This is a genomic window from Cobetia sp. 5-11-6-3 (assembly GCF_013374055.1).
GTDB lineage: Bacteria > Pseudomonadota > Gammaproteobacteria > Pseudomonadales > Halomonadaceae > Cobetia > Cobetia marina.
This window is the reverse complement of sequence record NZ_BLWJ01000003.1, coordinates 1-57,671: the sequence shown is the minus strand read 5'-3', so window position 1 is coordinate 57,671 and position 57,671 is coordinate 1. Positions and strand designations below refer to the sequence as shown.

The following is a 57,671-nucleotide window of genomic DNA, read 5'->3' as shown; positions in this document are numbered from 1 at the left end:
CTGTCAGCAAAGTAGCCAAGGGCGATGACTGAATGATTCCACTCGAAGATGCCGCGAGCACACTGTCCATCTACAGTACCCTGAGCCGGACCAAGGCACCTTTCGTGCCACTGGAAGGCAACAAGGTGCGCATGTACGTCTGTGGCGTGACGGTCTATGACCTCTGTCACATCGGGCATGCGCGTGTGATGGTGGCCTTCGATGTCATCACGCGCTACCTGCGTGCGCGCGGGTATGACGTCACCTACGTGCGCAACATCACCGACATCGACGACAAGATCCTCAAGCGCGCCGACGAGAATGGCGAGGCCTTCGATGCGCTCACCGAGCGCATGATCCAGGCGATGCATGAAGATGAAGGGCGCCTGGGGATTCTGCGTCCTGACCTCGAGCCGCGTGCCACCGCGCACATCGCTGACATCATCGCGATGACCGAGACGCTGATCGACAAGGGCTATGCCTATGCGGCCAGCAACGGTGATGTCTACTACCGTGTGCGTCGTTTCGAGGGCTACGGCAAGCTCAACAACCGTCAGCTCGATGACATGCAGTCCGGTGCGCGGGTGGAGGTCGAGGAAGCCAAGGAAGATCCGCTCGACTTCGTGCTGTGGAAGGCTGCCAAGCCGGGCGAGGCCAGCTGGCCGTCGCCCTGGGGGGAGGGGCGTCCTGGCTGGCATATCGAGTGCTCCGCGATGTCGACCTGCTGCCTGGGCAACACCTTCGATATCCACGGCGGCGGGCCGGACCTGACCTTCCCCCATCACGAGAACGAGATCGCCCAGTCCGAGGCCGCCACGGGCCAGCAGTACGCCAACGTGTGGATGCATGCCGGCGCGGTGCGTGTCGGTCAGGACAAGATGTCCAAGTCGCTGGGCAACTTCTTCACCATTCGTGACGTGCTGGAGCAGCACAACCCGGAAGTGGTGCGTTACCTGCTGGTGGCCAGCCACTATCGCAGCGCGATCAGCTATGAAGCCAACTCGCTGGATGAGGCGCGTCGCTCGCTGGAGCGCTTCTACAATGCGCTCGAGACTGTCACGCCCGAGCAAGGCGAGGTGTCAGGCGATTGGCGGGCACGCTTCGTGGCCGCCATGGATGACGACTTCAATACGGCGGGTGCGCTGTCGGTGCTGTTCGAGCTGGCACGCGAGCTGAACCGTGCCAAGAAGGAAGCACCGCAGCAGGCGCCGGCGCTGGCCTTCGAGCTGATCTCGCTGGGCGGTCTGCTGGGTCTGTTCGGGCAGGACCCGGCAGTCTTCCTCAAGGGCGATACTGCGGCACTGGCGTTGTCTGAAGACGAGATCCAGGCGCAGATCGAGGCGCGTGCCGCCGCCAAGAAGGCCAAGGATTTCGCGGGGGCGGATCGCATCCGTGACGAGCTGGCCGCACAGGGCATCATCCTCAAGGACTCCCGTGAGGGGACGACCTGGGTGCTGGAAGGCTGATGTCACTGGCGTGATGCGATGTCAGCATGAAAAAACCGCCGTCCCATGAGGGGCGGCGGTTTTTTGTGCGCTGTCGACCAGCACCGCTTTCGAGCCGTCTGCGATCAGCTGGCGAGTCGCTTGACCATGGCATCGACCATGCGCGAGGACTGGCGTGCGGCCACGTGCAGGAATTCCTCGAAGGACTGGCTGTTGTTGTCCTTGCCGGCGATGTCGGACAGCGCACGGATGACCACGAACGGCATGTCGTAGAGGTAGCAGGTCTGGGCGATGGCGGCGGCTTCCATCTCGGCGGCCAGCATGCTCGGGAAGCGTGAGCGGGTCAGCGCGACCAGTTCCGGGTCGGACATGAAGATGTCGCCGGTGCAGATCAGGCCTTCACGCGCCTTGATCTCTCCCTGGGCCTCGACGCACTCGCGCGCGACCTTGACCAGCTCAGGGGCTGACGGGTAGGCCGCCGGCATCTGCGGCACCTGTCCGTGCTCATAGCCGAAGACCACGGCATCGACATCGTGATGGCGCACTTCGCTGGAGATGACCACATCGCCGATCTCGAGATCAGACGCGAAACCACCGGCCGAGCCGGTATTGATGATGGCATCCGGCTGGTAGCGCTCGATCATCTGGCAGGCACCGACGGCGGCATTGACCTTGCCGATACCGGATTGCAGCAGCACGATCTTCATTCCGTGCAGCTGGCCGACATGGAAGGTGGAGCCGGCGTGGGTGCTGGTGGTGCTGTCTTCCAGGCGCTCGGCGAGAATGGCCACTTCCTCGGCCATGGCGCCGATGATGCCAAGAGTCTTGAGGGTCATGATGCGATCCTGAGTCAGACGCGATGAAGGCCCGTTCATGTCGGGCCTCCATCACGAGCTAGAGAGAAGGGCGAGGGGGTTACTCGGCGGTGAGGCGCGCGTCGTGCAGCTCGGCGGCGAACAGGGTGTTCTCCAGCAGCGAGGCCACGGTCATCGGGCCAACCCCGCCGGGGACCGGCGTGATCCAGCCGGCGCGCTCCGCGGCTGGCGCGAATTCCACATCGCCGACCAGCGAACCGTCCTCGAGGCGATTGATGCCCACATCGATGACGATGGCGCCGTCCTTGATCCACTCCCCCTTGACCAGGCCCGGCTTGCCCACGCCGACCACGACCAGATCCGCCTGGCGGACCTTGCTCTCAAGGTCCTTGGTGAAGCGGTGGCAGACGGTGGTGGTGCAGCCAGCCAGCATCAGCTCCAGCGCCATCGGACGGCCGACGATGTTGGACGCGCCGACGATGGTGGCGTCCATGCCGCGCACCTGCAGGCCGCTCTCGGACAGCAGCGTCATGATGCCCTTGGGCGTGCAGGGACGCATCACCGGCAGGCGCTGTGCCAGACGACCGAGGTTGTAGGGATGGAAGCCGTCCACATCCTTGTCGGTGCGGATCCGTTCGAGGATCGGGCGTGAGTCGAGGTGCTCCGGCAGCGGCAGCTGGACCAGGATGCCATCAATGCTGGCATCGTCATTCAGCGAGTCGACCAGTGCCTCAAGTTCCTGTTGGGTCGTGTCAGCAGGCAGACGGTGCTGGGTGGAGAGGATGCCTGCCTTCTCGCAAGCGCGGTGCTTGTTGCGGACATAGACCTCGGATGCCGCGTCTTCGCCGACCAGCACGACGGCAAGCCCCGGGATTCGTTCACCGGCATCGCGGCGCGCTTCGACCTGGCGGCCGACCTGTTGGCGTACGCGTTCGGCAATGGCCTTGCCATCAATCAGTTGTGCTGCCATCAGCGATCATTCCTTCTCATAGGCAAAAATGCAGGAGGGGAGAAACCGGGGACAATTTTCGCATGCCCTGTCTGGCAGTCAACGCCGAATGACGACCTTGGTCGAAAGCAGATGCAAGTATCGCCTCTTTTGGAGGCGTCTCGTGGGCAGGCAGCGGTGCTGATTGCCCACGAGTCTGGAACTCGATGTCATGAGACCACAGCTGTCGGTTCTCTCAGCCGGTTCTCTCAGCCGGTTCTCTCAGCCAGTTCTCTCTGTCAGACCTTTCTGTCAGTTTTCCAGGGATCCGTCAGACGAGGCGTTCGTGAGATGCCTGATCGGGGAAGAGAGATAGAAAGAGATAGAAAGAGGTAGAAGTAGAGGTAGAGGTAGAGGTAGAGGTAGAAAGGACGATCGACGTGATCAGCTTCGAGAAGAAGGAGAAGGAGAAGCTCAGACCCGATGGTCGGGCCACGGATGCCGCTCAGTGGAAGTGAGTCGTCACTGATTCGCCCGGTGCCAGGGTAGGGGCGAGAGTGAGGTGCCCGTATGGCGGTGGGAGCGCACCCCGCGTGTATCACTGGATGCTGACATGACAGTGGCGTGACAGCAGGAAGGGAAACGATTCTTTTGGAAAGAATTCACGTAAGGGCTTGACCGCAGACGAAAGTTCGGTAGAATACGCCTCGCATCGACGGGGTTCGACGGTCGGTTGAAGACGGTTTCGGGATATAGCGCAGTCTGGTAGCGCGCCTGCTTTGGGAGCAGGATGTCGGGGGTTCGAATCCCTCTATCCCGACCATTTGAATGCAGCACCTCGCAAGACTTCGGTCTTTCGAGACACGCATTCAAGGCTTTGTCCGGAGGTTGACTCGCAGCATCAGTTTCTGCGCCTATAGCTCAACCGGATAGAGCAACGGCCTTCTAAGCCGTAGGTTGCAGGTTCGAGTCCTGCTGGGCGTGCCATCACGATAGCGATTGTTGTCATGATGGGAATCGGATTGCTCTTCATTGAGCCTGATGATGGCGACCAGACGATGTGAAGGTGTTCATGCAGTGGTGGGTGTAGCTCAGTGGTAGAGCCCCGGATTGTGACTCCGGTGGTCGTGGGTTCGAACCCCATCATCCACCCCATTGCATGTCAGCTTGAGCAGTATCAACGAGATGGAGACGGCAGGCTTTCTGTCCAACCTCCAGAAGTGGTGGGTGTAGCTCAGTGGTAGAGCCCCGGATTGTGACTCCGGTGGTCGTGGGTTCGAACCCCATCATCCACCCCACGTCTCGATGAATATCAGGATGCTGCCTGTCCCGCTTGGGCGGGCGGCATGCCGCAAAAGGGGGAGAAGGCCAATGGCTTTCTCCCCCTTTTTTCGTGTTTTTTCGCACTGCTTCGTCTGCGATCTGACCGGGTTGACGGGCGCTCCATGCGCCTGTCAGGCGGGAGGACGGAGCAGAAAAAGGCCTGGCTCCTTGAATATCTTGGACCAAGGCACCATATGGCAGGTCATATCCGCGCTTGCCAGCGCGTGGCGGGGTTTCTACAATCTTCGCCTTTATGATTCGAACGCCACCAGTGGGTAGAGGAACTTTCATGCAAGCTTCTGTCGCAACGACTTCTCCGATCGAGCGCAAGGTCACCATCACGGTGCCGGCTTCTGAAGTCGACCAGGCCGTCAACGCCCGTCTTCTGGAAACCGCCAAGACCGTTCGTCTGAACGGCTTCCGCAAGGGCCACGTGCCGATGGCAGTGGTGCAACAGCGTTACGGCAAGGACGTGCGCAACGAGATCGTTGGCGAGATCATGCGCCAGCATTACGTGACCGCCGTCACCGAAAACGAACTGAACCCGGCTGGCTGGCCGAAGATCGATGCCACCGTCGATGAAGCCGGCAAGGATCTGGAGTTCGTCGCGACTCTGGAAATCTACCCGGAAATCGAACTGAAGCCGATCGAAGGCGCTGAAATCGAGCGTCCGCAGGCCGAAGTGACCGACGCCGACGTCGAAGAGATGATCGAGACCCTGCGCAAGCAGAATGCCTCCTGGACCGACGTCGAGCGCGCTGCCGCTGACGGCGACCAGGTCAAGATCGATTTCGAAGGCTTCCTCGGTGAAGAAGCCTTCGAAGGCGGCAGCGCTGAAGGCCACGAGCTGGTGCTGGGTTCCAACAGCTTCATCCCGGGCTTCGAAGAGCAGCTGGTCGGTGCTTCTGCTGGCGACGACAAGGAAATCAAGGTTTCCTTCCCGGCTGACTACCAGGCCGAGCACCTCGCCGGTCAGGAAGCGACCTTCAAGGTCAAGGTCCACGCCGTCAAGGCTCAGGAACTGCCGGAAGTGAACGAAGAGTTCATCGCCCAGTTCGGCCTGGAAGCTGCCGATGTCGAAAGCTTCAAGGTGGAAGTGAAGAAGAACATGCAGCGCGAGCTGAAGAACGCGATCGAGAATCGCGTCAAGCAGCAGGTGCTGGCTGAGCTGACCAAGGCCAATGACATCCTCGTTCCGCAGGCACTGGCGGATCAGGAAATCGACGGCCTGAAGCGTCAGGCAGCACAGCAGTTCGGTCTGGGCGAAGACTTCGACGTCTCCCAGCTGCCGGGTGAGCTGTTCCAGGACCAGGCCGTACAGCGCGTCAAGACTGGCCTGCTGCTCAGCGAAGTCGTCAGCAGCAACGAGATGGACGTCAGCGACGAAGAGCTCAACGCTCGCGTTGAAGAAATGGCCCAGCAGTATCAGGATCCGGCTCAGGTCACCGAGTACTATGGTTCCAACGAACAGGCTCGCAACCAGCTCAAGTCCGTCCTGCTCGAAGAGAAGGCCGTTGACAAGCTGCTGACACAGGCTCAGGTTAAGGACGTTACCATGTCCTACCAGGAAGCCCTGCAGGCAGCACAGCAGCAGGAAGAAGCCGAAGAAGAAGCGGCAGAAGCAGAAGAGCAGGCCTGATACCTGTCTGCTGACCTAGCGTGCTGACTTTCTGCATGTGATTCCAGGACCCGGCTACGGCCGGGTCTCTGGTCAGTGGGCAGGGTAAAGTGGCATGCTCAATGGATATCAATGTCATCGGATGAAGGAAGCCCCCATGAACGACTTCGACATCAAGAATGCAGGCGGTCTGGTTCCGATGGTTGTCGAGCAGAATGCTCGCGGCGAACGGGCCTATGACATCTATTCCCGCCTGCTGAAGGAACGGGTGATCTTCCTTGTGGGCCCGGTTGAGGATTACATGGCCAATCTGGTCGTGGCTCAGCTGTTGTTCCTCGAGTCTGAAAACCCGGACAAGGACATCCATCTGTACATCAACTCGCCGGGTGGCTCCGTGACTGCAGGGATGGCGATCTACGACACCATGCAGTTCATCAAGCCCGACGTGTCCACCGTATGCATCGGCCAGGCGGCCAGCATGGGGGCACTGTTGCTGGCAGGCGGTGCCGCTGACAAGCGTTACGCGCTGCCCAATTCTCGTGTGATGATTCACCAGCCGCTGGGTGGCTACCAGGGCCAGGCAACGGACATCGAGATCCACACCAAGGAAATCCTGACCATTCGCGAGAAGCTGAACCGCATTCTCGCGCATCATACGGGTCAGGACTTCGACACCATCGCCAACGATACGGACCGTGACAACTTCATGGCCGCCAATCAGGCGATGGAGTACGGCCTGATCGACGCCGTGCTGGAACGCCGTCCGGACGTGGAATGATCCACGCACACGGCTGACCTGACGTCGGTAAACATGCATTTCCGGTGACTCCCCGGGGAGTCACCGCCATTGAGAGGTACGCGAATGGCTGACGGCAAAGGCAAGGACGAGAACGGCAAACTGCTGTACTGCTCCTTCTGTGGCAAGAATCAGAATGAAGTGCGCAAGCTGATCGCGGGACCTTCCGTCTACATCTGCGACGAATGTGTCGATCTGTGCAATGACATCATTCGCGAAGAGGTCCTCGAAGCCGACGCCGAAGGTGATGATGATCGCCTGCCGGCGCCGCGTGAGATTCGCTCGACTCTCGACGACTACGTGATCGGTCAGGACCGCGCCAAGCGCGTGTTGTCCGTCGCGGTGTACAACCACTACAAGCGTCTGCGTGCCGGTCAGAAGGCAGCGGACGAAGTGGAGCTGGGCAAGTCCAACATTCTGCTCATCGGCCCGACCGGTAGCGGCAAGACGCTGCTGGCCGAGACGCTGGCACGCCTGTTGAACGTTCCCTTCACCATCGCGGATGCGACCACCCTGACCGAAGCGGGTTACGTCGGTGAGGATGTCGAGAACATCATCCAGAAGCTGTTGCAGAAGTGCGATTACGATGTCGAGAAGGCCGAACGCGGCATTGTCTACATCGATGAGATCGACAAGATCTCCCGCAAGTCTGACAACCCTTCCATTACCCGTGATGTCTCGGGTGAAGGTGTGCAGCAGGCACTGCTGAAGCTGATCGAGGGCACCACTGCCTCGGTGCCGCCGCAGGGCGGGCGCAAGCATCCTCAGCAGGAGTTCCTGCAGGTCAACACGGCCAACATCCTGTTCATCGTCGGCGGTGCATTCGCCGGTCTGGACAAGGTGATCCGTGAGCGCGCCGAGAAGGGTGGCATCGGCTTCAATGCCGAGGTCAAGAGCAAGCAGGACGAGAAGACGGTTGGTCGCGTACTGGCGGATGTCGAGCCGAGCGATCTGGTCAAGTTCGGTCTCATCCCCGAGTTCGTCGGGCGTCTGCCGGTCATCGCGACATTGACCGAGCTGGACGAGGACGCGCTGGTACAGATCCTGACCGAGCCGAAGAACTCGCTGGTCAAGCAGTACTCGCGCCTGTTCGAGATGGAAGATGTCGAGCTGGACCTGCGTGAAGACGCACTGCGTGCCGTGGCTCGCAAGGCCATCGAGCGTCGTACCGGCGCACGTGGTCTGCGCTCGATTCTCGAGGGCGTGCTGCTCGATACCATGTATGACATTCCCTCGGAAGAGAATGTCAGCAAGGTGGTAGTGGATGAGTCAGTGATTGCCGGCGACAGCAAGCCGCTGCTGATCTACTCCCAGAGCGAAGAGAAGAGTCAGGGCAAGGTGGCCGGCAAGGACGGCTGAAGCGTCCAGGCCTGAGTCGCACCAACGGGGGGCCGCAAGGCCCCCCGTTGCGTTTGCCTTCGTCACTCGCCTCTCTGGCAATGTTCCTCATGACTCGCGTGCGGCTTCATTCAGCGTTGAGTTACCGCCCATGCGTCTCAGGATCATTGCAAAATCATGACCTTGCCCCCATGGTCTCTGTATCAGAGAGCCGTGTGAGGCGGCCCACCCACAGAATACCGAGGAACGTCTGCCATGGAGCAGAACGATGATCAGACCCTGACACTTCCGCTGCTGCCGCTGCGGGATGTGGTGGTCTATCCCCAGATGGTGATTCCGCTGTTCGTCGGCCGGGAAAAGTCGATCCAGGCCCTCGAAGTGGCCATGGAAGGCGACAAGAAGATCCTGCTTGCGGCACAGCGTGAAGCCAGCCAGGACGACCCGACTGCCGAGGATCTCTTCGCGATCGGGACCGTCGCCGACATCATGCAGTTGCTCAAGCTTCCCGATGGCACCGTCAAGGTGCTCATCGAGGGCAGCTCACGCGCCGATATCCAGGCGATTCGTCTGCATGTCGACGGTCACAGCATCGCCGATGTCGTGCTGCGTGACAGCCAGCCGCTGTCCGAGCGCGAGCAGGAGACCCTGGTACGCGTTCTGCTCAACCAGTTCGAGCAGTACGTCAAGCTGTCCAAGAAGGTGCCCAATGAAGTGCTGGGCAGCCTGCAGGGCATCGAGGACCCGAGTCGCCTGGTGGATACCATCAGTGCCCACCTGTCACTGGGCATCGATGACAAGCAGGCGCTGCTCGAGATGGACAAGGTGCGCGACCGCATCGAGCACCTGATGACGCTGATCGAAGCCGAGATCGACCTGCTGCAGGTCGAGAAGCGCATTCGTACTCGCGTCAAGGAGCAGATGGAGAAGTCGCAGCGCGAGTACTATCTCAATGAGCAGATGAAGGCCATCCAGAAGGAGATGGGTGAGCTGGATGACGTGCCCAATGAGGTCGAGCAGTATGAGCGTCGCATCAAGGACGCCGGCATGCCCAAGGACGCCGAGGAAAAGGCCAATCAGGAGCTCAACAAGCTCAAGATGATGGGCCCGACGTCCGCCGAGGCGACCGTGGTGCGCACCTACCTGGACTGGCTGTGCGACGTGCCCTGGAAGAAGCGCACCCGCGTGCGTCACGACATTGATCACGCCGCCAGGGTGCTCGATGAGGACCATTACGGTCTCGACGAGGTCAAGGAACGCATCCTCGAGTATCTCGCCGTGCAGAAGCGCGTCAAGAAGCTCAAGGGGCCGGTGCTGTGTCTGGTAGGACCGCCGGGTGTCGGCAAGACGTCGCTGGGCAAGTCCATCGCTCGCGCCACCAATCGCCAGTACACTCGCATGGCGCTGGGTGGCGTGCGGGATGAATCCGAGATCCGTGGCCACCGTCGCACCTACATCGGCGCCTTGCCGGGCAAGATCATCCAGCGCATGACCAAGACCGGCGTCAAGAATCCGCTGGTGCTGCTCGACGAGATCGACAAGCTGGGCATGGATCACCGTGGTGATCCGGCCTCGGCGCTGCTTGAGGTGCTGGACCCGGAGCAGAACGACAAGTTCGCCGATCACTACCTCGAACTGGATTACGATCTGTCCGAGACCCTGTTCATCTGTACCTCGAACTCGATGAACATTCCGGGGCCGCTGCGTGATCGCATGGAGATCATCCGTCTGCCGGGGTACACCGAAGACGAGAAGCTGGCCATCGCGATGCGCTACCTGGCCCCCAAGCAGCTCAAGGCCAATGGCCTGAAGCCGGGCGAGCTGACCTTCAGTGAAGCCTCCGTGCTCGAGCTGATTCGTTACTATTCGCGTGAAGCCGGTGTGCGTGAGCTGGAACGCCAGATCGCCAAGGTCTGCCGCAAGATCGTGCGCGAGCGCGTGGTCGCCGAGGCCAAGGAAGGTGCGCTGTCTTCCATGCACCTCGAGGCCGAGCAGGTCGAGCATTACGCGGGTGTCCGCAAGTACAGCTTCGGTCTCGCGGATGCCGAGGACCAGATCGGGCGCGTGACGGGCCTGGCCTGGACGTCCGTCGGCGGTGAGCTGCTGACCATCGAGTCGGTGGTCACGCCCGGCAAGGGCCGTGTCAGCAAGACAGGCTCGCTGGGCGACGTGATGAAGGAGTCGGTCAGTGCAGCGCATACCGTCGTGCGCGCACGCGCCGAGTCCTTCGGTATCGAGGCTGAACGCTTCGAGAAGGAAGACCTGCACATTCACGTGCCGGAAGGTGCCACGCCGAAGGACGGCCCCAGTGCGGGGGCTGCCATGGTCACCGCGATGGTGTCCGCTTACTGTGGGCGCCCCGTGCGCTGTGATGTGGCGATGACCGGTGAGGTCAACCTGCGCGGCGAAGTCATGCCGATCGGCGGCCTCAAGGAGAAATTGCTGGCAGCGCGACGCGGTGGTATAAAGCTCGTATTGATTCCCGAAGAGAATCGCCGTGATCTCAAGGAGGTCCCGGACACCATCAAGGATGCATTGGACATTCGCCCAGTGCGTTGGATCGATGAAGTTCTTGAGGTGGCTCTGGCGGAAAAGTCTTCAAGTGAGCCGGATGAATCTCGACAGGACGATGCCAGTGGTCGTCAGTCAGTCATCAGTACACATTGATGGATATTTCTGGCCATGCCGTTGTCGAAACGGCGGCGTGGTGCGGTTTTGCGCGTGAGGTTGCTTGACAGTCGTTTGAGGGCGTTGCTATAAACTCCGCTTCGTCGCGATCGCGTTTAGCACCCGTAATTTTCGCGCTGATTTCTGGTAATTTTTTTGCAAATTCAAGGGGTGAAGAGTGAATAAATCCGAGCTGATCGAAGCCATTGCTGCATCTGCCGATATTCCGAAAGCAGCAGCTAGCCGTGCACTCGATGCGATGGTCGACACCGTCACTGATAGCCTGAAGAAAGGTGAGACCGTGGCACTGGTCGGGTTCGGCACCTTTACTGTCAAGGAGCGCGCTGCTCGTACTGGCCGTAACCCGCAGACTGGCGATCCGATCGAAATCAGTGCTGCCAAGGTGCCGAGCTTCAAGGCTGGCAAGGCACTGAAAGACGCCGTCAACTGAGGTCTGCCTGCTCTTGCAGGTACCCGGTGACGTGGTGCCGCCCTGTCAGGACGTCGTTGTCTGTCAGGTCGGCACCAGGAAATCGAAGCGCATCGCCTGGCGATGCGCTTTTTTTGTGACTGATATCATGGGCAATCTGCGGTGACCCTGCTTCTGACGCTACCAAAGGCACCTGCATCTGTCGGCGTCATGCGTATAATCAACAGTCACTGATTCGCGGCCCTAGAGGCCATTTCCTTCCCTGTAGCTCGAGGCCCGCATGCTGCAACGAATTCGAGACCGGTCGCATGGCTGGGTGGCCAAGACGATCGTTGGCTTTATCGTCGTCACCTTTGCCTTCTTCGGCGTTGAGTCGATCATTGGTGCCTTCACTGGCAGCAGTGATGAGATCGCCAGCGTCAATGGCGACAAGATCAGCCGTCAGTCAGTTGAGACCGAAGTGCAACGTGCCATCCGTTCCGGACAGGTCGCTCCCGAACAGGAGCGTGAGGCACGCAATCAGATCATCACCCAGATGATCGATTCCCGTCTGCTGGACCAGTACGCTGAAGAGGGTGGATTGCACCTCTCCGAGCAACAGCTCGATCAACTGATCGTCAGCTTCCCGGAATTCCAGGATGACCAAGGCCGCTTTGACGCCGACGTCTTCCGCAATCGTCTGGCCAGCGCCGGCTACTCGCCGACGTCCTTCCGCGAGCAGTTGCGCAGCGACACCCTGCGTCAGCAGCTGACCGATGGCTTCGCTGCCAGTGCCTTCGTGCTGCCGGGCGAAGAAGAGACGCTCAGCCAGCTTCAGCGTCAGACGCGCAGTTTCCGTTACGCCACCCTGAGTCAGGCCGACCTCGAGTCGCCGGTCACCTTGAGCGAGGATGAGCTGACCGCCTGGTATGACAGCCATCAGGACAACTATCGGCGTCCGGCCCAGGTCAAGTTGGCCTATGTGCTGCTGGATCAGAATGAGCTGGCCGACGGCGGCGAGATCAGTGAAGACACGCTCAAGGCCGAATATGCCGCCAAGCGTGCCGATGCACCGCGCGAGATCGCGCATATCATGGTCGAGAAGGGCGATGATGTGGCGGCTGCGCGTGCCAAGCTCGAAGGCGCACGTGACGCACTCGCCAACGGCGAAGACTTCGCCAAGGTGGCGGCCGAGGTCTCCGAAGACAGCTCCACGGCCGAGGATGGCGGTGAGCTGGGAGTGATCACCCGCGGTATCTTCGGCGAAGACTTCGATGACGCCGCCTTCGCGCTGGATGAAGGGCAGGTCTCGGACATCGTCGATACCGGCGACAGCCTGCACCTGATCAAGGTGACCGGGCTCGATATCGCGCCGTTCGACGAAATGCGTGATGAACTGCTCACCCAGGCGCGCAAGTCAGCCTCGCGTGACACCTTCAATGAGAAGGCGCAGCAGCTCAAGGATGAAAGCTTCTCGGCGGATGATCTGGCCAGCGTTGCCGAGGATCTGGATCTTCCGCTGGAGAAGACCGACTGGGTGGCACAGGAGAATGACGACGAACTGCTGTCCGAGCCGGGCGTGATGGCGGCTGCCTTCGATGACGAAGTGCTCAAGGAAGGCTACAACAGCGATGTGATCGAACTCGACGACAGTCGCCGTCTGGTGCTGCGCGTGCTCGAGCAGCGTCCGGCCACCACGCTGGCCCTCGACGAGGTCAAGCAGCAGGTGCAGCGTGAAGCCAAGGCGGACAAGACCGCCAAGGCGCTTGAGGCATTGGCACAGACGCGCATCGAGGCGCTGCGTGAAGGCAAGTCGCTGGAAGGGATCGACTGGCGCGACGCAGACGACGTCAGCCGTCAGGGAGATTCCCAGCTGCCTGAGAATCTGGTCAAGCAGGCCTTCGCGCTGCCGCATCCCGAGGCAGTCCAGCCGGTGTATGGCAAGGCAGCCCTCAAGGGCGGCATCGCCCTGATCGCGTTGACCGATGTAGGAGAGGCCGAGCCGGGTGACATGGATCAGTTCCTGTCGCGTCTGGCGATGCGCCTGCAGGCCCAGTCAGCCGTCGAGGGGCTGCAGGAATCCTTGCGCGAGAGTGCCGATATCGAGCGCAAGTGAGCACGGAGCAACGGACGTGAGTATCGTCACGTCTCACTCGAGGCATCGCCTCCCTTGAGAATCACGTCCTGACCTCTGCCACCAGAGACCGCCACCCCATGGGGTGGCGGTCTTTTTTTGGTTCAGTGTCGGGGCAATTTCTGGTGCAGTGTCGAGTCAATCCTGCGCACATCCCCGCTGTCACGACAGTGTCACGGCGTGAGGCGTTGACGCAGCCGATGGGAGAGTTCGCGGTGGCGGGCTTGAATGCCTGTCGAGAGAGATTGACGCAGCCAGCGATGCCCGGCGTCATGATGCAGGCGTTCGTGCCACACCAGCCAGTAGGAGAAGCGGTTGATGGCGATGGGCAGCGGGCGCAGCACCAGTGGTAGCTGATCCAGCATGCTGATGGCCAGGCAGCCCGGAACGCATAGCAGCAGATCGCTATGGCAGGTGACACTGAAGGCGGCCAGGAAGTGGGGCTGGCGCATGACGACCTGCCGACTCAAGCCCAGCTCCGCCAGCTTGAGATCCACCGCACCACGCTCATCACCGCCCATGCTGATCAATTGATGGCTGGCGGCGACGAAGTCCTCCAGACTCAATGTCTCCTTCGCTGCCAGCGGGTGGTCCTTGCGCATCACGCAGACGAACTGGTCATCCCCGATCTCGCGCCCATGCACGCCGGCCGGCACCTTGGCGGTGGGCACGCACATCGCAAGCTCCGGCCCCCCTTCCTCCAGCTGTTGTTCGACATTGCCACCATAGGCCTGGATGTCCAGACGGATGCCGGGTGCCTGGTCATGCAGCGGCGCTATCTGCGGTGCCACGAAGGCGTGCATGCCATAGTCGGTGGTGGCCAGCTGGAAGCGGCGTTGGCTGTCGGCTGGCGAGAATTCGGGGGGTGCCAGCAGTGCGCCCAGCTCCTGGAGCAGGCGCGCGAGAGGCTGTCTGAGCGCCTCGGCACGTGCCGTGGGGCGCAGGCCGCGTTGCGCACGTACGAACAGGGGATCGTCAAAGGCCTCGCGCAGCCGAGCCAGGGTACGTGAAACGGCAGGTTGACTCAGGTTGAGGCGCTCCGCGGCCCGAGACACGCTGCGCGTTTCCAGCAGCGCATGCAGCGCGACCAGCGTGTTGAGGTCATGGCGAGCGAGTTCAGCCAGATGCATGGCGGGAAGTTTCCGGTGGTGAAGAGGCCCCGGACGGGGATGAAGGTGCGTATTTTCAACCACGCATGATATCAGTCTCATGCATACCGGAATTCAGTTTCTGTCATTGGTGTGATATCGGGAGCGCGAGTAATCTGGTGGGACTTCGTCGCCGGGGAACGATTGCGGCGACCTGTCGTCACACGGTCAAGGCCTCGGGCCACCTGCCTGATGACGATTCTGATCACGTGACGTTTGACCAGATCATTCGCAAGGAGCATTTCATGCAGACACGCTATTACACGATCACCGACTATCCGAAAGGCACTCCGGAACGCGACCTGTTCACCTTGCGTGAAGAGGCGCTGAGCGAGCTTGGCGAAGGAGAAGTGCGCATTCGCAATCGCTGGTTGTCCGTCGATCCCTACATGCGTGGCCGCATGAGTGGCGCCAAGACCTATATTGACCCCTTCGAGCTCAATGAGCCGCTGCAGGGTGCGGCAGTCGGTGAGGTGATCGAGTCACGCGACTCTCGCTTCAAGACCGGGGACAAGGTGCGTCACATGGGCGGCTGGCGTGATATCGCGCAGCTGTCTGGCGACCAGGTCGAGCCGCTGCCGAGCATCGACGTGCCGGAGCAGGCCTACCTGGGCGTGCTGGGCATGCCGGGCATGACAGCCTGGACCGGTCTGAACATCATCGCCGAGATGAAAGAGGGCGACAACGTGCTGGTCAGCGCGGCCTCCGGTGCGGTCGGCTCGCTCGCCGTGCAGCTGGCCAAAGCCAAGGGCGGGACTGTCGTCGGCATCGCCGGCAGCCAGGAGAAACTGGATTGGCTGAAGGCGCGCGGCGTCAAGGCGGTCAGCTACAAGGGCAAGGACGCAGAGCAGCTGACGAAAGCGCTCAAGGAGGCCTGCCCGGACGGTTTCGATGTCTACTACGAGAACGTCGGTGGTGACTGCCTGGTGGCGGCGCTCAACAACCTGAACGTCGGTGCACGCATCGCCGTCTGCGGCATGATCTCCAGCTACAACGATACCGAGGTGGCGGCGGGCCCCTCCAATATCTCGATGATCCTGATTCGCCGGGCGCGCATGCAGGGCTTCATCGTCTTTGACCACTGGGACAACTACAGCCGCTTCCTCGAAGAGGTAGGGCCGCAGGTCGCCAAGGGCGATATCGACTACGAAGAGACGGTGGAAGAGGGACTGGAACAGACGCCGGACGCCTTCCTCAAGCTGTTCACAGGCGCCAACAAGGGCAAGATGCTGGTACGTCTGTAACCTGAGACGGCAGCACTGAAGCCCCGAACACCTGACGCCTCGCGTACGCGCGGTGCTCAGGCATTCACGAAAGGCTCGCCACGGCGAGCCTTTCGCGTTTGTGAGAAGCTGTCACGTCGCGACGCGATTGGTGATTCACACGAACCAAAGACGTGCGCACTGTGCTCTACTTTCGTCGTAGATGCTGCTCTAGAATGTGCGCAACATTCGTGGGGTGGTGACGTCTTCATTTCGTTTTCGCGTCACCAGGCCCTCACGCGACACCCTGTGTCAGGTGGCGCCTGATCATGGCGGCGTTCTGCATTGCCGCCGTGCCGCCCCTGACTCTGCGAGGAGAGCATCATGCAGGACTTTACCTATCAGAACCCGACCCGCGTGCACTTCGGTGCCGGCCAGATCGCCAAGGTGCGTGACGAGATTCCCGCCGATGCCCGCGTGCTGGTCACCTATGGGGGGGGCTCCATCAAGAAGAACGGCGTGATGGATCAGGTGGAAGCGGCACTGGAGGGCCATCAGTGGTGGAGCTTCGGCGGCATCGAGCCGAATCCGAGCTATCACACCCTGCTGGAAGCGCTGGAGGTCATCAAGCGCGAGAAGGTCGATTATCTGCTGGCAGTCGGGGGAGGCAGCGTCGCCGATGGCAGCAAGTTCCTCGCGCTGGCCGCCTGTCACGCCGGTGATCCGTGGGAGATTCTCGCCGAAGGCAAGCATCCCGAGACGGCATTGCCGCTGGGAGTGGTGCTGACCCTGCCGGCCACTGGCTCCGAGTCCAACGGCAATGCCGTGGTCACCAATTACGAGACCCACGACAAGCTGCCGATGTTCAGCGAACTGGCCTACCCGCGCTTCGCGGTGCTGGACCCGGCCACCACCCTGACCCTGCCGGAGCGCCAGAGCGTCAACGGTGTCGTCGATGCCTTCGTGCACGTCAGCGAGCAGTATTTGACCTACCCGGTCAACGCGCCGGTCCAGGATCGCTTCTCCGAGGGTCTGTTGCTGACCTTGATCGAGGAAGGCCCCAAGGTACTGAGCCAGCCGGATGACCTGGCCGTGCGCGCCAACATCATGTGGGCCGCCAACCTGGGCCTCAACGGGCTGATCGGGCGTGGTGTGCCGCAGGACTGGGCCACACACATGATCGGTCACGAGATCACCGCACTGCACGGTGTCGATCATGGCCGCACCCTGACCATCGTGATGCCGGCACTGTGGGAAGAAATGTTCGAGGCCAAGCGTGCCAAGCTGGCGCAGTATGGTCGTCGTGTCTGGGGGCTGGACGGTGATGACGAAAGCGTCGCCCGCGCTGCCATCGACAAGACGCGTGAATTCTTCACCCGCATGGGCGCGCCGGTATCGTTGAGCGAAGCCGGCATCGGTGCCGACAGCATCGACCAGCTGGTCGACAACCTGGCACGTCATGGCTTCACTGCCATCGGCGAGCACGGTGACATCACGCCGGACGTGGCGCGTCGTATCCTGACCCGCGCTGCCTGATCACGCACGTCAGTCAGGGCGCAAGGCAAGCCTGAAACCCCTCGTCACCTCTGGTGGCGAGGGGTTTTGCGTATGTCCCCTTGGCGGCGGCTTGCCGATTGCCGGATTGCGTCATGTCGCAAGGCAGGATTCGCTTCACGAGACGTCGTCGCCGGGCTTATTTTGTTACTCTATAACCTTTTGCACGCCCTTCATCCTGCGGAGAATTCAGCATGTCTCTGGCTTCACGCGGCGCCGATACCGGCGACGCCTCGACGGATTTAGCACGTCACACGCGGATACCGGTGCATCTGATCACCGGCTTTCTGGGAACCGGCAAGAGCAGCTTCATCCAGGCACTGGTCGCGGCCAAGCCGGCGGATGAGCATTGGGCGATCCTGGTCAATGAATTCGGGCAGGTGGGGATCGATCAGGCGCTGTTTGCCGGACGCGAGGATGTCAGCGTCAAGGGGCTGCCCGGTGGGTGCCTGTGCTGTCAGCTGGCCTTCGTGCTGCAGGCGGGGCTGGTCAGCCTGATCCATCAGACCCGTCCTGATCGTCTGATCATCGAGCCCTCGGGGCTGGGACATCCCGCAGGGTTGATCGATGTGCTGCGCAGTGAAGGGCTGGCCTCCGCGCTTGAGCTCGAGGAAGTCATCACCCTGCTGGACCCGCGTGCACTGGACGATACCCGTACGCGTGAGCATGGCACTTTCCAGGACCAGCTGACGCTGGCGGGGGGCGTGGTGCTCAGCAAGCGGGATCTGGCGACTGATGAGCAGCTGGCGGCCGCGCATGAGTTTCTGGAAGGGATGTGGCCGCGCAAGCGCTGGGTGGGTGAGCTGGGCAGAGCCGACGGCGAAAGCCAGCCGGCCCAGGCACGCATGGATGGCCAGGAGGTCGCGCTGATCGATTGGCTGCTGCCAGCAGGGCGTGAATCCCACCGCCAGGGCGGCTTGCGCGCCAGCGAAGATCATCACGTCAGCGAAGATCGTGAGAACCAGCCCGAGATCAGCATGCCGGCTGCCCATCGCGCTGCGCGGGATAGGGCGCGTCTGGCGCAGGAGACTTCCACCAGTGAAAAGTTGTCAGCTTCAGGCGTGATGCCATTGCCCGGCGCACCGGTGATCGAGCAGGCCGAAGGGCTTGAGCATGCCAGTCTGGGATGGCGAATCGTGGCGGGCGAGGTGTTCGATCTTGATCAGCTGACCCGGTGGCTGGATGGACTGCCGCGCGACTGGCGGGTGAAGGGCATCTTTCACACGACGGAAGGCTGGCGCAGCTATAACCGTGCCAAGGGACGTGCCGAGCTTGCGCCTTCCAGCTGGCGCGAGGACTCACGACTCGAGTTGATCGCGCCGCTGGAGCAGCAGGGGCAGGAGGGGATGGCGACTGCGTTGCCGCTGGCGGATTCCCGTCAGCTGAATGCCGCCTTGCTGGCCTGTCGCAGCGAGGGTACCGCCAGGCCCTTCAATTTCTTCGGCGAGTGAGCTGAGATCTATCCCTCAGGGGGCGTCTCTCACGTCAGGCGCTCCCACTCGCCGATCAGGCGCAGGGCCTCTTCGCTTGAATTGCCACACAGCTCGATATCGAAGTCGAAGTTGCCACACACGGCCGGTCGTTGTGGCGTACCGAACAGCTTGCACAGATTCTCGTCATCCAACTGCACGCAGCGCACGCCTGCCGGCTTGCCATTGGGCATGCCGGGAATCGGGCTCGAGATGGAAGGCGCGATGCAGCACCCCCCGCAGCCGGCGCGGCAGCCGGATGCGGGAGTGGCCGCGAGGTGGTGGGCGGTCTGCGTCATGATGTGGCGGGCATTTCCTCATGCTCAGGCAGCACCAGCGGCTGGCGGGCGGTCTCTGGCGTGTGCCGCGCGATGGCGCCCTTGTTGATCCCTTCATAGGCTTCGACGCGAATGCTGTCGCCGCTGTCGAGAGCGATCTGGCGCGCCAGCCAGTCGGCGATCCACTCGATGGTGGTCGGTGTCGGCAGCAACCAGACTTGCTTGCGCGGCAGGCGAATGCGGAATCTGCCCTGCGGTGCCTCATAGCTGAACACCAGCTCACGGCCGGGACGGTCGATCAGATCGCCTTCTTCGGCCAGGTAGCGGTCATTGAGCTTCTCGGCCCACTCGGCTTCCAGTGCCGTGTCACGCACGCCATTGCGTTCGATGACCAGCGGAGAGCGGTGACCATGTGCGATACGCTGACAGTTGCCGCTGTGATGACGCAGGCCATGACTGTAGGTGTAGGCGGCACCCTCGATGCACTCATCGCGCAGACGTACGCGCAGCGCCTCGACGCGCGGCGGTAGGCGGCGCGTCAGCAGCTTCTCGAAGTGGTTGGCCAGCACCACGGTGGTGACCTCGGCCACCGGCAGCAGGCAGAAGGCCTGACGCGGACCGCGCACTTCCATGGCATAGGGCTGGGTGAAGCGCAGACACAGTCCTTCCGGGCAGTCCGTGACGCTCACGCCTTCGGCCTGACTGGGCACGATCAAGGTGTGATCGGCGTCCTGGTCGATCATGCGCTTGGCCCACGGCTTGACGTCGCCGAAGTCGAACAGCATGCCGTCATGGCCGACGGCGCCGTCCAGCTCCAGGTCCAGATGCTGACTGATGCCATGCAGGCCGCGGGTATTGCTCCACACCGAGGCATCCACCGCGGTGAGGGCCCTGACGAACAGGGTCTTGGAAGTCATTGCCGTCATCAATCGATACCACTGATCTTGTGAGTCTGCAGCGATAGCTGCCACTGGGGATTGGCCATGCAGTAACTGACGCACTGGTTCATCGGCGTATCCGTCGCCAGTACCTCGCGATAATGCTCGCGAGCGACGGCTGGCGCGGGCAGGGCATCCAGGGCGGCGGTATCCAGTGGCTGCAGATAGAAGTGCGCGAAGTCCAGACTGACGAAGCGCTCCGGCAGCGCCTCCGGCTGCGGGTAGACGAGCTTGAGCTCATCGCCGCCGGTGAGGACCAGCTCGCTGGCACCCTTGGGGCTGACGCATAGCCAGTCGATGCCGGCGGGCGGCGCGACGGTGCCGTTGGTCTCCACCGCGATCTCGAAGCCGCGGGCGTGCATCGCGTCCACCAGTTCGCGGTCGAGCTGCAACAGTGGCTCACCGCCGGTGAAGACCACATAGGGCGTGGCGATGCCGGTGTGTTCCGGCCACAGGCTGGCCAGGAAGTCCGCCAGCTCGCTTGCCGTGCGGAACTTACCGCCATTCTGGCCATTGGTGCCGACGAAATCGGTGTCGCAGAAGCGACAGACCGAGGTGTCGCGGTCCTGCTCACGACCACTCCACAGATTGCAGCCCGCAAAGCGGCAGAACACGCTGGCGCGCCCTGCGCGAGCACCTTCGCCCTGCAGGGTGTAGAACGCTTCCTTTACCGTATACATCAGAGAGTGCCTGCGCCCTTGGCCGAATCGGTTGAGTCATACCCGAGCGGATCGCTCAGCCCATGGGCGGCAAAGGCAGCGAGGCGCTCACGGCAGCTGCCGCATTCCCCACAGGCCAGTTCACGGCCTTCATAGCAGGTCCAGGTCTGGGCGTAATCGAGCTGCATGGCGATGCCGGCGGCCAGAATCTCGTCCTTGCTGGCGTGCAGGAAGGGCGCGCGAATCTCCACCGGCGAGAAGTTGGCGATCGCGGCGACGGCATTCATCTTCTCGACGAATTCCGGACGGCAATCCGGGTAGAGCACGTGATCTCCGCCGTGGGCACCATAGAAGCACACGCCAGCCTCGATATTGACGGCCTTGGCGATCGCCAGGGACAGCAGGATCATGTTGCGATTGGGCACCACGGTCGAGGTCATGGAGTCCTCGTCGTAGTCGGCCTTGGGCATCGCCTGGTCACTGTTGGTCAGCGCGGAGTTGTCGATCAGTCCATGGATGGCGCGAATGTCGACGACTTCGTGGGCGACGCCCAGTGACTCGCAGACCTGGCGTGCGACGTCGAGCTCACGCGAGTGGCGCTGGCCGTAATGGAAGGAGAGGGCGTGTACCTCGAAGCCTTCCTTCAGCGCCTGGTGCAGGACGGTGTAGGAGTCCATGCCACCGGAGTAGATGACGACGGCGCGGGGGCGCTCTGCAGAGGAGGCAGGAGCGGATACAGCGGAATTCGGGACGTTGAGAGTCATGACGGAGAATTTCTTTGACCGATGGATTCGGCGCCCGGGATCCGGTCCGGGCGAAACGGGCGCCTATCCTACTCTTCCCGCGGTGTTGATGCCACCAGGACGCTTTGAGGCCACCAGGACACTTTGATGCCCACCAGGACGCTTTGAGGCCACCAGGACACTTTGATGCCCACCAGGACACTTTGAGGCCATCAGGACATCCTGGATGGCCGGGAGTCGCATGCCGCATTGGCTCAGGAAAAGCGTCGAGGCATCGCAAGCGTTGATGGGGCGAGAAAATAGCCTTGGTACCTGCCCCATGCCGTGACATAGACTCAGTGTATTAGCGAAAGATTGCAGTAATGGTGAAAGTGCAGGACATGCCGTTGAAGTGAGACATGGCATGTGAAGGACCGGAGGTGAGCTCGATGGCGGTAACGGTTGCACCGTCAGCGGGCGGGATAGCAAGACCCTTATTCATTGTGACTGCAGTGGGGTGAGCGTGCCTCTCGATATTCTGATCAAGTTGTTGTCCTCCATCGAAGAGCCGCTGTGGATCTTCGACCGCTTCGGCCAGCTCGCCTGGAGCTCACCCCGTGCCCGTCAGGCAGAGCACCAGCCTGAACTGCCGAGAACCCTGTCGCATCTGCCGGAGCCCTGTGGGCTCAGCGGCCAGCCGGGGATGTGGATGATGGGGATCGACGGGGAGCTGGGCCACTGGCTGCTGGTGCAGCAGGCCAATCTTCCCTGGCGAATGGCGGTGTTCGATGAAGAACGACTCGTCGCCTATACCTGTGGCTGGAAGGAGCTGTTCGGTGAGGCGCGTCCGCGGCTTGAACCGGTCAGTGAGCGCCGCGTGCGCCTCAAGGCGCCGTTCTCGGGTCTGGCCGAAGCGCGCGCTGCCGGACTGGACGACAAGGTGCTGATCGCGCTGCGTCGACTGCAGCCGATCAACCTGCTGTCGCGTGATCGCTTCAATGCCCAGGTGGACGAGCTGCTGTCCGGTGAGGCGGTCGATGGCGGCATCATCTATCTCTCGCTGACCCATCTGGAGATCATCAACTCGGCGCATGGCGCGGAGCGTATCGACCCGCTGCTGGAGCGCGTGGCGGAAGCGATGTCGTTGCAATACCGCGATGCACTGGTCTGTCGTCCGCTGGGCAATGCCTTCGCGCTGTTCTTCACCGGCGATGAAGTCGCCCTGATCGCGCGGGCCAGCGAGCTGTGCGAGCAGCTGGTCACGCTGATGCGCCTGGATGGCAAGTCCTTGCCCGTCACCGCGCGGGTGGGCATCAGCCTGGCGCCTCAGCACGCGCGTCGCGCGCATCGGCTGCTGCACCTGGCTGAACTGGCCATGCTGCATGGCGAGCAGGACGATATCGATGTCTGCGGGGCCTGGCATGTCTTCTCGCCCGGTGCCCACATGCGTCACCTCAACGATTACCGACTGACCAGTGACCTGCGCGAGCATCTCGAAGAACTCGATCTTGCCTTCCAGCCCCAGTTCGATCTGGTCAGTGGTCAGGCGGTCGGCGTGGAGGTGCTGGTGCGCTGGGACCATCCGGAGCTCGGGACCATCGGGCCTGGGCGCTTCATTCCGCTGGCGGAGCAGTACGGCTTGATCGGTACCGTCGGGGCTCGTGTCATGGATGCTGCTCTCAAGGCGACGCGGGATCTGGTGACCCCGGACGGCAAGCCGCTGTCGGTGGCGATCAACGTCTCGGCCCAGGAATTTCGTGACCCCGGCTTTCCCGAGCGAGTCTCACAGGCGCTCGCCTTGCACGACTTCGCCCCCGAGCGGCTGGAGCTGGAAATCACCGAGTCCTCACGGGTGCCGGATCTGGATCGCGTCGTCGAGCGCTTGACCGGTCTGATCGACCGAGGTGTCAGGCTTGCCATCGATGACTTCGGGACCGGCTTTGCCTCGCTGCTCTATGTCCGGGATCTACGCGCCTGTCGCCTCAAGGTGGACCAGCAGTTCGTCCGCAGCCTGGATCATGATGCGCGTGACCGCGCCATCGTCTCGCATGCCATCTCGTTGGCCGATAGCCTCGGCATGGAAGTGCTGGCCGAGGGCGTCGAGACGGTGGAGCAGGAACGCCTGCTGGTGGAGATGGGTTGCCATCTGGTGCAGGGCTTCCGTTACGCGCGGCCCAAGCGCCTGCCGGAGCTCAAGCAGTGGCTTGGCAACAAGCCCTGCATTCGCCCCTGTCCCGGGGCCGCCTGAGCTGACGGGTGCAAGCCCTGTCTGGCACAGGAAACGAAAACGCCCGTCATGCAGTCACATGACGGGCGTTTTCGTTTTACCTTCGGTGCTTCATGCAGCAGAAGCGGGCGCCAGACAGGCAAGTGACGCGCTCAGCTGCAGGTCTTGCCGTAGCCGTACATGTTCTCGAAGCCCGGAATGCGCTGCTCCCACACCGGCGGAGTCCCGACGACTTCCTGCAGGCAATCACTGAAGCGACGCGTCTTCTGGGGGAGATACTGGCGATGCGGGTAGACCAGATGGATGGATGGCAGCGGCTTCATCGGCACGTCGGTAAGCAACGGGACCAGCTCGCCATTCAGTACCTCATCCTTGATGTTGATGGCGGAGATCATGCCATAGCAGGCACCGGACTTGATGGCTCCGATCAGCACGTCGGCATCATTGACCTTGAGGCGAGAATCCAGCGCCACCTTTTCCTCGACGCCACTTTCACTGCACACCCGCAGGCGGTCGAGAATGAAGCCATCCCGTGAATAGACGGCCGCCGGCAGCCCCGAGAGGTCCGCGGGGGTCTTCGGCATGCCGTGGCGTTCGATGAAGGCAGGCGATGCGCAGATCAGATGGCGATGCGCGGCCAGGGGGCGCGCGATCAAGTTGGAGTCTTCCAGTTCCGACATGCGGATGGCGAGATCATAGCCGCCACCGATCAGGTCGGTCAGGTGGTCTTCCAGACGGACTTCCACCTGGGTATCCGGATAGCGCTCCATGTAGAGGCGCACCGCCTGAGCCACGTAGGTGCGACCGAAGTGGCTGGGGCTGGTGATCTTGAGCACCCCTCGTGGCCCGTCCTGGTAGGCGCCCGCGACATCATCGGTGTCTTCCAGCACTTCGCGCAGCCGCAAGGCATGCTGATGGATCTCGCGGCCGGCATCGGTCAGGGCCAGCGAGCGGGTCGAGCGGTTGAAGAGACGAATCTGCAACTCTTCTTCCAGACGACTGATCTGCTTGGAAACCACCGAGCGGTTGACCTGACGATGATCGGCTGCCTTGGAGAAGCTCTGTGCTTCCACGACATCCAGAAACAGCAACAAGCGGGATGCTTTATCCACGGTATGACCTCTCGTGATGCAACAGGAAAAGGCTCACGCAGCCGTCCTGCTCTTCAGGGTTGCGGCGCGCTTCAGCAGACAGGGACGCCGCCCGCAGATGGCAGGACAATCGGTAGGGACAGACCGGTCGCCCAGCGGGTCAGCATCGTCAACAGGCGAAGCTTAGCACGCCCAATGTTTCCGCTAATACTACGCATCAACGGATTTTCTCGCCTTCGTGTTGCCGTTACTGCATCAAAGACATGTCTGGCTGGCGGTATCTGCCTGACGGAGGAATCCCTAGAATCAACGTTCAAGCGCTGTCGTCGCGTAGCTCAAGCGCCCTCGTTCTCTTCTTCAGACCAGCGATGCCTGGCATCCTGGGAGTGATTGCATGTCTTCAACTCGTACTTCTTCGACATCCTCGCCTTCATCCTGTCCGAGTACCGGCGAGCTGATGTCCCGTCTCTGGCGTTCCACACTGCCGATGACCATCGGCATCATGGGATTGCTGGGCTTCAATCTGGTGGATGCCGCCTTCGTGTCGCGCCTGGGAACGGCGCCACTGGCGGCTCAGTCCTTCACCTTCCCGCTGACCTTCCTGATCATCGGGGTCCAGGTCGGCATGGGCATCGCCATTGCCGCCATCGTGTCACGCACGCTGGGGGCAGGGGAGGATGCTCGTGCCCGGCGGCTCGGCAGTGTGGTGGTGCTGGTCTCCGGCGGATTGCTGGCACTGTTGATGGTAGGACTATGGCTGATACGTGCGCCGGCCTTCCATCTGCTGGGCGCCAATGACCAGGAGCTCTCGCTGATCGAGCAGTACTGGGGCCCCTGGCTGGTGGCCAGCTGGGTGGGCGCCATGGCCTATGTGCTCTACAGCCTGTTTCGTGCCCACGGCAACACGCGGCTGCCCGGCGTGATGATGCTGGTGACCAGTCTGCTCAATCTGGCACTGGACCCTCTGCTGATCTTCGGTCTCGGCCCCGTGCCGGGGTTCGGATTGGCGGGGGCTGCCTGGGCGACGCTGATCGCCTTCGTGATCGGCCTGATGGTGACGACCTTCAAGCTGTTGCAGGAAGAGTGGATCGCGGTGCAGGGGTTGGTTCAGGAATGGCGGGACTCCTGGCGTCAGCTGACGGGGATCGCGGCACCGGCCATCCTTTCTCAGATGATGCCGGCCGTGTCCGCCATGCTGGTCACGGCCATCGTGGCGACGCTGGGTCAGACCCAGGTGGCCGCCTGGGGGATCGCCTGCCGGCTCGAGACCTTTTCCTTGATCGTGGTGCTGGCACTCACCATGTCATTGCCCCCCTGGTTGGGACGGTGCTACGGCGCAGGTCGCTGGCAGGAAGTGCGCCGACTGATGAATCTGGTCGCCAGGATCGTGATCATCTGGCAGCTGGTGCTGGGCGTGGTGATAGCGCTCCTCGCCGTCCCCTTGTCCCGCTTGCTGGTCGGCAATGAGGAGGTCGGCGCGGCGCTGGTCCTGCTGATCCCCTGGATGCTGCCAAGCTATGCCTTCCTGGGAATCTGCATGCTGGTGGTTTCGGCCGCCAATGCGCTGGGTTGGCCGCTACGGGCCACGCTGCTGTCCTTCCTGCGTCTCTTCGTGTGCTTCCTGCCAGCCGTCTGGCTGGGCGCTGAGCTCGATGGTCTGCGCGGCGTCGCGATCGGGGCGGCCATCGGCAATCTGCTGGCCGGTATCGTGGCCTGGCGTCTCTATCGTCAGGCGATCGGCGGGCTGGGCAAGCTCTCCCGAGGGCCTGTCGAGAGCGCCACCGCGTGATGCCGATGAGGGTGTGTTCGAGAGGGTGAGACTGCCAGGACGAGTCCTTGACGTAGTGCAAAAGCGGCCATTCTAAAAATGGCCGCTTTTTTGTGCGTAATTGCTGGCAGGTTGGCAAAATTAGCTATCAATCATCTGTATTGGAGGCAAATAACAGAATATTCGTGACGGATTTCGCTCTTATACTGGGGTAATTGAGGTCAAGCCACTGAAGGCGGCGCTGCTGCTCGGGGCTGGATCAAGCGATACGTTTCGTGCGCGGCGCACGGAACCCCCTTTCTTCCACCGCCGAGCGCGGTTGCAGTCACGGAGTAGAACAACATGAAGATTCTTGTGCTCGGAAGCGGTGTCGTCGGCGTGACCAGTGCCTACTATCTGGCGCGTCAGGGCCATGAAGTCACGGTCGTGGATCGTCAGGCCAGCCCGGCGATGGAAACCAGCTACGGCAATGCCGGCCAGGTGTCCTTCGGTTTTTCCTCTCCCTGGGCGGCACCGGGCATTCCGCAGAAAGCCGTCAAGTGGATGTTCCAGGAGCACGCGCCTCTCAAGATCCAGCCGCGCATGGACCCCCAGATGGCCAAGTTCATGGTCAAGATGTTCGCCAACTGCAATGCGGACCGTTATGCCGTGAACAAGGAGCGCATGGTTCGCGTCGCGGAATACAGTCGTCTGTGCATCAATTCGCTGCGCGAAGAGACAGGGCTGCGCTACGAGGACCGTCAGAAGGGCCTGCTGCAGCTGTTCCGCAACGAGGCCCAGGTCGAGGCCGTACAGAAGGACATGAAGGTACTGGCCGGATGTGGCGTGCGTCACCAGCTGCTGGATGCCGAGGCCTGCGCCGCCGTCGAGCCGGCCCTGGCGCGCGTGCCGGGCAAGTTCATCGCCGGGTTGCACCTGCCGGACGATCAGACCGGTGATTGCCATCTGTTCACCAACCGGCTGGCGGATTACTGCCGTGACACCCTGGGCGTCACGTTCGTCTTCAATACCACGATCCAGCGCATCCAGCGTACTGGTAGCCGGATCGAGAAGGTGATCACCGACCGCGGCGAGATGAGCGCCGACAGTTATGTGATGTGCCTGGGCAGCTACTCGCCCTTCCTGGCACGTGATCTGGATCTGGATCTGCCGATCTACCCGGTCAAGGGCTACAGCCTGACCGTGCCGATCATCAATGCCGATGCCGCGCCGCAGTCCACGGTGATGGACGAGACCTTCAAGGTCGCGCTGACGCGCTTCGATGATCGCATCCGCGTGGGCGGTACGGCGGAGCTTGCGTCCTTCGACCTGTCCCTGCTCGAGAAGCGCCGTGCGACCATCAACATGGTGGTGCGTGATGTCTTCCCGGAAGCGGGCGACTACGCCAAGGCGGAATTCTGGGCCGGCCTGCGTCCGATGACCCCGGATTCCACGCCGATCATCGGTGGCACCAAGTATGACAACCTGTGGCTGAACACCGGACACGGCACGCTCGGCTGGACGATGAGCTGTGGCAGCGCCAGCCTGCTGGCGGACCTGGTCGGCGGGCGTACGCCCGGCATCGACCCGAACGGGCTGAACCTCGGTCGTTACGCTGCCTGAATGCCATGTGCCGTCGTCAGGGCCTGCCGGTGTCGGCGGGCCCGGATCGCTCCCGTTTCTCGTCTCGTGTCATCAGGGAGTCGCTGAGCACGCTGTCAGGTGACGCGTCTCCCCATACGCTTCATGACCTCTCTTTCATCACTCGATACAAGGAAGCCCGCATGACCAAGCAGATCATCTCCACTGACGCCGCACCTGCCGCTATCGGTCCCTATTCCCAGGCGGTGCGTACCGGCAACCTGGTGTTCCTGTCCGGCCAGATCCCGCTGGACCCGGCCACCATGGACGTGGTGGAGGGCGGATTCGAGGCTCAGGCCGATCAGGTGTTCCGCAATCTCAAGGCGGTGTGTGAAGCGGCAGGCGGTAGCCTGGATCAGCTGGTCAAGGTCAACCTGTTCCTGACCGATCTCAGCAATTTCGGCGTGGTCAACACCTTGATGGAGCAGTACTTCAGCCAGCCGTATCCGGCGCGTGCTGCCGTCGGCGTCAAGGAGCTGCCCAAGGGCGTGCTGTTTGAAGCAGAAGGCGTTCTGGCACTCTCGTGATGGCTCGTCCATTGCCGGTCTGAAGGAATGACCGGCCTGAACGAGTGGCCGGTCTGAACGAATGACTGGCGCATCGATGCCTTGTCCCTCACTCCCCTCGCTGATTCATCAGCGGGGGGAGTGTCGTTTCAGGGGCATGACGTCTTGAAGGCTGGTGAAGCGTGACATTTGGCGCCAGCATGATTAGCGTAAGGCTAAATGAGCCGGCGCCCACTGCTGGCTCTCGGAGCATCGCGGACGAACCCCTTCAAGGAGCAACACCATGGCGCAGTCAGACACAGGCACACGTGAACCCGGCATACGGCTGCGTCAGCTGGAAATGCTGTGGGCGGTGATCGAGTGCGGATCGATGAAGGGTGGCGCGGCGCAGCTGGGCATCAGCGTGCCGGTGGTCTCGCGGGGCTTGGCACAGCTTGAGCAGACGCTGGGCTATTCGTTGTTCCTGCGTGAAGGTGGCCGCCTGGTGCCCACGCCGGAAGCCGAACGCCTGACCCCGTCACTGGCCCGGATGTTCACCGCGCAGTCCGAACTCAGGCGACTGGCCTTCGGGCCGGGCAGTGGCAAGCGCCCGCGCCTGGTACTGGCAGTGACGCCGTCTCTGGAAGCCTTCAGCACCGGATGGCTTGAGCGCATCGCGGCCAGCGAGTCGTTGAGTGATTGGCTGCCGAGCCTTGAGGTGATGGAAGCCTCGACGCATGCCGCGGCGCTGGCCGAGGGGCGGATACACATGGCCGTCACGCTGGAAGCGCCGGAGGAGCCTCAGGGCGGCAAGCGTGCCAGGACAGCGGCCGCACGCGCACGCGAACTCAAGCAGAGTCTGCGCGCCCGGGCCCGTGAGGAGACCGTGCTGGTGGAGGGCACCGAGGAGGGCGCCGGCATCCCTGCGGCGCAGGGTGTCTCCTCAGGCATGCCGGAGCTGGGAGACGATGCCGCATTGTCGGAGGTCGGTATCACTCGCCAGGATGATCTGCTGTCCTCTCTGGACGACACGACAACGGCGGCACAGCCTCCCGTCGAGGCTGCCGACGAGCAGCGCGACGCTGCAGGCCAGACTACTGCGCTCAAGCTGCCACTGATATTGCTGTGGCCTTCGCGCTGGCCACTGCTCGACAAGCCGCTGACGGTGGAACGCCTCAATGAGCGGCCGTTCGTGGAGCTGCCGGAAACCAGCAGTCAGGGGCGGCTGGTCCGTGGACTTCTCAAGCGAGAGCGCGTGACGCCGGCGAGTCTGGTGGAGGTGGCCACGCCTGCCAGCGCCGGGCGTCTGGCGCGCTCAGGCAGTGCTGCCACCATCATCGATGCCCTGTCGGCGCATCAGGTACTCGAAGATGCCGGAGGCGACCTGATCGGCATGCCGCTCTCGATGCGCAGCGAGCGCTATCTGGCGCTCAAGTGGCAGTGGCAGGCAGCGCAGGACGATGAATCGCTGCATGAGGTGCAGGCCTTGCTGGTCAGCCTGCTGGAAGAGGCCGTGGCAGCGAGTCTTGCAACGCTGCCTGTTGAGCGCGAGGAATGACGTTCGCGGTGACAGCGAAGGCTGCCGACTGAGGGCGCCTGACAATGTCTCGCCCCAGCAATGAAAAACCCGCCAATCGGCGGGTTTTTCATCTTTCACGAAGCGTTCGGTCAGGCTCAGCCCTTGACGACGGTCGCGATGGCCTTGGCGACGTAGGGCAGATTCTCGCTGGAGAAGCCGGCCACGTTGGCGCGTCCGGAGCGCACCATGTAGATGCCGAACTCGTCACGCAGGCGATCGACCTGCTCCGGTGTCAGGCCGGTGTAGGAGAACATGCCGCGCTGTTCGGCGATGAAGGCGAACTGCTCATCCAGGCCATACGGCTTGAGCGCCTCGACGAACTCACGACGCAGGCCATTGATGCGCTCGCGCATCTCGGTCAGCTCGCTCTTCCACTCCGCGCGCAGCGTCTCGTCCTCGAGAATGTCGATGACTACCGCACCGCCATGTGCCGGCGGATTGGAGTAGTTCTCACGCGCGGTGATCGCGGCCTGGGAGCGCACGTCCAGCATGCTCTCCTCGTCCTTGGCGATCAGGATCAGGCAGCCGGTACGTTCGCAGTAGATGCCGAAGTTCTTGGAGCAGGAGCTGGTGATGATGGCCTCATCGATATTCTCGGCCAGCAGGCGCACGCCGTAGGCATCTTCTTCCAGGCCATCACCGAAGCCCTGATAGGCGAAGTCGATCAGCGGCAGCAGCTTGCGTGACTGGACGACTTCCAGCACCTGGTCCCACTGCTCGCGGCTCAGGTCGAACCCGGTCGGGTTGTGGCAGCAGGCGTGCAGCAGCACCACATCGCCTTCCGGAATCGTCTTGAGGGTCGCCAGCATGCCGTCGAAGTCGAGGCGATTGTTCTCGTCGACATACGGGTAGCTGTGACGCGTCACGCCTGCGGCATCGAAGATGCCCAGGTGATTCGGCCAGGTCGGAGTGGACAGCCAGATATCACGGCCCTTGAGGTTGCTGGCGATGAAGTCTGCCGCCAGACGCAGGGCACCGGTACCGCCGGGCGCCTGGGTGGCGCTGGCACGGTTGGCAGCCAGCACCGGCGACTCGGCGCCCAGCACCATCGGCAGCACGACCTTGCCGAAGCGCGGGTCACCGTGGGAGCCGATGTAGGTCTTGGTGACTTCGCTCTCGACCAGGCGGTCCTCGGCCTGCTTGACCGCACGCATGACCGGCGTATTGCCGTTGGCATCGCGATAGACGCCCACGCCGAGGTCGACCTTCTGCGGGTTGGTGTCCTTGTTGAAGGCTTCGATCAGGCCGAGGATGGCATCCCCGGGTACACGCGCAATCTGCTCGAACATCTTATTTCGCTACCTCGTCGGTTCTGGCGGCCATGATGAAATCGTTCTTGTGCAGACCCTTCATCTCGTGGGACCACCAGGTCACGGTGACCTTGCCCCACTCGGTGAGAAGTGCCGGGTGATGCCCGACGTCCTCGGCAATCTCGCCTACGCGATTGGTGAATGCCAGTGCCTGCTTGAAGTTGCGGAACTTAAAGCATCGCTCCAATTGCATGATGCCATCGCGATTGAGCAACTGCCACTCGGGAATGGCGGTCTTGAGCGTCTCGATGTCGCTGTCGCTGACCTTGGGGGCATCGAAACTGCAGGCTTCACAGGACTGTCTGGCGAGTTCGGTCATGTCACTATCTCCGGCTTGAGGAAAGAGGGTGGGGCGGGTGAAAAGAAGCGCAAGGCGCCGGTGCGATCAGCGTGGTGCGAAGCGCGGCGTCTTGAGACCGAGCGCCATGGCCTCGTGCACCAGCGCCATGATGTCGCGACTGGCGAGTTCATGCAGATCGTCCAGTGACTCCAGGACATAGTAGAGCGGCTGCAGGATGTCGATGCGATACGGGGTGCGCAGTGCCTCGATGGCATCGAAGGGCAGGTGCTCGGGGCGCTCGAGACTGTCTTCGAGCTCGCCCAGTGCATAGCAGGTCTCGCGTGGCGAGGAAATGATGCCGCCGCCGTAGAGGCGCAGCGCACGACTGCCATCGGGTTGAACCTCGCGCAGCATGCCGAATTCCACCGTCATCCAGTAGAGGCGGGCCAGGTAGACGCGCTCTTCCTTGCTGGCAGCGAGACCGAGTCGACCGTAGGTGGCGGTGAATTCTGCGAAGGCGGGGTGGGTAAGCATCGGGCAGTGACCGAAGATCTCGTGGAAGATGTCCGGTTCCTGCAGGTAATCGAGTTCTTCGGGACGGCGAATGAAGGTGGCAACCGGGAAGCGCCGCTCGGCGAGCAGTTCGAAGAAGCGGGTGAAGGGGATCAAGGCTGGTACTCGTGCGGTTCGCCAGCCGGTGGCCGCCTCGAGCACCCGGTCGATCTCATCCAGCTGGGGGATGCGATCCCGGGGCAGGTCAAGATGTTCAAGCCCTTGCAGGTACTCGCGGCAGACGCGTCCCTCGACCAGCGCCAGCTGGCGCGTCATCAGCGTCTGCCAGGTGGCGTGCTCCTGATCGCTGTAATGGATCCTGCCCTGGCTATCCGGTTCATGCGCCACGTAGCGGGTGCCCTTGGCCTGAGCCTGCGAGCCGGGCGCAGATACCTGGGATGCCTGTGGCCAGTCACGACCCTGCGGTGCGTTCATGCAACCTCCCGAACGGTATGGCGGCGCTGCGTGGGCAGGCTGCCGTGTTGTCATCATGGCGGACATGTCAGTCCCTGCATGTCGATGACTACGCTAGGCCTTGTCGGACAGCCTTGACCAGTGCCACGGCCCGCTTTTGCACGGCAGATAACGGTGCGATGTCCCGTCTCTTGTCACATAATCCTGACACCTGTGCGGCTGATGGCCTCGATCAGTGCCATTTGGGCAGTTTTGCGTGCCGGCAATACTGTCTATTGTAAGGAATGCTTTACGAGGTTTTTGATAACGCTTACGTTAACGTCATCGATGTGCCGCATTGCCCTGCGGTAGCCCGAATGATGTCCTCGGGTCATCAGCGTTTCCCCTCCACGCTTGTGATCCTCAAGCGCCTGACCCTCAGAGCCGTGCCGTCAGAGCCACCCTGACAGCGGCGATATGCCAACGACAATGCCGAGAATGCCATGCGCCTCAAACTGACCTGTCAGAACCGGATCGGGATTCTGCGCGACATCCTGGCCCCCTTTGCCGATTACGGCCTCAACGTGTTGCGTGGTGAGGTCGGTGGGGAGGCCAACAACTCCATCTATCTGCATGTTCCCAACATGCTGCGCATGCAGCTCTCCACCCTGAAGCCAGCACTGGAGGAAATTCCCGGGGTCTTCAAGGTCACCCGGGTCAGCCTGATGCCCACCGAACGGCGTCATCTGGAGCTCAATGCGCTGCTGTCATCGCTGTCTGATCCGGTGATGTCCATCGACATGGAGGGACGCGTGGTGGCGGCCAATCGTGCGGCCGGCAAGCTCTTGGGCGTCCGCATCGATGAGGTGCCGGGGCTGGCACTGACGCGTCACATCCAAGATGTCGACCTGCCGGAGCTGATCCGGCGCAACAATGCCCGCGTCAACGGCCTGCGCCTGCGTGTCGGAGAGGAAACCTTCCTGGCCGACATCGCGCCGCTGCATACCGAGAACGAGGACGTGGCCTCGCTGGCGGGGGCCGTGGTCACCCTGCATCGTGCGGACCGTCTGGGCTCGCGTATCTATCAGATCCAGCGTACCGAGGTGCGGGGGTTCGAGGCCATCTTCCAGGCAAGCCGTCAGCTGTCCGCCGTGGTCAAGGAGGCCAGGCGCATGGCGCCGCTGGATGCCCCGCTGTTGATCGAGGGCGAGACCGGCACCGGCAAGGAATTGCTGGCGCGCGCCTGCCATCTGGCCAGTCCGCGCGGGCAGGCACCGTTCATGGCACTCAATTGTGCGGGCCTGCCGGAGTCAATGGCCGAGACGGAGCTGTTCGGTTACGCCCCGGGCGCCTTCGAGGGGGCACGGCCGGAAGGCAAGCTGGGTCTGCTGGAGCTGACCAGTGGTGGCACCATCTTCCTCGATGAGGTCGGCGAGATGAGCCCGCGCATGCAGGTCAAGCTGCTGCGCTTTCTGCAGGATGGTGGCTTCAGGCGTGTCGGCAGCGATGAAGAGACCTTTCTGGATGTGCGCGTCATCTGCGCGACCCAGCAGGACCTGCCGGCGCTGAGCAGCGAAGGGCGCTTCCGCCACGACCTCTTCCATCGTCTCAATGTGCTGTGCGTGCAGATTCCGCCACTCAGGGAATGCCTGGATGGACTGGAGGAGCTGGCACATCACTTTCTCGAACGTGCCGTGCGCCAGATCGGAGCGCGTGTTCGCACTCTCTCACCGGAGGCGATGGCACGCCTGCGCGGCTATCACTGGCCCGGCAACGTGCGCCAGCTGGAAAACGTGCTGTTCCAGGCGGTCTCGCTGTGCGAGGGCGAGGTGATCGAGGCGCAGCATCTGCGCCTGATTGGCGAGGTGCGCGATGAAGGTCTGGACAGCATCGATCTGGCAGGCAGCCTCGGCGATATTCACGACGAGGTGGAGCGGCGCGTGCTGGCGCGTCTTTATCCGGAGTTCCCCTCCAGCCGACTGCTGGCCAAGCGTCTTGGTGTCTCGCACACCACCATTGCCAACAAGCTCAAGCGCCACGGGATCGGCTCGGAGGCGGACTAGCCGCGCGAGAATCACGCGGGCGCTCACGCACGCGCTCAGACATGCAAACAGGCCAGCGCGCCATCGGAAAGGGGAGTGGCAGGATGCTGCCGAGCGCGTCCCGTCACTCGTGTTTTGATTTGCCCGCTAATAAAGCGTATGATTCCGCCATTCATTAGCAAGCTAAATTGACGTTGGCATCGCGGGGCTCATCCAGGGGGTGAGCCCCGTGGCGTGGAGACGGAGAATCATCATGCAACAAGGCACTGACGACGAAGTGGCGCTGCAGGCGATGAAAGCCTGTGATGATGCTCAACCCCTTCACGAGACCATCAAGCCCTCCCTGGGAGGCCTGCTCGGGCGTGTCCACCGCCTGTGGCGTACCTCGATCACGACCGCGGTCGAGCCATTGGGGATGACGGAAGCCCGCTGGACGGTGATGGTGCATCTGGAGAAGCTTGGCGAGGGCTGTACCCAGCAGATGCTGGCCAGCGAGCTGGGAATCGAGATGCCGTCGTTGACGCGCACGCTCAATCAGCTCGAGTGTCAGCAGCTGATTCGTCGCGAACCCCACGCCACGGATCGTCGTGCTCGCTGCCTGTGGTTCACCGAGGCGGGGCATGAATGCCTTGTGCAATTGGGTGAGCGCATCGCGCGAGTCCGCGAGGAGCTATATGTCGGCTTCGAGGATGAATCGCTGGATCAGCTGGCCGGCATGCTTCAGGCGCTGGAGCGCAATGCCAGGCACAGCATCTCCCGCTCGCAGGCCGAGTCGGCAGGCAATGCCCCGGCATCACGGACAGGTGCCAGAGGGACGCGCTCCCGGTCACCGGCGACGCATCGTGAGTCATGAGTCATGGGTCACCAAGGGGCAAGTCGTCCCCTGGTGAGTCGCCTTGCCGGACGCCTGGCACGGCTGGAGAGTGCCAGGCGCACGGAGGGCGCAAGCGGATCAGCGTGGTGCGTCGTAACGCCCCGGATTGCCGTGGGTGAAGACCACCTGCCAGAGCTGAAGCTGGCGGGCGCGGAAGGCCCCGGCACAGGCACCCAGATAATACTCGAACATGCGCTTGTCCCGCGTCGTGTAGGTGTCGGCCAGTTCATGCCATCTGGCATCGAGGTTGGCACGCCATGCCATCAGCGTCGGGTCGTAGTCGGCACCGAAATTCTGCCAGTCCTCCATGATCAGGTGATGCTCGCTGGCCTGGATCAGTTGACTGGCACTGGGCAGCACGCCGTTGGGGAAGATGTAGCGATTGACCCAGGGGTCCGCGGAGATGTCGCTCAGGTTGGAGCCGATGGTGTGCAGCACGAAGCGACCGCCGGGGCGCAGCAGCTGCGCGACACGGGTGAAGTAGGTCGCGTAGTTCTTGTGGCCGACGTGCTCGAACATGCCGATGGACACGATGGCATCGAAGGTGCCGACCTCGTGACGGAATTGCTCGTCACGGTAATCCTTGAGCAGGATCTCCACTGGCAGGCCATGGCAATGTTCCCGCGCCAGCGCCGCCTGCTCGGCGGAAATGGTGATGCCGACGACTTCCACGCCATAGTGGCGCGCGGCGTAGGCGGCGAAGCTTCCCCAGCCACAGCCGATGTCCAGCACGCGCATGCCGGGTGTCAGCCCGAGCTTGCGACAGGCGAGATCCAGCTTGGCCTGCTGGGCCTGCTCCAGGTTCTCCGGCGCGATCGGCAATCCTTTCCAGTATCCGCAGCTGTAGCACAGGGTCGGGTCCAGCATGCGGGTGAAGAGGTCATTGCCGAAGTCGTAATGCACCTTGCCCACCACCTCGGCACGACGACGGCTCTGCAGATTGATGACTCCCGCCTGGAGGCGGTAGGCGATGCGCTCACCAAAGGTGTGGGCTCGCTCCCCCAGCCCATGCTTGAGCAGGCGATGGATCATCTCGTCGATCCGTTCGCAATCCCACCAGCCTTCCATGTAAGCCTCACCCAGCCCCAGACTGCCCTGATTCAGCACCCGCCGGAACAGATCCGGATGGCGGACGCAGATATCCCAGGGGTCAGGGCCATTCAGACTGACCCCGGAGCCAGAGAGCAGGCGCTCGACGATCTGTCGTTGACGGTTTTCGGGTAGTGCAACGGGGGCCAGGCGTTGTTCGATACTCATGGAAAAGCCTCCTTGACGGCGCTGGGCGCGTAGAGTCCTGATGGATTCGTCATGGCAAATGGCAGTGATCGACCGCCCCGGGCGTTGGGTAGTCGAGCGTCTCGCATGGCAATGCTCGGGTGTCACGGCTGTCTGATACGCAAAAGCTTCGCCTCCGCTCCCGCGTGCTGCGCTGTCCTGGGGGGATGGCAGGCGCCGAACTGGCGAGCGCTTTCGTCTCAGCATAGTCAAGAGTCGTCTAATGCGGCGCTGCAATATCCCGTCGTGGGCGGCAACCCGAGGTTGCGCGTTCCGAACGGCCGTCCGTCTCCGGGGGTTCGTGATGCATGAACGCAAGAAAGCCGCCCTCAGGGGCGGCTTTCTTGCGTTCATGCGCTCTTGTGCTCATGCGCTCTTGCATTCATGCACATGGCCTTGCTGTCAGCTCGGGCTGGCTGACGGGAAGGCGCCTCAGCGGCAGCGGATGGTCCAGGCGACCTTGTAGCCTTCACCTTCGTGGGTGGCGGCGGCCATCTCGGTATCTTCATTGATGGTGCCGCCTTCCAGCTGGTCGTTGCCTTCGGCTGCCTTGGACATGCTGTCCTGCGGTCCGAAGACACGGGAATCAAGCACGTCGTACTTGTCGCGATCCTGCTCCTCGCAGACTTCCAGAGCGCGTTCCTTGACCTGAGCGATGGCATCGTCACGGTCCTCATCGACGGCGCTGACCTCGTAACGCGTGTCCTGCTTCTCGATCACGCTGGTGTTGCCACAGCCCGCAATGAAGGCGGTTCCGGCGATGGCGACGGTCATGCAGGCGGTGCGCAGGGCGTTGGATGTCATGGTCATGGTCTCTCCTTGGAATGAATCAGGCCAATGGCTCGCAGCGAGACGCCGCTCACGGAGCGAGGGCTGGCGCGAGCGATTGCCATGGCGAAATGGGTTGCCCATCGTGCTCTGCTGATTGACGTGGGGGCAGTGTCACTGGCTTCAAGTGTGGCGATGCATCGACGCATCCTGTCGGCCAGGCGCGACGACCTCGGTCATGCGCACTGCCACTTTGGTCGTGGCATGTCTCGCATGGGCATGTCGATGCCTCATCTGGACAGCTCACCCGTGGCAAGTGGCCTAGTCTGCAGGGGCCCTTCAGGTCGGACGCCACCGACAGGGGGCGGGTGGTCGGCGTATCGGCAAGTGACGGGAGATGTCGTCAGCGTGCCTGTCTGACGCCGTCCATGCACCAAATCCCATGCCAGCAGGAGCACGTCATGTCAGCCAATGCCAATCGCGGAGTCGTCTACCAGGGAGCGGGGAAGGTGAGTGTCGAATCACTGGACTATCCGACCCTGGCGCTGGGAAATCGCAAGTGTGAACACGGCGTCATTCTCAAGGTCGTCTCGACCAATATCTGTGGTAGCGATCAGCACATGGTGCGTGGCCGGACCACGGCACCCCAGGGCCTGGTGCTGGGCCACGAGATCACCGGACTGGTCGTCGAGGCTGGTCGCGACGTGGAATTCATCAAGGTCGGCGACATCGTCTCGGTCCCGTTCAACATCGCCTGCGGGCGCTGCCGCAACTGCAAGGAAGGCAAGACGGGGATCTGTCTGAACGTCAATCCGGCGCGTCCCGGCGCGGCCTACGGCTATGTCGACATGGGCGGCTGGACTGGCGGGCAGACGGATTACGTCATGGTGCCCTATGCCGACTTCAACCTGCTCAAGTTCCCGGATGCCGATCAGGCGATGGAGAAGATCCGTGATCTGACGCTGCTCTCCGACATCTTCCCGACAGGCTTCCATGGCTGCGTGACTGCAGGGGTCGGGCCGGGCGCCACGGTCTACATCGCGGGTGCCGGGCCGGTCGGGCTGGCGGCGGCGGTGTCTGCCCAGCTGCTGGGGGCGGCCTGCGTCATCGTCGGGGACATGATTCCCGAGCGTTTGCAGCAGGCCGAGAGCTTCGGCTGCGAGACCATCGACCTGCGTCAGGAAGGCTCGATGGAGGACAAGGTCGAGGCGATTCTCGGCGAGCGCGAAGTGGATTGCTTCGTCGATTGCGTCGGCTTCGAGGCGCATGGCTGTGGGTGTGATCATGGGCGTGAGCAGCCGGCGACGGTACTCAACTCGGCAATGGCGCTGACGCGTGCCGGCGGCCAGATCGGCATTCCCGGCCTCTATGTCACCGAAGACCCGGGCGCCGAGGATGAGGCCGCCAAGGTCGGTGCGCTCTCCATGCGCTTCGGACTGGGCTGGGCAAAGTCTCACTCGTTGCACACGGGGCAGTGTCCGGTGATGAAGTATCACCGCCCGCTGATGCAGGCGATCCTGTTCGGGCGCGTCAATATCGCCGATGCGGTCAACGTGCAGGTCATCAGTCTGGAAGAAGCGCCGCAGGGCTACGCGGACTTCGACGGTGGGGCTGCCAAGAAATTCGTCATCGACCCCCATGCCATGGTGCGCAACGGGCGCGCTGCCTGATATCGGGCATGAGAGACCCTTCGTGACAGGAGGCTTTCGCTACAGACGACGCTGCCACGACCTGTTGACCGGGGCGTGGCAGCGTCGTCTGCATTGTCTGACAGGCGCATGTGAGCACGACAACCTTCAGCGTTTGCAGTGATTCGCGATCAACGTCATCAGGCGGGCGAGTTCCTGCTCGATCCGCTCATCCGGTGCAAGGCCGATATTGAGACGCAGACAATTGCGATAGCGCGCAGATTCGGTAAACCAGGGGCCGATCCGGATATCAAGCTGTGCCTGCTCGGCGGCCTTGCCGAGGGCCCTGGCATCGAGGCCGGGCACCTCGATCCACAGCACCAGGCCACCTTGTGGTTGCGTCACGCGACTGCCCTCGGGCAGATGCTGACTCAGATAGTTGAGGTAGTGGGCCTTGTGCTGGCTGAGCTGGTGACGGACACGTTTGAGGTGACTGGCATAGGCGCCGGAATCGATGAAGTCCGCGACGGCGCACTGTACCAGCGTCGGCACACCCAGCGCGCGCTTGAGATATGGCGGAAGGAATCGACCGGGCCGACACCAGCCCAGTCGGTAGCTCGGTGACAGGGTCTTGGAGACCGAACCACACCAGATGATGAAGCCACCTTCGTCGTGGCAGGCCGTTGGCAGTGGCGGCGCTTCGCGATGGGTGAGCTCGAGATAGACATCATCCTCGATCACCGGCACGCGGTAGTGATTGGCAAGCCTGGCCAGGCGCTGTTTCTGCGCGGGAGTGAGGGTGATGCCCTGGGGATTCATGTGAGTGGTGCAGAACAGCCCGGCCTGCAGCTGACCGTTGGCGAGATGCTGTTCGAACTGATCGAGATCGATGCCTTGTGCACTCGAGGGAATCTCGATGACGTCGAGGGACAGCTGCGAGAGCAGATCCAGCAGGCCGTTGTAGCACGGTGAGCTGACTGCCACCGTGTCGCCGGGTTGCGTGCAGACCTCAAGCGCCGTCCTGACCGCATCCATGCAGCCGTAAGTGATGACCAGCTCCTCACTGCCCAGCGCAAAGCCGGCCTGGGTGAAATGGCTCGCCAGGGCGCTCAACAGTGCGGGTTCGCCTTGCGCGGCGGGATACTGGGTGAGGGTATGCACGGCCCGCTTCATGGCGCGGCGCAGGCTGCGATCCAGTGCCTGCCGGGTCGCCTTGTCCAGCGCCAGATGCGCAGTGCCCAGCGGCCCGCACCACCTCTGCGTGCGATGGCGATGCGTGGCGGGTGTGATGACTCGGCTCTCGAAGGACTGCCAGGTGGGCGCGGGCATGACACGTGAGGGCTCGGCGATGAAGAACCCCGATTGTGGGCGAGCCATCAGCCAGCCCTGCGATTCCAGCTCCGCATAACAGCTGACCGCCGTCGACACGCTGATGCCGTGCTGGCGGGCAAACTGGCGCAGCGACAGCATGCGATCCCCGGTACTGAGTCTGCCGGCCTGAATATCCTGAATGCACTTCTCTGCCAGCTGTCGATAGCGTGCCATGAGCGAACTGTACTGGTGGAATGTCCAGAAACTGTATCTGTACGGCCTTGGTACGGCAAGCGAGACTGGCCCTCGTATGCCGCACGTCATCACCGTGATGTTCCACGGTCACGGACAGCGGCGGTCATTGCCCGTCGTCAAGGGAACCTCGATCAGGAGACACGCCATGCAGGGACGCGATCTATTGCTCATCACCAGCGTGATGGCAATCTGGGGCTTCAACTTCTCGATGATCAAGCTGGGGGTCAGCGACATGGATCCCTTGCTGATCGCCGCGGCGCGCTTCGCGTGCGCCACCTTTCCGCTCATCTTCTTCATCCGCAAGCCGCAGGTGCCGTGGCGCTACCTGATGGCCTACGGGCTGGTGTTCGGTACCGGTATCTGGGGCATGGCCTCATGCTCGATCACCTTCGGACTGTCCTCTGGCATGGCGGCGGTCCTGTTGCAGACCGATGTGCTGACCACGGTGCTGGTCGGCGTGCTGCTCTACCGGGAGATCATCTCGCCGCGCATGGCGGCAGGCATTCTGGTCTCGCTGGTGGGGCTGGTGGTCTCCGTCTTCACCACCAACGGCAACGTGACCCTGGCGGGACTTGCCTTCATCCTGCTGGCGGCGATCTGCTGGCCCCTGGCTGGCGTGATTCTGCGCAGCTCCGGCACGCGCGCACCTTTCGCCTTCAACCTCTGGGGCATGCTGTTTGCACCGCTACCGCTGATGGCGCTGAGCGTCGCGATGAATGGCTGGGGGGGGCTGAGTGCCACCTATCAACAGTGGGGGATGGATGCCTGGGTCTCGGTGCTGTTCCAGGCCTATCCGACGACCCTCTTTGGTTACTGGGTCTGGAACCGGATGCTGCTCAAGTATCCGATGAGTCAACTGGCCCCCATGACCTTGCTGGTCTCGGTGTTCGCGTTGCTCAGTGGTTACGCCATCTTTGATGAGCAGTTGTCGCTGGCACAGTGGCTCTCGTGCAGCATCTTCCTGTTCGGGATCGCGCTGGTGCTCTATCCCCCGCGTCGCAAGGCGCTTGCGGCCTGTGGCTGATCGCGGCACTCCTGGCCCGGTGCCTGGCGCTTGTTGTCAAAGGTGCGCTGCGCTATACCGGTGAGCACATGAGGCCAGCGCGTTGCGCATGGTGCTCTCCGCTCAGATGTCCCCGAACAGGAATGCCCCCCATGCACGCTTCCGCCACCAGCGCCGTCGATACCGCCAGCCTGATGCCTCAGCACGCCGACTTCTCCGATTGGCCGAACAGCCGTGAATGGCTGGCGCATCTGATCCATTTCGCGACCGTGTCACGTGACTCGAATCTGGCGTTGATCCATTGCCTGCGTGATGCTCTGGAAGTGGCCGGTGTCAGCGCCGAGATCATTCATGATGATGGCGGTGACAAGGCCAATCTGCTCGCGGTGATCGGCCCTGACGTGGAGGGCGGTGTGGTGCTGTCCGGGCATACCGATGTGGTGCCGGTGGAGGGGCAGGCCTGGGACAGTGATCCCTTCACGCTGCGCGAGGCCGATGGCCGCCTGTATGGGCGGGGCTCATCCGACATGAAGGGCTTCATCGCCTGCTGCATGGCGGCGGTGCCGGCGCTGGTGAGTGCAGCGCGTGATGGCAAGCTTGAAAGGCCTGTGATTTTCGCCTTCTCGTATGATGAAGAAATCGGCTGTCTCGGCGCGCCGCGCATGATCGCGCGTCTGCGTGATCGCCTGCCGCGCCCGGCGGCGGTGCTGGTGGGGGAGCCGACCCTGATGAGCGTCGTCGATGCCCACAAGGGCATCACGGTCATCCGCACCACGGTGACCGGCAAGCCGTCGCATTCCAGTCAGGTCAATCTGGGGGTCAGCGCGATTCATCTGGCGGCACGCATGGTCACCTTCATCGAGGACCGCATGCAGGCGCGCATCGATTGTGGGCATCTCGACGAGCGTTTCGAGGTGCCGCATGCCAGCCTGCATGTCGGGCGCATCGAAGGCGGCACGGCCGTCAACATCACCGCAGGGCAGTGCATCTTCGATTGGGAGTTGCGCCATCTGCCGGGCGAGGATGTCGAGGCGATGCTGGCGGAGATCGATGCCTACGCGGAGCGTCTGCTCGTGCCCTATCGCGAGCGGGCGCCCGAGGTGGCGATCCACAGTGAGCGCACGGTGGAGACGGTGCCGGCGCTGGGGCAGGGCGAACGTGATCCGGCGATCCATCTCTGTCAGCGTCTGCTGGGGGAGGCGCGTGCCAGTCAGGCGGTGACCTATGCCACCGAAGCGGGCCAGTTCCAGCGCGAAGGCTGGCCGACGGTGGTCTGCGGGCCCGGCTCCATCAGCGTGGCCCATCAGGCCAATGAGTACATCGACATCCGCCAGCTGGCGGCCTGTGATCGCTTTCTCGCTCAGCTGGTGCGTGAGCAGCAGACGAGCTGAGTGCGAGGGGCTGGCGTGATGCGGACAGGGTCATAAGCTTACAGGATCACAGGGTCCCCGGGCGTGGCGGTTGCTGCTCCGGTATGGGCAGCAGCATGGCGCTGCAGTGGCGCAGCAGGTGATCAGTGAGCTGTTCGAGGGTGCTGCCGCCATGGCGCCAGTGATGCCAGTAGAGCGGGATGTCCAGCGCGTGGTCCGGCGCGATATCGACCAGTTCACCGCTGTCCAGCAGGTGGCGCGCCTGCTGCTCGGGAATCATCCCATAGCCCATGCCACTCAAGGCCAGGTGAACGAAGCCTTCTGAGGAGGGACAGAGGTGATGCGGGAAAGGCTCGTCGAAGCCCATCTCGGCCAGCAGCCGATGCTGCAGACGGTCATCCCGGCCATAGACGATGGCGGGCATGCTGCGCAGTTTCTCGGCAGGCAGACGTGACGGGATGACGCCATCCTCTCCGGCGATGTGGCGGCGCACGAAATCCGGGCTGGCCAATGCGCGATACCGCATGCTGCCCAGCGGATGTGAGCGTGCCCCCTGGACCGGGCGTGGGGTCGAGCAGATGCAGCCCGCCACCTCGCCATCGCGCATGCGCTTGAGGGCGACCTCCTGATCTTCCACCAGCATATCCAGCAGCAGCTCGTGCGTCTGACAGAAGGCACCGGTGACCTGTGGCCACCAGGTGGCCAGCGAGTCGGCATTGATGGCGATGCGCAGGCGCTGCTCGCTGTCACCGAGAGCGGGAATCTGATCCAGCAGGTCATGCTCCAGCAGGCGCACCTGCTGCACATGATTGAGCAGACGCCGCCCCAGTGGAGTCGGCCCCAGGCGTGGCGTGCGCACCAGTACCGGCTGACCCAGACGGGCCTCCAGCAGCTTGATGCGCTGCGAGACCGCTGATTGTGTCAGGCCCAGCGCGCGTGCCCCGCGCTCGAAACCTGCCTGGTCGATGACGGCGGCCAGCGCCTCCAGCAGTTTGTAGTCCAGCATCAGAAATCCTTATGAGCCATTCCCTGAATCAATTTCCATGATGTATTCATCCTAGCGTACTCTGCCTGCGGCTGCAGCGCCGGGAAGTCCGGAAGCGCGCCGAAGACAGACAGGGGCGCAACGCGCTGAATCCGAGAATCATGCAAGGGAAGGGCAGTGTCATGTGGTGGTCAGTGTTCAATGGAGCAGGTGTCGGGGCCGGGCTGATCATCGCCATCGGTGCCCAGAATGCCTTCGTGCTGGGGCAGGGGCTCAAGCGCGAACATCAATGGTGGGTCGCGGGGCTCTGTGCGCTGTGTGATTGGCTGCTGATCGTGGCGGGGGTCTTGGGGCTGGGGGCCTTGATGCAGCAATCCCCCATGTTGATGAGCATCGCGCGTTGGGGAGGTGTCGCCTTCCTGCTCTGGCAAGCGGTCAAGGCGCTGGGGCGCATGCGCAGTGGTGGGCAGCTCACGGCGAGTACGGCGCTCAAGGCGAGCCTTGGCAAGGTGCTGATGGCGACGCTGGCGGTGACCTTGCTCAATCCGCAGGTCTATCTGGATACCCTGGTGATGCTGGGTGCCATCGGGGCACAACAGAGCTCGCCGGCGGGCTTCATCGCCGGAGCCAGCCTGGCCTCGATGGTCTGGTTCTTCGGGCTGGTGGCCTGTGCTGGCTGGCTGGCACCCCGCCTGACCAGTCCGCGTGCCTGGCAGGTCATCGAAGCCTTCATCGCGGCCATTCTGCTGGCCGTCGCCTGGCAGCTGGGCAGTGGCGCCTGGCTCTAGCGGCCAACGCAAGACGGGCATGTGGCAGTCGCAGGCGCGACGCGCCGATAGGTGTAAAGAAAGCATGACGCAGTGTCAGGCGCTCGCGGCAGTGAGAGCGCCCCGGGTGAGCAGTGTCGAGATGGCCGTCAGCACTATGGCAGAGTTTCGTTACATGTCTGGCGTGGGGGGAGGCAGGATACGGCACCAATGAGGGCGCAAGGTGCATGGGCAGGGCGGCAGGCAAGGCATAGATTCCCGATAACGGAATCGGGACATCACAGGTGATGTGCGGCGCGTTCGCCTGTCATGAAGGATGTCGCCCGCCTTTCTCTACCTTGCCTGCCTTGTCGGCAGCCTGACTCAGGAGTACCTCATGAACGCACCGGCGCGTATCGAACAGCACAACCCCATCGGCACGGACGGCTTCGAGTTCGTCGAGTTCACGGCACCGGATGCCGCCGGGATCGATGCCCTGCGTGGGCTGTTCTGCCAGCTTGGCTTTACCGAGACGCGGCGTCATCGCTCCAAGCAGGTGTTCCTGTTCCAGCAGCATGGCATCAATGTGGTGCTCAACGCCGAGCCGAACAGCCCCGCGGCACGCTTCGCGGCGATTCATGGCCCGAGTGCCTGTGCGATGGCCTGGCGCGTGGCAGATGCCGAGCAGGCGCATCGCTACGCGCTGGCGCACGGCGCACGCAGTGTCCAGCACCCTGTCGGCTCGGGAGAGGTCGGTATCCCGGCGGTGGAGGGGATTGGCGGCTCGGTGCTGTATTTCGTGGATCATCACCGGGAACGCTCGATCTACGACACCGACTTCGTCGCCATCGAGGGGGCGGTGGAGAATGCCATCAGCGTCGGCCTGCATACGCTGGATCATCTGACGCACAACGTCGGACGCGGCCAGATGGATGTGTGGGCGGACTTCTATGCCCGCATCGCCAACTTCCGCGAGATCCGTTATTTCGATATCGAGGGCAAGATGACCGGGCTCTTCTCGCGAGCCATGACAGCGCCCTGCGGCAAGATGCACATTCCCATCAACGAGTCCGCCGACGACAACTCCCAGATCGCGGAATTCATCCGGGATTACAACGGGGAAGGCATCCAGCATCTGGCGATGGCGACGGATGACATCTATGCCACCGTCAAGGCGCTCAAGGCCAATGGCGTCAAGTTCCTGACCACACCCGAACCCTATTATGAAAAGGTTGATGCACGGGTGCCCAACCATGAAGAGAACGTCGAGGATCTCAAGGCCTTGAGCCTGCTGGTGGATGGCGCACCGGGTGAAGGAATCCTGTTGCAGATCTTCACCGAGACGGTGATCGGGCCGATCTTCTTCGAGATCATCCAACGCAAGGGCAATGACGGTTTCGGTGAAGGCAATTTCAAGGCGCTGTTCGAATCCATCGAGGAAGACCAGATCCGTCGCGGGGTGCTGGAGGGCGAGCGGTGAGCTTCATCGCGAGCAGCGGGCGCTCACCAGAGCTGGCCCGCCGGAGTGACCGGCTAGCGTGGCCGTCAGCCTGAACCTTCCGCCTTGAAACGACGACGCCCCGCCGAGATTCGGCGGGGCGTCGTCGTTTGGTCAACTGGCCTTCATGGCGTCATCACATCGTCGGCACGCGCTGATGGTCGATCACCTGACGCAGCACGAAGCTTGAATGCACGCCGGTGACGCCCTCGATACGGGTGATCTGCTTGAGCAGCAGGTCGTGATAGTCATCCATGTCATTGACGACCACCTTGAGCTGGTAGTCGGCTTCCTGACCGGTGATCAGCAGGCACTCCATCACCTGGGGCAGCGCCGCGATGGTTTCCTCGAAGTTGGCGAAGCGCTCCGGGGTATGGCGGTCCATCGAGATATGCAGCAGCGCCATCAGGCTCAGGCCCAGCTTGCGGGCATCGACCTGTGCCCGATACCCCGTGATCATGCCGCTTTCTTCCAGGGCACGTACCCGGCGCAGGCAAGGTGACGGTGACAGGCCAATGCGCTCGGCGAGCTCCTGATTGCTGATGCGTCCCGACTGCTGGAGTTCGTCAAGAATCCGTCGATCGAAGCGGTCCAGTGTCGGGAGAGAAATGTTCTGGCTCATTTTTCGCAATCCATTGGCGGTGAAGGTGTGAATTATGAAATAAAATGCTTTCAAGATGGCGGTTTAGTGGGTTTTTCGCAATCATGCGCCCCGATATGAAGCATATACTGTAATCACTGTTCAGCGATTCAGATGTTCGACCATCAGGGTCGTGCGAGCAGTTGGACTGGCCACCCTGTCCAGCCCGCTTCCTGCGGAACCCGGCTCGCTTCTGATCGATGCGAGGCCGCTGAGAGGCATTCGACGGTGATCCCGCGATCTCTCCTTCCGCGCTGGCAACCGTGATCCGGAGCCACGTCCTGTCGCAGGTAGCGGCCATGTTCTCTACCTCCGACTTGCTTGCCTGTCGCGCTGGCGGCAAGCTTTCGGATGCGAGGGCCTTGATGCCCTCGTCATCTCACATTTACTCAGGCGCCCCGATTGGGACACTGTTGAGCGGGAAAGGTGCCATCGAATCCGCATCCGGATGTCGAACGTTGCTTTCCACGCCCACCACGCCAAGGACACGACCATGACTGCTGCATCCACGCCAAGTGCTGCCTTCGACCACACCAAATATCGCCCCGTCACGCCTGTCGCGCTGACCGACCGCCAATGGCCGTCGCGTACCGTGACCCAGGCGCCGCTATGGGCCAGTGTCGACCTGCGCGATGGCAACCAGGCGCTGCTTGAGCCGATGACGGTCGAGCAGAAGAAGCTGATGTGGAAGCTGCTGGTCAAGATCGGCCTCAAGGAGATCGAAGTCGGTTTCCCGTCCGCCAGTCAGCTCGATTTCGACTTCGTGCGCTGGTTGATCGAGGAAGACCAGGTGCCGGAGGGTGTCAGCATCCAGGTGCTGGTGCAGGCGCGTGAGCACTTGATCGCCCGTACCTTCGAGTCACTGGTCGGGGCGCGCGATGCCGTGGTGCACGTCTACAACTCCACCTCCACCGTTCAGCGCGAGCGGGTGTTCGAGATGGATCGTGAGGGCATCAAGGCCATCGCCGTCGAAGGTGCGCAGCTGGTCAAGGACTACGCTGCGCGTTACCCGGACACCCACTGGGTGTTCCAGTACTCGCCGGAGAGCTTCACTTCCACCGAGATGGATTACGCCGTCGAGGTCTGTGAAGCGGTGATGGATGTCTGGCAGCCGACACCGGACAATCGCTGCATCCTCAACCTGCCGGCCACGGTGGAAGTGGGCCCGCCCAATCACTTCGCGGATCAGGTCGAGTACTTCATCAAGCACTTGAGCCGTCGTGACTGCGCGATCATCTCGCTGCATACCCACAACGACCGGGGCGGTGCCGCTGCCGCTGCCGAGCTCGGCCTGCTGGCCGGGGCGGACCGCATCGAAGGAACCTTGCTGGGCAATGGTGAGCGTACCGGCAACATGGACCTGATCACCATGGCGATGAACCTCTACAGCCAGGGGATCGACCCGGAGCTGGATCTCTCCAATCCCGACGAGATCATCCAGGTCTACACCGAGTGCACCAACCTGCCGGTGCATCCGCGCCACCCGTGGGTCGGGGAGCTGGTCTACACCGCCTTCTCCGGCAGCCATCAGGACGCGATTCGCAAGTGCCTCAAGAAGCAGCAGGCGGACGAGCCGTGGCAGGTCGCCTATCTGCCCATCGACCCGCAGGATCTGGGCCGCGACTTCCAGGCGGTGATTCGCGTCAACAGCCAGTCCGGCAAGGGCGGCATGGCCTTCCTGCTCGAACGCGATCACGGCATCAGTCTGCCGCGCTGGATGAGCCTCGAGCTCGCCCCGCACGTGCAGAAGGCCAGCGAGCAGGTCAGTGGTGAGCTGTCCAGCAACCAGATCCGCGCGATTCTCGATGCCAGCTTCAAGCGCGAGGCACCGCTGAGTCTCAAGGGCTATCGATTGGATCGTGAGGGGGCCGAGCAGCTCACCGCGACACTGATTGACGAGAAGGGTGAGCAGATTGCCCTGGCCGGTGAAGGCAACGGTGCCATCTCCGCCTTCATGGATGCCTGGCAGCGCCACACCGGTGCCACCGTCAGCGTGGTGGACTACGGCGAGCATGCGCTCGGGGAAGGCAGTGACGCCGTGGCGGTGGCCTTCGTGATGCTCAATCTCGATGGGAAGCGCGTCTGCGGCATGGCCGAGGATGGTGACACCGTGAGCGCGTCACTCAAGGCGGTGCTGTCGGCGGTCAATCGCGGCCTGGAAAGCAGTGCACGCAGTGAAGCGGAACGTGCCGAAGAGGCGGGTCCCGTCGCCGTCTGACGGCAATGAGCGACACGAGCGTCCACGAAAGGCGGAAATCCTGCTTGCAGTGACGGTCCACGAAGCCCTCGCCCCTTGCGGCGAGGGCTTCGTCGTTTCTCAAGGCCGATCACTCCCCAGCCCAGTCATGGCAAGGGATGAGCGCAATGTCAGTAGCTGATAACCCCGGCCTTGGCATGGCGAGCGGATATAGACTTTTGTCGGAAGTTGTCTGACGAGTCAATATCCGGACTTGCACCGGTGCCATCCCTGCGTATCATCGCTGCATCCGCGTAAATGATAACGATCTGGTGGTACAACGGATTCGAGAGCACAACAATTCCAAGCGGTGCAAGGGCAACCCCCCTGAGTGACGAGACAATGGATGTGTCCCCATCCCCTCGTCGGTCGGGATTCGCCGGTGCACCTCTCGTTCAGGAGGTCCGCTAGAACAACCCACAACTACTCATCGGTATCGCATGATTCAACTTGATGCTATCACTACCCTGCTGCTGGCGGCGCTTGTCCTCGTCGTCGGTCATCTGATTGTCGAGCGCGTACGCGTGCTGCGCGAGTTCAACATCCCCGAACCTGTGGTCGGCGGTCTCATCGCCACCCTCATCGTCACCGGCCTGCGTGGCCTGGGCTACGAGTTCCAGTTCTTCGCCGGTCTCCAGACCCCCTTCATGTTGCTGTTCTTCGGCTCGGTCGGCCTGTCGGCGGACGTCCGCATGATTCGTGCCGGCGGCAGCAAGCTGATCCTGTTCCTCGTGCTGGTCATCGGCCTGCTCATCCTGCAGAACCTGCTGGGTGTCGGTGTTGCCAGCCTGTTTGGCCTCGACCCGGTACTGGGGCTGCTCGGCGGTTCCATCACCATGTCCGGTGGTCACGGTACAGGGGCTGCCTGGGCCAACGTCTTCGCCGACGAATATGGCATCAATGGCGCGATGGAAGTCGCGATGGCCTGTGCCACCTTCGGGCTGGTGTTCGGGTCGCTGATCGGTGGGCCGACGGCACGTTTCCTGATCAATCGCATGAAGCGTGAAGGACAGGACATCAATGCCCAGGTCAGCGATTCCGAGTATGACGAGACGGAAGTCCAGCACCCGCTGAATACCGCCAATGCTCTGAAAACGCTCTTCATGTTGCTGCTCGGGGTCGTCAGCGGTCAGCAGCTGCAGGCACTCACGGCGGATACGGCCTTCTCGCTGCCGACCTTCGTGTGGGTGCTGTTCAGCTGTATCGTCATCGGCAACGTGGTGCGCGCCTTCGGCGACAAGCACCTCAATACCCATGCCGTGGATGTGCTGGGCAACATCAGTCTGTCCATCTTCCTGGCACTGGCACTGATGACGCTCAAGCTCTGGGATCTGGCCAATCTGGCACTGCCGATTCTGGCCATCCTGCTGGCACAGGTCGCGCTGGTGTTCCTCTACACCACCCAGGTCACCTTCCGCCTGATGGGCAAGAACTACGACGCTGCGGTACTGGTCGCGGGTAACTGTGGTTTCGGCATGGGCGCCACGCCGACGGCGATCGCCAACATGCAGGCGGTCACGCAGCACCACGGGCCGTCACGTCTGGCCTTCATCATCGTGCCGGTGGTGGGTGGCTTCCTGATCGATATCGCCAACTCGCTGATCATCAAGGGCTTCCTCGGCTTCTTCTGAACATGACAGCAGGTGTCATGATGAGATGTCGCAGAATCTGCCTGGCATGAACGACAACGCCGGACTCCATGGGAGTCCGGCGTTGTCGTTTCAGGGGATCCCCCTTGCGGCGCGAGTGATGGGTCACGTCACGCTGTCAGGGAATCAGCTCCACAGTGCCACGATCAGGCCATAGGCCAGCAGCGTGACCACCACGGTGCCTGCCAGGTTCAGGAAGAAGCCGGCGCGCATCATGGTCTGGATCTTGAGGTGCCCGGTGGCGAACACGATGGCATTGGGTGGCGTGGCCACCGGCATCATGAAGGCGCAGCTGGCCGCGATGGCCGCCGGCACGGTGATCAGCAGCGGGTCGATGTCCAGCGACAGCGCAAGCGCGCCCAGCAGGGGCAGGAAGGCGGCGGCCGTCGCGGTATTGGACGTGACCTCTGTCAGGAAGATGATCACCAGTACCACGATGCCCACGAGCCCGATGAGCGGCAGCACGCTGAACATCGACAGCTGTCCGGCGATCCACTCCGCCAGACCCGAGCTCTTGATGACGCCCGCCAGTGCCAGTCCACCCCCGAACAGCAGCAATACGCCCCAGGGCAGGTCACGCGCGTCTTCCCACACCAGCAGGCGACGACCGCGTGAGGTGCCGGAGGGAATCGCGAACAGCCCGACGCCGATGGCCATGGCGATGCCGGTATCCGACAGCCACTCAAGGCCGCTCTGATTGATCAGCGGGCGGAACATCCACAGCAGGGCGGCTACCAGGAAGGCGATGCCGACACGTTTCTCGGCGCTGCTCATGACACCCAGTGCCTTGAGCTCACGCTTTATCATCTCGCCACTGTCCGAAGTCTCGGATGCGAAGGAGAAGGGCGTGCGCGTCAACCACCACCAGGTGATGGTGCACATCGCGATGGCCACCGGCAGGCCGACGACCATCCACTGGGCGAAGCCGATCTCGATGCCCTGGTCACTGGACAGGTAACCCGCCAGCAGGGCATTCGGCGGCGTACCGATCAGTGTCGCGATACCGCCAAGGCTGGCGGAGTAGGCGATGGCCAGCAGCAGGGCGGCGGCGTAGCGCTTCAGCTCCGGGTCGTCGCTGTCGCGCTCATCCCGGCCACTGGACATCAGGCTGACCACTGACATGCCGATGGGCAGCATCATGATGCTGGTCGCGGTATTGGATACCCACATGCTGATGAAGCCGGTGGCGATCATGAAACCGGCGATCTGACGGCGGGGCGAATGGCCGGCAAGCTTCAGCGTATGCAGGGCCACGCGGCGATGCAGGTCCCAGCGCTGCATGGCGATCCCGAGCAGGAAGCCGCCGAGGAACAGATAGATGGTCGGATTGGCATAGGCTGCCGTGGTGCTCTTGATGTCGTCGATGCCAAGTGCGGGCACCAGCACGATGGGCAACAGCGACGTCACCGGTATCGGCAATGCTTCGGTGGCCCACCAGGTCGCCATCAACAGCGCCAGGCCCACGCAGAGCCAGGCGGTGTCCGGCATGTCGCCCGGGGCAGGGGTCAGCCAGGTCAGCAGCAGCAGGAGCGGACCGAGTATCAGACCGATACGCGCCGCAAGTGGCGCTTGTGGCGGCGTGGAGGATTGATCAACGACGTGATCGGTAGGTTGCTCAGGCATGTCGACTCCAGAGAAGCCCGCTGGCGACAGGCTTCCTCATCATGTTGGTCATCGTGTTGTTGGTATGGGTCATGGTAGGTGATGGCACGTTGTCGTGTTGGCGTTGTTCACTGCACGGCATGCATTCGTTCCTGAACGGGAGGTCATGCACGTCGTGTCATGCTGCCTGCGTCGGTCGATCGCCGCCGAGAGTCGGTCAGGTGGGGCTTTCGGGCCGGCCGGCGGCGCCATTGTCTCAGCATTGCGCCACGGCTCAATAGCCTTCATTGCCTGTTTCGAAACTCCCGTGGGTGAAACCTTGACGCCGCGCAAGCGCGACGCTCGATCCGAGGCGCTCAGGTCGCGTGCGAGGCCTTGCGTGACGCCATCCTGCACGGGTCAGGTTGCTGTCTGGCGACAGACGCTGTCGTTGGCTGTGGACTTGTGAGCGCAAGGGCTGGAAGGTAGGGTTAGCAGCCATGAACGGGGCCAGCGCAGGTCAACTGCGCGGCCCACTGTCGCGTTACTTTCACAAGGAAGATGATGGATGATTCTGGTCACGGGTGGTGCAGGCTACATCGGGTCTCATACGGTATTGGCGCTCATGGAGGCCGGCCATCAGGTGCTGGTGCTGGACAACCTGTCCAATGCCAGCGAAGCCTCCCTCGCGCGTGTGGCGACGCTTGCCGGACGCGAAGTGCCGTTCGTCGAAGGGGATATCCGCAACGGCGCGCTGCTCGACAGCCTGTTCGAGCGTCATGATATCGAGGCCGTGGTCCACTTCGCCGGGCTCAAGGCGGTGGGCGAGAGCGTCGCCAAGCCGCTGGCCTACTACGACAACAACGTCAATGGCACCCTGGTGCTGTGTGATGCCATGGCGCGGGCCGGCGTCAAGCGTATCGTGTTCTCTTCCTCCGCCACCGTGTATGGCGATCCGGCGTCCACGCCGATCCGTGAAGACTTCCCGACGTCCGCGACCAACCCCTACGGCCGCTCCAAGCTGATGGTCGAGGAAGTGCTGCGTGACCTGTCCGTGGCGGATGACAGCTGGCGCATCGCGCTGCTGCGCTATTTCAATCCGGTGGGTGCCCACGAGTCCGGTACCATCGGTGAGGACCCCAACGGCATCCCCAACAACCTGGTGCCCTATATCAGTCAGGTGGCGGTGGGTCGCCTTGAAGAGCTGGCCGTGTTCGGTGATGACTATCCGACGCCGGATGGCACCGGGGTGCGTGACTACATCCATGTCGTCGACCTGGCCGATGGCCACCTCAAGGCGCTGGACTATCTGGCCGGTGATGCGCGTGATGGCGTCCACACCTACAACCTGGGCACCGGCACTGGCTATAGCGTGCTGGACATGGTCAAGGCCTTCGAGAAGGCCAGCGGTCGCCCGGTGCCTTATCGCATCGCGCCGCGGCGTTCCGGTGATATCGCCGAATGCTGGGCGGAGCCGGACAAGGCCTTCAAGGAATTGAAGTGGAAGGCGGAGCTGGGGCTGGATCGCATGATGGCTGACAGCTGGCGTTGGCAGTCACGCAACCCCAATGGCTATCGCAGCAACTGAAGCAGGCATAGCAGCACCGATTGAGATGGGCGTGCGAGTGAGCTCGCACCCCGTCATCAATGGCTTCCTGGAAGCGGCCGTGGGCAGAATCCGCGGCCGCTTTTGCGTATGATGGCCCCGAGCTGAAAGCCGCGTGCTGACTCCCTTGAATTATCTGCGAGACTTCCATGAATCAGTCTGATGTCACCCCTGATCTTGAACTTCTGACGGCCATCGAGACGCTCTGCCGTGAAGCGGGGCAGGCGATACTCGCCGTTGCGCAGGGCGGCGATCTCGAGACACGCGCCAAGGCCGATGACAGTCCGGTGACGGCCGCGGATCTTGCGGCACACCGTGTGCTGGTGGAGGGGCTGGCCCGCCTGACGCCGCAGATTCCGGTGCTCTCCGAGGAAAGCGACAAGGCGGATATCGTGGTGCGCCGTGACTGGCAGACCTTCTGGCTGGTGGACCCGCTGGATGGCACCCGCGAGTTCGTCAACGGCAGTGGCGAATACACCGTCAATGTCGCCTTGATCCAGGGGACGCGCAGCGTGCTGGGCGTGGTGGATGCGCCGGTGCTCAGGGCGACCTGGAGCGGGCTTGATGGCGTGGGCGCGTTTCGCGAGGACGCCAATGGACGAACGGCCATTCGCGTCAGCCCGGAGCCCGAGGTGTTGAGAGTCGTGGCCAGCAAGTCGCATCTCGATGCGCAGACGGCGGCGCTGATCGAGCGTCTGACGCCGGTCGAGACCGTCAGCTGCGGCAGTTCGCTGAAATTCTGTCGTATCGCGGAAGGCGACGCGGATCTCTACCCGCGCTATGCCCCGACCTGCGAGTGGGACACCGCCGCGGCGCAGGCCGTGCTGGAAGCGGCGGGCGGGTGTGTCTTCGATGCGCAGAGCCTGACCGATGGTCAGCCGGATGTGCTGCGTTACAACGCGCGTGACACCCTCAGAAATCCTTTCTTCATTGCCTGTGGCCAGTCTGACGGCCGCTGGCGCCAGGTGCTGGAGTGCTGACGCTTGCGCCTGAGCGAGATGACTCATGATGCGTGAAACCCATGACAATGAGCGGCCCGGGGCCGGTGGTGGCGAAGGCATGCTGCGCCGCGCGGGGCGTGCTCTCTTTGCCAGACGCACCGATGGCGGTGTCGCCGGTGGGCTGATCAGCGCCGTGCTGCTGTCATCGCTGGCCAGTCTGGTGCCATTGATCTACCACGGGCTGCTCGAGGGCGGTCTGATCCTTATCGGCAACCTGCTGCTGTGGCCGTGTCTGCTGGCGGCAGCCCATCGCCCACGCTGGCGCTGGCCGGCACTTGGCCTGATGGCCGCACTGGGCGTCAATCTCTCGGCCAGTGTGGTCAGCGCCGTCTATTACGATTCGCGCTATGGCCTGGCCTTCGCGCTGAGTTCGCTGGATACCAGTCGCAGCGAGTCGATGGCGATGCTGTTCAAGTTCCCGCTGGCACTCATCGTGCCGCTGGGGTTCTTCCTGCTGGCCCTGTCACTGGCCAATCGCCATGGGGCGGGGTTGGCTCGCGCCCGGCTGGGGGGGCGCAGCGGAATCGCCTTCGTGCTCTGGATGCTGATGCTGCTGGCAGGTAGCTGGCAGTGGGGGCGTGCCAGCGTGCCGCTGGCCATCACCACGCTGTCGGTATCGCCGGGCTGGAACCTGGCCACCACCTCACATGCCTGGTGGGAAAAGGAGCGTTTCAAGGCACTGATGGCGGATGACTACGATTTCGGCAAGGTCACGCTCAGCCCTGAAGTGCCGGATGATGCGGTCTTCGTGCTGGTGATCGGTGAGTCCCAGCGGCGTGATCAGCTGTCGCTCTACGGGTATTCGCGTCCGACCACGCCCAATCTCGACGCCCGTCGTGATCAGCTGGTGGTCTTTGACCAGGCCATCGCGCCGGCGCCGCAGACGGTGCTGGCGGTGCCGATGCTTTCCAGTCTGATGGACCCGCGCACCTTCTCGCCGCGCTATCTGGATGCCAACCTGATTTCACTGGCCAATCAGGCCGGCATGCATACGGAGTGGCTGTCGCGTCAGGGGCTCGATATCACCTCCGAGCGCACCTGGATCACCGCCATCGCCCAGCGTGCCGACGTCGCCAGAACCATCATGACGGAGTACGACGACGGACTGCTGGATGCACTCGATGAGGCACTGGCGCGCAAGGTCAAAGGGCCGCGACTGATCGTGCTGCATCTGTACGGCAGCCATCCGCCGGCCAGCCTGCAGTACCCCGACTCGCTGCGTTACTTCCTGACACCGGACAGTACCTCGCCGCTGACCGATGCCTATGACGACAGTATCCGCTTCACGGACCAGGTGCTGGAGGGCGTCTTCCAACGTCTCGAGGGTCGCCATGCCGGCGTGCTCTACCTTTCCGATCATGGTCTTGAGCATGATCCGCTCAGCGATGCTTACGTGCATGGCGGTGATCGCCCCAGCCAGGCGCCTTATCGCATTCCCCTGTGGCTGTGGCAGGCGGGGCGTGGTCCCAATCCCGAGCGTGAGATGGTGCATCTGCGCGAGCATGCCCATCAGCCGTTCGCCAGTTTTGATCTTCCCTATCTGGCCAGTGACTGGATGGGAATCCACTTCTCGGGGGACAAGCCATGTCTGTCACCCTGGTCGGCCTGCTATCAGCCGCGCGAGCGCCATCCGGTGCTGGATCAACTGGGGCGTCTGAACTTCTTCGAGGATCTGCCGTCGGACTTTCTTGCCCGGCCGCTGGCCCCCGGTGCCGAAGAACTGGAAGAGGCCGTGGAGGCCACGACGCGTCTGCTGGAAAGTCCAGATGGCTTGCTCGACAGCGCTTCGGATGGCGCGTCATCCGCTCGTGCACAATCTTCTGGCGTGACGGCGAGGGAAACCTCCGCGCCGATCACCCTGTCACCCCCTTCACTACCCTCAGAGACACCCAAGGACTGACATGAAAATCACTGTCTTCGGAACAGGTTACGTAGGTCTGGTCACCGGCACCTGTCTGGCGGATGTTGGCCATGACGTGATCTGCATGGACGTGGATGCTGCCAAGATCGAGCGCCTCAAGCAGGGTGAGATCCCCATCTTCGAGCCGGGGCTCGAGAGCATGGTGACGCGCAACGTGGAGGCAGGGCGTCTCAACTTCACCACCGACGCCCGCGAGGCCGTCGCGCACGGCGTGCTGCAGTTCATCGCAGTGGGCACGCCGCCGGATGAAGACGGCAGTGCCGATCTCAAGTACGTGCTGGCCGTGGCGGGCACCATCGGTGAGCACATGGATGACTACAAGGTCATCATCGACAAGTCCACCGTGCCGGTGGGCACCGCGGATCGCGTGCATGCCCGGGTGGCAGAGGTGCTCGAGCACCGCGGCGTGAGCGTTGCGTTCGATGTCTGCTCCAACCCGGAATTCCTCAAGGAGGGCGCGGCGCTGGAGGACTTCACGCGCGGTGCCCGCATCGTGGTCGGCACCGATTCCGAGAAGGTGCGCGAGCGCATGCGCGAATGCTACGCCCCCTACAACCG

45 protein-coding genes and 4 tRNA genes are annotated in these 57,671 nt (G+C 62.6%); 32 read left to right on the top strand and 17 right to left on the bottom strand.

The window, feature by feature from the left end; all coding sequences use genetic code 11:
* The first annotated feature begins 62 nt into the window (after positions 1-62).
* A complete protein-coding gene (gene cysS / locus HXS66_RS06115) occupies positions 63-1,445 on the top strand; it encodes a cysteine--tRNA ligase (protein WP_084209639.1) in 1,383 nt (460 codons plus the stop codon).
* Positions 1,446-1,549: 104 nt separating this feature from the next.
* Here cysS and mtnN read toward each other — a convergent pair whose 3' ends face one another.
* Both mtnN and folD read right to left on the bottom strand, forming a co-directional pair.
* Complete coding sequence (mtnN, locus tag HXS66_RS06110) at positions 1,550-2,260, bottom strand: 5'-methylthioadenosine/S-adenosylhomocysteine nucleosidase (RefSeq protein WP_077375597.1); 711 nt, start codon at positions 2,258-2,260, stop codon at positions 1,550-1,552.
* A gap of 79 nt (positions 2,261-2,339) precedes the next feature.
* Positions 2,340-3,209 (bottom strand): bifunctional methylenetetrahydrofolate dehydrogenase/methenyltetrahydrofolate cyclohydrolase FolD, encoded by an 870-nt coding sequence (folD, locus tag HXS66_RS06105; RefSeq protein ID WP_077374768.1) that lies wholly within the window; start codon positions 3,207-3,209, stop codon positions 2,340-2,342.
* A 704-nt stretch (positions 3,210-3,913) separates the two neighbouring features.
* Here folD and HXS66_RS06100 point away from each other — a divergent pair.
* From HXS66_RS06100 to HXS66_RS06055, 10 genes are all read left to right on the top strand, one after another.
* Positions 3,914-3,990: transfer RNA gene (locus tag HXS66_RS06100), tRNA-Pro, on the top strand.
* Between the two features lie 87 nt (positions 3,991-4,077).
* Positions 4,078-4,154 (top strand) — tRNA-Arg (locus HXS66_RS06095).
* Between the two features lie 93 nt (positions 4,155-4,247).
* Positions 4,248-4,322, top strand: a tRNA-His gene (locus HXS66_RS06090).
* Between the two features lie 68 nt (positions 4,323-4,390).
* Positions 4,391-4,465, top strand: a tRNA-His gene (locus HXS66_RS06085).
* Positions 4,466-4,779: 314 nt separating this feature from the next.
* The gene (gene tig / locus HXS66_RS06080; RefSeq protein WP_077374765.1) at positions 4,780-6,129 is read left to right on the top strand and encodes a trigger factor; all 1,350 of its coding nucleotides are present in this window, start codon (positions 4,780-4,782) and stop codon (positions 6,127-6,129) included.
* A 136-nt stretch (positions 6,130-6,265) separates the two neighbouring features.
* Entirely contained in the window at positions 6,266-6,886 is a 621-nt protein-coding gene (clpP, locus tag HXS66_RS06075; protein WP_065392597.1) for an ATP-dependent Clp endopeptidase proteolytic subunit ClpP, read from the top strand.
* Positions 6,887-6,970: 84 nt separating this feature from the next.
* Positions 6,971-8,263 (top strand): ATP-dependent Clp protease ATP-binding subunit ClpX, encoded by a 1,293-nt coding sequence (clpX, locus tag HXS66_RS06070; RefSeq protein WP_077374762.1) that lies wholly within the window; start codon positions 6,971-6,973, stop codon positions 8,261-8,263.
* 234 nt (positions 8,264-8,497) lie between these two features.
* Complete coding sequence (lon, locus tag HXS66_RS06065) at positions 8,498-10,906, top strand: endopeptidase La (RefSeq protein ID WP_176503101.1); 2,409 nt, start codon at positions 8,498-8,500, stop codon at positions 10,904-10,906.
* Between the two features lie 178 nt (positions 10,907-11,084).
* A complete protein-coding gene (locus HXS66_RS06060; RefSeq protein WP_065392603.1) occupies positions 11,085-11,357 on the top strand; it encodes an HU family DNA-binding protein in 273 nt (90 codons plus the stop codon).
* Positions 11,358-11,616: 259 nt separating this feature from the next.
* Positions 11,617-13,431: a SurA N-terminal domain-containing protein gene (locus tag HXS66_RS06055; RefSeq protein WP_176503100.1), complete on the top strand. Its 1,815-nt coding sequence runs from the start codon at positions 11,617-11,619 to the stop codon at positions 13,429-13,431.
* A gap of 191 nt (positions 13,432-13,622) precedes the next feature.
* On the opposite strand, the gene HXS66_RS06050 is transcribed toward HXS66_RS06055, so the two are convergent.
* The gene (locus HXS66_RS06050) at positions 13,623-14,579 is read right to left on the bottom strand and encodes a LysR family transcriptional regulator (protein ID WP_167592974.1); all 957 of its coding nucleotides are present in this window, start codon (positions 14,577-14,579) and stop codon (positions 13,623-13,625) included.
* Between the two features lie 263 nt (positions 14,580-14,842).
* Between HXS66_RS06050 and HXS66_RS06045 the strand changes: the two genes are divergently transcribed.
* The 3 genes from HXS66_RS06045 to HXS66_RS06035 all read left to right on the top strand — a co-directional run bounded on the left by HXS66_RS06045 (position 14,843) and on the right by HXS66_RS06035 (position 18,804).
* A complete protein-coding gene (locus tag HXS66_RS06045) occupies positions 14,843-15,841 on the top strand; it encodes an NADP-dependent oxidoreductase (RefSeq protein ID WP_176503099.1) in 999 nt (332 codons plus the stop codon).
* A 342-nt stretch (positions 15,842-16,183) separates the two neighbouring features.
* On the top strand, positions 16,184-17,335 hold the full coding sequence (locus tag HXS66_RS06040; protein ID WP_084208106.1) for an iron-containing alcohol dehydrogenase: 1,152 nt from the start codon (positions 16,184-16,186) through the stop codon (positions 17,333-17,335).
* Between the two features lie 212 nt (positions 17,336-17,547).
* Positions 17,548-18,804: a GTP-binding protein gene (locus HXS66_RS06035; RefSeq protein WP_176503098.1), complete on the top strand. Its 1,257-nt coding sequence runs from the start codon at positions 17,548-17,550 to the stop codon at positions 18,802-18,804.
* Between the two features lie 29 nt (positions 18,805-18,833).
* Here the strand turns inward: HXS66_RS06035 and HXS66_RS06030 are convergent, their stop codons facing one another.
* From HXS66_RS06030 to queC, 4 genes are read right to left on the bottom strand one after another with little or no spacing between them, the layout of a single operon-like run.
* Positions 18,834-19,121: a YkgJ family cysteine cluster protein gene (locus tag HXS66_RS06030; RefSeq protein ID WP_077374738.1), complete on the bottom strand. Its 288-nt coding sequence runs from the start codon at positions 19,119-19,121 to the stop codon at positions 18,834-18,836.
* Entirely contained in the window at positions 19,118-20,017 is a 900-nt protein-coding gene (locus HXS66_RS06025) for a 6-carboxytetrahydropterin synthase (RefSeq protein ID WP_176503097.1), read from the bottom strand. Before HXS66_RS06025 ends, HXS66_RS06030 begins: the two co-directional genes overlap by 4 nt.
* Before the next feature lie 8 nt (positions 20,018-20,025).
* Positions 20,026-20,718, bottom strand: a complete 693-nt coding sequence (gene queE, locus HXS66_RS06020; protein WP_176503096.1) for a 7-carboxy-7-deazaguanine synthase — start codon at positions 20,716-20,718, stop codon at positions 20,026-20,028.
* On the bottom strand, positions 20,718-21,461 hold the full coding sequence (gene queC, locus HXS66_RS06015; RefSeq protein ID WP_084208111.1) for a 7-cyano-7-deazaguanine synthase QueC: 744 nt from the start codon (positions 21,459-21,461) through the stop codon (positions 20,718-20,720). The genes queE and queC overlap by 1 nt, the downstream gene beginning before the upstream one ends.
* Before the next feature lie 481 nt (positions 21,462-21,942).
* Between queC and HXS66_RS06010 the strand changes: the two genes are divergently transcribed.
* The gene (locus HXS66_RS06010; RefSeq protein ID WP_139345447.1) at positions 21,943-23,667 is read left to right on the top strand and encodes a bifunctional diguanylate cyclase/phosphodiesterase; all 1,725 of its coding nucleotides are present in this window, start codon (positions 21,943-21,945) and stop codon (positions 23,665-23,667) included.
* Between the two features lie 131 nt (positions 23,668-23,798).
* Here the strand turns inward: HXS66_RS06010 and HXS66_RS06005 are convergent, their stop codons facing one another.
* Positions 23,799-24,758: a LysR family transcriptional regulator gene (locus HXS66_RS06005; protein WP_077374722.1), complete on the bottom strand. Its 960-nt coding sequence runs from the start codon at positions 24,756-24,758 to the stop codon at positions 23,799-23,801.
* 436 nt (positions 24,759-25,194) lie between these two features.
* Here HXS66_RS06005 and HXS66_RS06000 point away from each other — a divergent pair, with 436 nt between their 5' ends.
* From HXS66_RS06000 to HXS66_RS05985, 4 genes are all read left to right on the top strand, one after another.
* Complete coding sequence (locus HXS66_RS06000) at positions 25,195-26,526, top strand: MATE family efflux transporter (protein ID WP_136938701.1); 1,332 nt, start codon at positions 25,195-25,197, stop codon at positions 26,524-26,526.
* A 321-nt stretch (positions 26,527-26,847) separates the two neighbouring features.
* Positions 26,848-28,107 (top strand): D-amino acid dehydrogenase, encoded by a 1,260-nt coding sequence (locus HXS66_RS05995; protein ID WP_141392336.1) that lies wholly within the window; start codon positions 26,848-26,850, stop codon positions 28,105-28,107.
* A gap of 161 nt (positions 28,108-28,268) precedes the next feature.
* Positions 28,269-28,652, top strand: coding sequence for a RidA family protein (locus HXS66_RS05990; protein ID WP_077374712.1), 384 nt, complete (start codon positions 28,269-28,271; stop codon positions 28,650-28,652).
* Between the two features lie 262 nt (positions 28,653-28,914).
* On the top strand, positions 28,915-30,168 hold the full coding sequence (locus HXS66_RS05985; RefSeq protein ID WP_176493418.1) for a LysR family transcriptional regulator: 1,254 nt from the start codon (positions 28,915-28,917) through the stop codon (positions 30,166-30,168).
* A gap of 116 nt (positions 30,169-30,284) precedes the next feature.
* On the opposite strand, the gene HXS66_RS05980 is transcribed toward HXS66_RS05985, so the two are convergent.
* The 3 genes from HXS66_RS05980 to phhA all read right to left on the bottom strand — a co-directional run bounded on the left by HXS66_RS05980 (position 30,285) and on the right by phhA (position 32,766).
* Positions 30,285-31,478 (bottom strand): amino acid aminotransferase, encoded by a 1,194-nt coding sequence (locus HXS66_RS05980; protein ID WP_176503095.1) that lies wholly within the window; start codon positions 31,476-31,478, stop codon positions 30,285-30,287.
* 1 nt (position 31,479) lies between these two features.
* The gene (locus HXS66_RS05975; protein WP_077374704.1) at positions 31,480-31,818 is read right to left on the bottom strand and encodes a 4a-hydroxytetrahydrobiopterin dehydratase; all 339 of its coding nucleotides are present in this window, start codon (positions 31,816-31,818) and stop codon (positions 31,480-31,482) included.
* A 66-nt stretch (positions 31,819-31,884) separates the two neighbouring features.
* Positions 31,885-32,766: a phenylalanine 4-monooxygenase gene (phhA, locus tag HXS66_RS05970; RefSeq protein WP_176503094.1), complete on the bottom strand. Its 882-nt coding sequence runs from the start codon at positions 32,764-32,766 to the stop codon at positions 31,885-31,887.
* Positions 32,767-33,227: 461 nt separating this feature from the next.
* Here phhA and HXS66_RS05965 point away from each other — a divergent pair, with 461 nt between their 5' ends.
* Positions 33,228-34,787, top strand: coding sequence for a sigma-54-dependent transcriptional regulator (locus tag HXS66_RS05965; RefSeq protein WP_084208116.1), 1,560 nt, complete (start codon positions 33,228-33,230; stop codon positions 34,785-34,787).
* A 232-nt stretch (positions 34,788-35,019) separates the two neighbouring features.
* Positions 35,020-35,619, top strand: coding sequence for a MarR family transcriptional regulator (locus HXS66_RS05960; RefSeq protein ID WP_240499676.1), 600 nt, complete (start codon positions 35,020-35,022; stop codon positions 35,617-35,619).
* 99 nt (positions 35,620-35,718) lie between these two features.
* On the opposite strand, the gene cfa is transcribed toward HXS66_RS05960, so the two are convergent.
* Both cfa and HXS66_RS05950 read right to left on the bottom strand, forming a co-directional pair.
* Complete coding sequence (cfa, locus tag HXS66_RS05955; protein WP_077374696.1) at positions 35,719-36,897, bottom strand: cyclopropane fatty acyl phospholipid synthase; 1,179 nt, start codon at positions 36,895-36,897, stop codon at positions 35,719-35,721.
* Positions 36,898-37,347: 450 nt separating this feature from the next.
* Positions 37,348-37,725, bottom strand: a complete 378-nt coding sequence (locus HXS66_RS05950; protein ID WP_077374692.1) for a hypothetical protein — start codon at positions 37,723-37,725, stop codon at positions 37,348-37,350.
* A gap of 419 nt (positions 37,726-38,144) precedes the next feature.
* Between HXS66_RS05950 and fdhA the strand changes: the two genes are divergently transcribed.
* The gene (fdhA, locus tag HXS66_RS05945; protein WP_084208117.1) at positions 38,145-39,353 is read left to right on the top strand and encodes a formaldehyde dehydrogenase, glutathione-independent; all 1,209 of its coding nucleotides are present in this window, start codon (positions 38,145-38,147) and stop codon (positions 39,351-39,353) included.
* A gap of 126 nt (positions 39,354-39,479) precedes the next feature.
* Here the strand turns inward: fdhA and HXS66_RS05940 are convergent, their stop codons facing one another.
* The gene (locus HXS66_RS05940) at positions 39,480-40,856 is read right to left on the bottom strand and encodes a PLP-dependent aminotransferase family protein (protein ID WP_176503093.1); all 1,377 of its coding nucleotides are present in this window, start codon (positions 40,854-40,856) and stop codon (positions 39,480-39,482) included.
* A gap of 166 nt (positions 40,857-41,022) precedes the next feature.
* Here HXS66_RS05940 and HXS66_RS05935 point away from each other — a divergent pair, with 166 nt between their 5' ends.
* Together HXS66_RS05935 and argE are read left to right on the top strand one after the other, a co-directional pair.
* Positions 41,023-41,901, top strand: coding sequence for an EamA family transporter (locus HXS66_RS05935; protein ID WP_176503092.1), 879 nt, complete (start codon positions 41,023-41,025; stop codon positions 41,899-41,901).
* A 131-nt stretch (positions 41,902-42,032) separates the two neighbouring features.
* On the top strand, positions 42,033-43,271 hold the full coding sequence (gene argE, locus HXS66_RS05930) for an acetylornithine deacetylase (RefSeq protein ID WP_308478074.1): 1,239 nt from the start codon (positions 42,033-42,035) through the stop codon (positions 43,269-43,271).
* 46 nt (positions 43,272-43,317) lie between these two features.
* On the opposite strand, the gene HXS66_RS05925 is transcribed toward argE, so the two are convergent.
* A complete protein-coding gene (locus tag HXS66_RS05925) occupies positions 43,318-44,256 on the bottom strand; it encodes a LysR family transcriptional regulator ArgP (RefSeq protein WP_077374680.1) in 939 nt (312 codons plus the stop codon).
* A 161-nt stretch (positions 44,257-44,417) separates the two neighbouring features.
* On the opposite strand from HXS66_RS05925, the gene HXS66_RS05920 reads away from it, so the two are divergent.
* Both HXS66_RS05920 and hppD read left to right on the top strand, forming a co-directional pair.
* Positions 44,418-45,023, top strand: a complete 606-nt coding sequence (locus HXS66_RS05920; protein ID WP_077374677.1) for a LysE/ArgO family amino acid transporter — start codon at positions 44,418-44,420, stop codon at positions 45,021-45,023.
* Positions 45,024-45,378: 355 nt separating this feature from the next.
* Positions 45,379-46,461 carry a 4-hydroxyphenylpyruvate dioxygenase gene (gene hppD, locus HXS66_RS05915; RefSeq protein WP_176503091.1) on the top strand — a complete coding sequence of 361 codons (1,083 nt, stop codon included), beginning with the start codon at positions 45,379-45,381 and terminating at the stop codon, positions 46,459-46,461.
* A 154-nt stretch (positions 46,462-46,615) separates the two neighbouring features.
* On the opposite strand, the gene HXS66_RS05910 is transcribed toward hppD, so the two are convergent.
* Positions 46,616-47,101, bottom strand: a complete 486-nt coding sequence (locus tag HXS66_RS05910; protein ID WP_077374671.1) for an Lrp/AsnC family transcriptional regulator — start codon at positions 47,099-47,101, stop codon at positions 46,616-46,618.
* Positions 47,102-47,612: 511 nt separating this feature from the next.
* Here HXS66_RS05910 and leuA point away from each other — a divergent pair.
* On the top strand, positions 47,613-49,337 hold the full coding sequence (gene leuA, locus HXS66_RS05905; protein WP_084208120.1) for a 2-isopropylmalate synthase: 1,725 nt from the start codon (positions 47,613-47,615) through the stop codon (positions 49,335-49,337).
* Between the two features lie 458 nt (positions 49,338-49,795).
* Positions 49,796-50,986: a sodium/glutamate symporter gene (gene gltS / locus HXS66_RS05900; protein ID WP_077374665.1), complete on the top strand. Its 1,191-nt coding sequence runs from the start codon at positions 49,796-49,798 to the stop codon at positions 50,984-50,986.
* A 144-nt stretch (positions 50,987-51,130) separates the two neighbouring features.
* Here gltS and HXS66_RS05895 read toward each other — a convergent pair whose 3' ends face one another.
* Positions 51,131-52,627 (bottom strand): DASS family sodium-coupled anion symporter, encoded by a 1,497-nt coding sequence (locus HXS66_RS05895; RefSeq protein ID WP_077374662.1) that lies wholly within the window; start codon positions 52,625-52,627, stop codon positions 51,131-51,133.
* 526 nt (positions 52,628-53,153) lie between these two features.
* Here HXS66_RS05895 and galE point away from each other — a divergent pair.
* The 4 genes from galE to HXS66_RS05875 form a co-directional block, all read left to right on the top strand.
* Entirely contained in the window at positions 53,154-54,173 is a 1,020-nt protein-coding gene (gene galE, locus HXS66_RS05890) for a UDP-glucose 4-epimerase GalE (protein WP_084208121.1), read from the top strand.
* Between the two features lie 167 nt (positions 54,174-54,340).
* Entirely contained in the window at positions 54,341-55,171 is an 831-nt protein-coding gene (cysQ, locus tag HXS66_RS05885; RefSeq protein WP_176503090.1) for a 3'(2'),5'-bisphosphate nucleotidase CysQ, read from the top strand.
* A 25-nt stretch (positions 55,172-55,196) separates the two neighbouring features.
* Positions 55,197-57,092, top strand: a complete 1,896-nt coding sequence (locus tag HXS66_RS05880; RefSeq protein ID WP_176503089.1) for a phosphoethanolamine transferase — start codon at positions 55,197-55,199, stop codon at positions 57,090-57,092.
* 1 nt (position 57,093) lies between these two features.
* The coding region (locus HXS66_RS05875) for a nucleotide sugar dehydrogenase (protein ID WP_176503088.1) at positions 57,094-57,671 on the top strand (578 nt) is incomplete at its 3' end.

Coding starts and splice junctions, on each gene's coding strand:
- hppD (WP_176503091.1), top strand. CDS start 45,379: ATGAACGCACCGGCGCGTATCGAACAGCACAACCCCATCGGCACGGAC.
- HXS66_RS05980 (WP_176503095.1), bottom strand. CDS start 31,478: ATGTTCGAGCAGATTGCGCGTGTACCCGGGGATGCCATCCTCGGCCTG.
- HXS66_RS05935 (WP_176503092.1), top strand. CDS start 41,023: ATGCAGGGACGCGATCTATTGCTCATCACCAGCGTGATGGCAATCTGG.
- HXS66_RS06045 (WP_176503099.1), top strand. CDS start 14,843: ATGCAGACACGCTATTACACGATCACCGACTATCCGAAAGGCACTCCG.
- galE (WP_084208121.1), top strand. CDS start 53,154: ATGATTCTGGTCACGGGTGGTGCAGGCTACATCGGGTCTCATACGGTA.
- HXS66_RS05950 (WP_077374692.1), bottom strand. CDS start 37,725: ATGACCATGACATCCAACGCCCTGCGCACCGCCTGCATGACCGTCGCC.
- HXS66_RS05880 (WP_176503089.1), top strand. CDS start 55,197: ATGATGCGTGAAACCCATGACAATGAGCGGCCCGGGGCCGGTGGTGGC.
- HXS66_RS05895 (WP_077374662.1), bottom strand. CDS start 52,627: ATGCCTGAGCAACCTACCGATCACGTCGTTGATCAATCCTCCACGCCG.
- HXS66_RS06025 (WP_176503097.1), bottom strand. CDS start 20,017: ATGACTTCCAAGACCCTGTTCGTCAGGGCCCTCACCGCGGTGGATGCC.
- HXS66_RS06035 (WP_176503098.1), top strand. CDS start 17,548: ATGTCTCTGGCTTCACGCGGCGCCGATACCGGCGACGCCTCGACGGAT.
- HXS66_RS06000 (WP_136938701.1), top strand. CDS start 25,195: ATGTCCCGTCTCTGGCGTTCCACACTGCCGATGACCATCGGCATCATG.
- HXS66_RS05920 (WP_077374677.1), top strand. CDS start 44,418: ATGTGGTGGTCAGTGTTCAATGGAGCAGGTGTCGGGGCCGGGCTGATC.
- clpP (WP_065392597.1), top strand. CDS start 6,266: ATGAACGACTTCGACATCAAGAATGCAGGCGGTCTGGTTCCGATGGTT.
- folD (WP_077374768.1), bottom strand. CDS start 3,209: ATGGCAGCACAACTGATTGATGGCAAGGCCATTGCCGAACGCGTACGC.
- HXS66_RS06040 (WP_084208106.1), top strand. CDS start 16,184: ATGCAGGACTTTACCTATCAGAACCCGACCCGCGTGCACTTCGGTGCC.
- cysQ (WP_176503090.1), top strand. CDS start 54,341: ATGAATCAGTCTGATGTCACCCCTGATCTTGAACTTCTGACGGCCATC.
- HXS66_RS06055 (WP_176503100.1), top strand. CDS start 11,617: ATGCTGCAACGAATTCGAGACCGGTCGCATGGCTGGGTGGCCAAGACG.
- HXS66_RS05960 (WP_240499676.1), top strand. CDS start 35,020: ATGCAACAAGGCACTGACGACGAAGTGGCGCTGCAGGCGATGAAAGCC.
- HXS66_RS06030 (WP_077374738.1), bottom strand. CDS start 19,121: ATGACGCAGACCGCCCACCACCTCGCGGCCACTCCCGCATCCGGCTGC.
- cfa (WP_077374696.1), bottom strand. CDS start 36,897: ATGAGTATCGAACAACGCCTGGCCCCCGTTGCACTACCCGAAAACCGT.
- phhA (WP_176503094.1), bottom strand. CDS start 32,766: ATGAACGCACCGCAGGGTCGTGACTGGCCACAGGCATCCCAGGTATCT.
- HXS66_RS05975 (WP_077374704.1), bottom strand. CDS start 31,818: ATGACCGAACTCGCCAGACAGTCCTGTGAAGCCTGCAGTTTCGATGCC.
- mtnN (WP_077375597.1), bottom strand. CDS start 2,260: ATGACCCTCAAGACTCTTGGCATCATCGGCGCCATGGCCGAGGAAGTG.
- HXS66_RS05925 (WP_077374680.1), bottom strand. CDS start 44,256: ATGCTGGACTACAAACTGCTGGAGGCGCTGGCCGCCGTCATCGACCAG.
- leuA (WP_084208120.1), top strand. CDS start 47,613: ATGACTGCTGCATCCACGCCAAGTGCTGCCTTCGACCACACCAAATAT.
- HXS66_RS05990 (WP_077374712.1), top strand. CDS start 28,269: ATGACCAAGCAGATCATCTCCACTGACGCCGCACCTGCCGCTATCGGT.
- HXS66_RS05985 (WP_176493418.1), top strand. CDS start 28,915: ATGGCGCAGTCAGACACAGGCACACGTGAACCCGGCATACGGCTGCGT.
- HXS66_RS06050 (WP_167592974.1), bottom strand. CDS start 14,579: ATGCATCTGGCTGAACTCGCTCGCCATGACCTCAACACGCTGGTCGCG.
- HXS66_RS05910 (WP_077374671.1), bottom strand. CDS start 47,101: ATGAGCCAGAACATTTCTCTCCCGACACTGGACCGCTTCGATCGACGG.
- HXS66_RS05965 (WP_084208116.1), top strand. CDS start 33,228: ATGCGCCTCAAACTGACCTGTCAGAACCGGATCGGGATTCTGCGCGAC.
- lon (WP_176503101.1), top strand. CDS start 8,498: ATGGAGCAGAACGATGATCAGACCCTGACACTTCCGCTGCTGCCGCTG.
- HXS66_RS05995 (WP_141392336.1), top strand. CDS start 26,848: ATGAAGATTCTTGTGCTCGGAAGCGGTGTCGTCGGCGTGACCAGTGCC.
- queC (WP_084208111.1), bottom strand. CDS start 21,461: ATGACTCTCAACGTCCCGAATTCCGCTGTATCCGCTCCTGCCTCCTCT.
- queE (WP_176503096.1), bottom strand. CDS start 20,718: ATGTATACGGTAAAGGAAGCGTTCTACACCCTGCAGGGCGAAGGTGCT.
- gltS (WP_077374665.1), top strand. CDS start 49,796: ATGATTCAACTTGATGCTATCACTACCCTGCTGCTGGCGGCGCTTGTC.
- tig (WP_077374765.1), top strand. CDS start 4,780: ATGCAAGCTTCTGTCGCAACGACTTCTCCGATCGAGCGCAAGGTCACC.
- clpX (WP_077374762.1), top strand. CDS start 6,971: ATGGCTGACGGCAAAGGCAAGGACGAGAACGGCAAACTGCTGTACTGC.
- argE (WP_308478074.1), top strand. CDS start 42,033: ATGCACGCTTCCGCCACCAGCGCCGTCGATACCGCCAGCCTGATGCCT.
- HXS66_RS05940 (WP_176503093.1), bottom strand. CDS start 40,856: ATGGCACGCTATCGACAGCTGGCAGAGAAGTGCATTCAGGATATTCAG.
- fdhA (WP_084208117.1), top strand. CDS start 38,145: ATGTCAGCCAATGCCAATCGCGGAGTCGTCTACCAGGGAGCGGGGAAG.